General features: G+C 71.1%; 52 protein-coding genes. 25 read left to right on the top strand and 27 right to left on the bottom strand.

Translation table 11 applies throughout. The features are described 5' to 3' along the window. Nucleotides 1–161: 161 nt before the first annotated feature. The 5 genes from tal to AB0K09_RS02390 all read right to left on the bottom strand — a co-directional run bounded on the left by tal (nucleotide 162) and on the right by AB0K09_RS02390 (nucleotide 6,963). Nucleotides 162–1,250, bottom strand: a complete 1,089-nt coding sequence (tal, locus tag AB0K09_RS02370) for a transaldolase (RefSeq protein WP_366063340.1) — start codon at nucleotides 1,248–1,250, stop codon at nucleotides 162–164. Continuing rightward, the gene (locus tag AB0K09_RS02375; RefSeq protein ID WP_366063341.1) at nucleotides 1,250–1,909 is read right to left on the bottom strand and encodes an RNA polymerase sigma factor; all 660 of its coding nucleotides are present in this window, start codon (nucleotides 1,907–1,909) and stop codon (nucleotides 1,250–1,252) included. The genes tal and AB0K09_RS02375 overlap by 1 nt, the downstream gene beginning before the upstream one ends. A gap of 34 nt (nucleotides 1,910–1,943) precedes the next feature. Continuing rightward, the gene (locus AB0K09_RS02380; protein WP_366063342.1) at nucleotides 1,944–2,888 is read right to left on the bottom strand and encodes a DUF4328 domain-containing protein; all 945 of its coding nucleotides are present in this window, start codon (nucleotides 2,886–2,888) and stop codon (nucleotides 1,944–1,946) included. 249 nt (nucleotides 2,889–3,137) lie between these two features. Further along, nucleotides 3,138–5,210: a glycosyltransferase family 4 protein gene (locus AB0K09_RS02385; RefSeq protein ID WP_366063343.1), complete on the bottom strand. Its 2,073-nt coding sequence runs from the start codon at nucleotides 5,208–5,210 to the stop codon at nucleotides 3,138–3,140. A gap of 133 nt (nucleotides 5,211–5,343) precedes the next feature. Further along, nucleotides 5,344–6,963, bottom strand: a complete 1,620-nt coding sequence (locus AB0K09_RS02390) for a glycoside hydrolase family 20 protein (RefSeq protein WP_366063344.1) — start codon at nucleotides 6,961–6,963, stop codon at nucleotides 5,344–5,346. A gap of 269 nt (nucleotides 6,964–7,232) precedes the next feature. On the opposite strand from AB0K09_RS02390, the gene sdhC reads away from it, so the two are divergent. Genes sdhC through AB0K09_RS02410 form a run of 4 tightly spaced genes read left to right on the top strand, consistent with a single transcriptional unit; the run spans nucleotide 7,233 to nucleotide 10,637 of the window. Then, entirely contained in the window at nucleotides 7,233–7,613 is a 381-nt protein-coding gene (sdhC, locus tag AB0K09_RS02395) for a succinate dehydrogenase, cytochrome b556 subunit (protein WP_366063345.1), read from the top strand. Between the two features lie 9 nt (nucleotides 7,614–7,622). After that, nucleotides 7,623–8,105, top strand: a complete 483-nt coding sequence (locus tag AB0K09_RS02400) for a succinate dehydrogenase hydrophobic membrane anchor subunit (RefSeq protein WP_366063346.1) — start codon at nucleotides 7,623–7,625, stop codon at nucleotides 8,103–8,105. 19 nt (nucleotides 8,106–8,124) lie between these two features. Continuing rightward, nucleotides 8,125–9,879 (top strand): succinate dehydrogenase flavoprotein subunit, encoded by a 1,755-nt coding sequence (gene sdhA / locus AB0K09_RS02405; RefSeq protein ID WP_366063347.1) that lies wholly within the window; start codon nucleotides 8,125–8,127, stop codon nucleotides 9,877–9,879. After that, nucleotides 9,879–10,637 (top strand): succinate dehydrogenase iron-sulfur subunit, encoded by a 759-nt coding sequence (locus AB0K09_RS02410; protein ID WP_366063348.1) that lies wholly within the window; start codon nucleotides 9,879–9,881, stop codon nucleotides 10,635–10,637. Before sdhA ends, AB0K09_RS02410 begins: the two co-directional genes overlap by 1 nt. A 287-nt stretch (nucleotides 10,638–10,924) precedes the next feature. Here the strand turns inward: AB0K09_RS02410 and AB0K09_RS02415 are convergent, their stop codons facing one another. After that, nucleotides 10,925–11,320 (bottom strand): MerR family transcriptional regulator, encoded by a 396-nt coding sequence (locus AB0K09_RS02415; RefSeq protein WP_366063349.1) that lies wholly within the window; start codon nucleotides 11,318–11,320, stop codon nucleotides 10,925–10,927. 61 nt (nucleotides 11,321–11,381) lie between these two features. Here AB0K09_RS02415 and AB0K09_RS02420 point away from each other — a divergent pair, with 61 nt between their 5' ends. Further along, nucleotides 11,382–12,176, top strand: coding sequence for an alpha/beta fold hydrolase (locus AB0K09_RS02420; RefSeq protein ID WP_366063350.1), 795 nt, complete (start codon nucleotides 11,382–11,384; stop codon nucleotides 12,174–12,176). Here AB0K09_RS02420 and AB0K09_RS02425 read toward each other — a convergent pair. The 3 genes from AB0K09_RS02425 to AB0K09_RS02435 form a co-directional block, all read right to left on the bottom strand. Continuing rightward, nucleotides 12,142–13,149: a hypothetical protein gene (locus AB0K09_RS02425; RefSeq protein WP_366063351.1), complete on the bottom strand. Its 1,008-nt coding sequence runs from the start codon at nucleotides 13,147–13,149 to the stop codon at nucleotides 12,142–12,144. The genes AB0K09_RS02420 and AB0K09_RS02425 overlap by 35 nt on opposite strands. A gap of 51 nt (nucleotides 13,150–13,200) precedes the next feature. Further along, nucleotides 13,201–14,727 carry an ABC transporter substrate-binding protein gene (locus AB0K09_RS02430; protein ID WP_366063352.1) on the bottom strand — a complete coding sequence of 509 codons (1,527 nt, stop codon included), beginning with the start codon at nucleotides 14,725–14,727 and terminating at the stop codon, nucleotides 13,201–13,203. Nucleotides 14,728–14,893: 166 nt separating this feature from the next. Beyond that, nucleotides 14,894–15,175 carry a hypothetical protein gene (locus AB0K09_RS02435; protein ID WP_366063353.1) on the bottom strand — a complete coding sequence of 94 codons (282 nt, stop codon included), beginning with the start codon at nucleotides 15,173–15,175 and terminating at the stop codon, nucleotides 14,894–14,896. 187 nt (nucleotides 15,176–15,362) lie between these two features. Here AB0K09_RS02435 and AB0K09_RS02440 point away from each other — a divergent pair, with 187 nt between their 5' ends. After that, nucleotides 15,363–16,619 (top strand): D-alanyl-D-alanine carboxypeptidase, encoded by a 1,257-nt coding sequence (locus AB0K09_RS02440; RefSeq protein WP_366063390.1) that lies wholly within the window; start codon nucleotides 15,363–15,365, stop codon nucleotides 16,617–16,619. Here the strand turns inward: AB0K09_RS02440 and AB0K09_RS02445 are convergent. The 3 genes from AB0K09_RS02445 to trpS form a co-directional block, all read right to left on the bottom strand. Next, the gene (locus AB0K09_RS02445; RefSeq protein ID WP_366063354.1) at nucleotides 16,525–17,478 is read right to left on the bottom strand and encodes a YihY/virulence factor BrkB family protein; all 954 of its coding nucleotides are present in this window, start codon (nucleotides 17,476–17,478) and stop codon (nucleotides 16,525–16,527) included. The two genes, AB0K09_RS02440 and AB0K09_RS02445, sit on opposite strands and share 95 nt — an antisense overlap. Before the next feature lie 47 nt (nucleotides 17,479–17,525). Continuing rightward, nucleotides 17,526–18,113 carry a 2'-5' RNA ligase family protein gene (locus tag AB0K09_RS02450; RefSeq protein ID WP_366063355.1) on the bottom strand — a complete coding sequence of 196 codons (588 nt, stop codon included), beginning with the start codon at nucleotides 18,111–18,113 and terminating at the stop codon, nucleotides 17,526–17,528. A 120-nt stretch (nucleotides 18,114–18,233) separates the two neighbouring features. Beyond that, a complete protein-coding gene (trpS, locus tag AB0K09_RS02455; RefSeq protein ID WP_366063356.1) occupies nucleotides 18,234–19,247 on the bottom strand; it encodes a tryptophan--tRNA ligase in 1,014 nt (337 codons plus the stop codon). A gap of 111 nt (nucleotides 19,248–19,358) precedes the next feature. Here trpS and rocD point away from each other — a divergent pair, with 111 nt between their 5' ends. Together rocD and AB0K09_RS02465 are read left to right on the top strand one after the other, a co-directional pair. Continuing rightward, on the top strand, nucleotides 19,359–20,564 hold the full coding sequence (gene rocD, locus AB0K09_RS02460; protein WP_366063357.1) for an ornithine--oxo-acid transaminase: 1,206 nt from the start codon (nucleotides 19,359–19,361) through the stop codon (nucleotides 20,562–20,564). Between the two features lie 125 nt (nucleotides 20,565–20,689). Beyond that, nucleotides 20,690–20,914, top strand: coding sequence for a hypothetical protein (locus tag AB0K09_RS02465; protein WP_366063358.1), 225 nt, complete (start codon nucleotides 20,690–20,692; stop codon nucleotides 20,912–20,914). Here AB0K09_RS02465 and AB0K09_RS02470 read toward each other — a convergent pair. Together AB0K09_RS02470 and AB0K09_RS02475 are read right to left on the bottom strand one after the other, a co-directional pair. Continuing rightward, nucleotides 20,911–22,128 carry a glutathionylspermidine synthase family protein gene (locus AB0K09_RS02470; protein WP_366063359.1) on the bottom strand — a complete coding sequence of 406 codons (1,218 nt, stop codon included), beginning with the start codon at nucleotides 22,126–22,128 and terminating at the stop codon, nucleotides 20,911–20,913. The two genes, AB0K09_RS02465 and AB0K09_RS02470, sit on opposite strands and share 4 nt — an antisense overlap. A 5-nt stretch (nucleotides 22,129–22,133) precedes the next feature. Next, nucleotides 22,134–22,484, bottom strand: a complete 351-nt coding sequence (locus AB0K09_RS02475) for a hypothetical protein (RefSeq protein WP_366063360.1) — start codon at nucleotides 22,482–22,484, stop codon at nucleotides 22,134–22,136. A gap of 96 nt (nucleotides 22,485–22,580) precedes the next feature. Here AB0K09_RS02475 and AB0K09_RS02480 point away from each other — a divergent pair, with 96 nt between their 5' ends. Beyond that, the gene (locus tag AB0K09_RS02480; RefSeq protein ID WP_366063391.1) at nucleotides 22,581–23,414 is read left to right on the top strand and encodes a hypothetical protein; all 834 of its coding nucleotides are present in this window, start codon (nucleotides 22,581–22,583) and stop codon (nucleotides 23,412–23,414) included. A gap of 48 nt (nucleotides 23,415–23,462) precedes the next feature. On the opposite strand, the gene AB0K09_RS02485 is transcribed toward AB0K09_RS02480, so the two are convergent. The 3 genes from AB0K09_RS02485 to AB0K09_RS02495 all read right to left on the bottom strand — a co-directional run bounded on the left by AB0K09_RS02485 (nucleotide 23,463) and on the right by AB0K09_RS02495 (nucleotide 26,997). Beyond that, nucleotides 23,463–24,953: a glycosyltransferase family 4 protein gene (locus AB0K09_RS02485; protein ID WP_366063361.1), complete on the bottom strand. Its 1,491-nt coding sequence runs from the start codon at nucleotides 24,951–24,953 to the stop codon at nucleotides 23,463–23,465. 11 nt (nucleotides 24,954–24,964) lie between these two features. Then, nucleotides 24,965–26,107, bottom strand: coding sequence for a hypothetical protein (locus AB0K09_RS02490; RefSeq protein WP_366063362.1), 1,143 nt, complete (start codon nucleotides 26,105–26,107; stop codon nucleotides 24,965–24,967). An 80-nt stretch (nucleotides 26,108–26,187) separates the two neighbouring features. After that, complete coding sequence (locus AB0K09_RS02495) at nucleotides 26,188–26,997, bottom strand: maleylpyruvate isomerase family mycothiol-dependent enzyme (RefSeq protein ID WP_366063363.1); 810 nt, start codon at nucleotides 26,995–26,997, stop codon at nucleotides 26,188–26,190. Between the two features lie 178 nt (nucleotides 26,998–27,175). Between AB0K09_RS02495 and AB0K09_RS02500 the strand changes: the two genes are divergently transcribed. Beyond that, complete coding sequence (locus AB0K09_RS02500; RefSeq protein WP_366063364.1) at nucleotides 27,176–27,562, top strand: hypothetical protein; 387 nt, start codon at nucleotides 27,176–27,178, stop codon at nucleotides 27,560–27,562. Nucleotides 27,563–27,565: 3 nt separating this feature from the next. Here AB0K09_RS02500 and AB0K09_RS02505 read toward each other — a convergent pair whose 3' ends face one another. Then, a complete protein-coding gene (locus AB0K09_RS02505; protein WP_366063365.1) occupies nucleotides 27,566–27,931 on the bottom strand; it encodes a hypothetical protein in 366 nt (121 codons plus the stop codon). Beyond that, complete coding sequence (locus tag AB0K09_RS02510) at nucleotides 27,928–28,074, bottom strand: hypothetical protein (protein WP_366063366.1); 147 nt, start codon at nucleotides 28,072–28,074, stop codon at nucleotides 27,928–27,930. The genes AB0K09_RS02505 and AB0K09_RS02510 overlap by 4 nt, the downstream gene beginning before the upstream one ends. A 228-nt stretch (nucleotides 28,075–28,302) precedes the next feature. Between AB0K09_RS02510 and AB0K09_RS02515 the strand changes: the two genes are divergently transcribed. Continuing rightward, nucleotides 28,303–28,554, top strand: a complete 252-nt coding sequence (locus AB0K09_RS02515; protein ID WP_366063367.1) for a hypothetical protein — start codon at nucleotides 28,303–28,305, stop codon at nucleotides 28,552–28,554. On the opposite strand, the gene AB0K09_RS02520 is transcribed toward AB0K09_RS02515, so the two are convergent. After that, a complete protein-coding gene (locus tag AB0K09_RS02520; RefSeq protein ID WP_366063368.1) occupies nucleotides 28,547–29,845 on the bottom strand; it encodes an aldehyde dehydrogenase family protein in 1,299 nt (432 codons plus the stop codon). The two genes, AB0K09_RS02515 and AB0K09_RS02520, sit on opposite strands and share 8 nt — an antisense overlap. A gap of 35 nt (nucleotides 29,846–29,880) precedes the next feature. Then, on the bottom strand, nucleotides 29,881–30,930 hold the full coding sequence (locus tag AB0K09_RS02525) for a hypothetical protein (RefSeq protein WP_366063369.1): 1,050 nt from the start codon (nucleotides 30,928–30,930) through the stop codon (nucleotides 29,881–29,883). Between the two features lie 97 nt (nucleotides 30,931–31,027). Between AB0K09_RS02525 and AB0K09_RS02530 the strand changes: the two genes are divergently transcribed. Beyond that, nucleotides 31,028–31,450 carry a MarR family transcriptional regulator gene (locus AB0K09_RS02530; protein ID WP_366063370.1) on the top strand — a complete coding sequence of 141 codons (423 nt, stop codon included), beginning with the start codon at nucleotides 31,028–31,030 and terminating at the stop codon, nucleotides 31,448–31,450. Nucleotides 31,451–31,474: 24 nt separating this feature from the next. Here the strand turns inward: AB0K09_RS02530 and AB0K09_RS02535 are convergent, their stop codons facing one another. Continuing rightward, nucleotides 31,475–32,926: a PLP-dependent aminotransferase family protein gene (locus tag AB0K09_RS02535; RefSeq protein WP_366063371.1), complete on the bottom strand. Its 1,452-nt coding sequence runs from the start codon at nucleotides 32,924–32,926 to the stop codon at nucleotides 31,475–31,477. Between the two features lie 47 nt (nucleotides 32,927–32,973). Between AB0K09_RS02535 and AB0K09_RS02540 the strand changes: the two genes are divergently transcribed. After that, complete coding sequence (locus AB0K09_RS02540) at nucleotides 32,974–33,447, top strand: carboxymuconolactone decarboxylase family protein (protein WP_366063372.1); 474 nt, start codon at nucleotides 32,974–32,976, stop codon at nucleotides 33,445–33,447. A gap of 105 nt (nucleotides 33,448–33,552) precedes the next feature. Here AB0K09_RS02540 and AB0K09_RS02545 read toward each other — a convergent pair whose 3' ends face one another. The 4 genes from AB0K09_RS02545 to AB0K09_RS02560 all read right to left on the bottom strand — a co-directional run bounded on the left by AB0K09_RS02545 (nucleotide 33,553) and on the right by AB0K09_RS02560 (nucleotide 36,583). Then, nucleotides 33,553–34,620 (bottom strand): zeta toxin family protein, encoded by a 1,068-nt coding sequence (locus AB0K09_RS02545; protein ID WP_366063373.1) that lies wholly within the window; start codon nucleotides 34,618–34,620, stop codon nucleotides 33,553–33,555. A gap of 42 nt (nucleotides 34,621–34,662) precedes the next feature. Next, on the bottom strand, nucleotides 34,663–34,902 hold the full coding sequence (locus AB0K09_RS02550; RefSeq protein ID WP_366063374.1) for a hypothetical protein: 240 nt from the start codon (nucleotides 34,900–34,902) through the stop codon (nucleotides 34,663–34,665). 125 nt (nucleotides 34,903–35,027) lie between these two features. Next, nucleotides 35,028–36,089: a lytic murein transglycosylase gene (locus AB0K09_RS02555; RefSeq protein WP_366063375.1), complete on the bottom strand. Its 1,062-nt coding sequence runs from the start codon at nucleotides 36,087–36,089 to the stop codon at nucleotides 35,028–35,030. Further along, nucleotides 36,086–36,583: a helix-turn-helix transcriptional regulator gene (locus AB0K09_RS02560; protein ID WP_366063376.1), complete on the bottom strand. Its 498-nt coding sequence runs from the start codon at nucleotides 36,581–36,583 to the stop codon at nucleotides 36,086–36,088. The genes AB0K09_RS02555 and AB0K09_RS02560 overlap by 4 nt, the downstream gene beginning before the upstream one ends. 71 nt (nucleotides 36,584–36,654) lie before the next feature. Between AB0K09_RS02560 and AB0K09_RS02565 the strand changes: the two genes are divergently transcribed. The 11 genes from AB0K09_RS02565 to AB0K09_RS02615 are packed head-to-tail and all read left to right on the top strand — an operon-like array spanning nucleotide 36,655 to nucleotide 47,743. Next, nucleotides 36,655–37,092, top strand: coding sequence for a hypothetical protein (locus AB0K09_RS02565; protein ID WP_366063377.1), 438 nt, complete (start codon nucleotides 36,655–36,657; stop codon nucleotides 37,090–37,092). A 28-nt stretch (nucleotides 37,093–37,120) separates the two neighbouring features. Then, a complete protein-coding gene (locus AB0K09_RS02570) occupies nucleotides 37,121–37,426 on the top strand; it encodes a hypothetical protein (RefSeq protein ID WP_366063378.1) in 306 nt (101 codons plus the stop codon). 13 nt (nucleotides 37,427–37,439) lie between these two features. Then, the gene (locus AB0K09_RS02575; protein ID WP_366063379.1) at nucleotides 37,440–38,192 is read left to right on the top strand and encodes a hypothetical protein; all 753 of its coding nucleotides are present in this window, start codon (nucleotides 37,440–37,442) and stop codon (nucleotides 38,190–38,192) included. Then, nucleotides 38,189–39,805, top strand: a complete 1,617-nt coding sequence (locus AB0K09_RS02580; protein ID WP_366063381.1) for a hypothetical protein — start codon at nucleotides 38,189–38,191, stop codon at nucleotides 39,803–39,805. The genes AB0K09_RS02575 and AB0K09_RS02580 overlap by 4 nt, the downstream gene beginning before the upstream one ends. After that, a complete protein-coding gene (locus tag AB0K09_RS02585) occupies nucleotides 39,802–41,241 on the top strand; it encodes an SCO6880 family protein (RefSeq protein ID WP_366063382.1) in 1,440 nt (479 codons plus the stop codon). Before AB0K09_RS02580 ends, AB0K09_RS02585 begins: the two co-directional genes overlap by 4 nt. Before the next feature lie 23 nt (nucleotides 41,242–41,264). Further along, nucleotides 41,265–42,806 carry an ATP-binding protein gene (locus AB0K09_RS02590; protein WP_366063383.1) on the top strand — a complete coding sequence of 514 codons (1,542 nt, stop codon included), beginning with the start codon at nucleotides 41,265–41,267 and terminating at the stop codon, nucleotides 42,804–42,806. Nucleotides 42,807–42,859: 53 nt separating this feature from the next. Next, a complete protein-coding gene (locus AB0K09_RS02595; RefSeq protein ID WP_366063392.1) occupies nucleotides 42,860–44,551 on the top strand; it encodes a TraM recognition domain-containing protein in 1,692 nt (563 codons plus the stop codon). After that, nucleotides 44,548–45,006, top strand: coding sequence for a DUF4913 domain-containing protein (locus AB0K09_RS02600; RefSeq protein ID WP_366063384.1), 459 nt, complete (start codon nucleotides 44,548–44,550; stop codon nucleotides 45,004–45,006). The genes AB0K09_RS02595 and AB0K09_RS02600 overlap by 4 nt, the downstream gene beginning before the upstream one ends. 38 nt (nucleotides 45,007–45,044) lie before the next feature. After that, nucleotides 45,045–45,518 (top strand): hypothetical protein, encoded by a 474-nt coding sequence (locus tag AB0K09_RS02605; RefSeq protein WP_366063385.1) that lies wholly within the window; start codon nucleotides 45,045–45,047, stop codon nucleotides 45,516–45,518. Between the two features lie 11 nt (nucleotides 45,519–45,529). Then, nucleotides 45,530–46,540: a bifunctional 5,10-methylenetetrahydrofolate dehydrogenase/5,10-methenyltetrahydrofolate cyclohydrolase gene (locus AB0K09_RS02610; protein ID WP_366063386.1), complete on the top strand. Its 1,011-nt coding sequence runs from the start codon at nucleotides 45,530–45,532 to the stop codon at nucleotides 46,538–46,540. Between the two features lie 18 nt (nucleotides 46,541–46,558). Next, nucleotides 46,559–47,743, top strand: coding sequence for an amidase (locus AB0K09_RS02615; protein ID WP_366063387.1), 1,185 nt, complete (start codon nucleotides 46,559–46,561; stop codon nucleotides 47,741–47,743). Here the strand turns inward: AB0K09_RS02615 and AB0K09_RS02620 are convergent. Further along, complete coding sequence (locus AB0K09_RS02620) at nucleotides 47,704–48,294, bottom strand: hypothetical protein (protein WP_366063388.1); 591 nt, start codon at nucleotides 48,292–48,294, stop codon at nucleotides 47,704–47,706. The genes AB0K09_RS02615 and AB0K09_RS02620 overlap by 40 nt on opposite strands. A 121-nt stretch (nucleotides 48,295–48,415) precedes the next feature. On the opposite strand from AB0K09_RS02620, the gene AB0K09_RS02625 reads away from it, so the two are divergent. Then, on the top strand, nucleotides 48,416–48,734 hold a 319-nt coding region (locus AB0K09_RS02625; RefSeq protein WP_366063389.1), incomplete at its 3' end, for a MerR family transcriptional regulator.

The raw sequence follows: 48,734 nt of genomic DNA on the forward strand, positions 1-48,734 counted from the left end.
TCCGGCGCGGATGTCGTCCGGACGGGAGGAGTGCTGATGGGCGTGGAGGTCTCCGTGGCTCTCGGCGCGTGCGGCCGCCGCCAGCAACAGGGCCCGGTTGGTGATGCTCTTCGAGCCGGGCACACGGGCGGCCGGCACGGCGGCCGCCCCGGTCGCTGCTGTCATGATCTCTCCCGCTCCAGGGCCAGGTCGAGCGTGTCCAGCAGCTGGTGCCAGGAGTCGTTGCAGCGCTTGAGCGCCTCGGTCTCCAGCCGCTGGACCAGTTCGGGGTAGTCGATGTCGAACCAGTCCAGGTGGCCCAGCAGCCGGCGGGCGTCGGCGTAGGTGTCGGTGGTCCAGCGCCTGGGCACCACCGAGCCATGGTCGGCGACCGCGCGCAGCGTCGGCTCGGGCATGGCGCTGACGGTGCCGCGTGCGACGAGCCGGTCGACGTAACGGGTGTCCAGATAGGCGGGGTTGCGCACGCCCGTGGCGGCCCACATCAGCCGCTGCGGGCGGGCTCCGTGCCCGGCCAGGTCGCGCCAGCGGGGGCCGGCGTACTTCTGCTCGTACCGCTCGTGGGCGAGGCGGGCCCCGGAGACCGCGGCGGTGCCGTGCATCGCCTTGGCCTCCAGGGTGCCCTCCCGGTCGAGCAGGGTGTCGACGGCCGTGTCGATGGGGCCGACGTGGAAGGAGACGACGGAGGAGATCGCCGCCGGGTCGCGGCCGGCGGACCGGGCGCGCTCCAGTCCCTCGAAGTAGGCGTCGGCCACGCGGTCGTAGCGGTCCGCGGAGAAGACGAGGGTGGCGTGGACGTTGATGCCCTCGGCCAGGCAGGCGCTGAGGGCGGTCAGGCCGTCGTCGGTCGCCGGGATCTTGACCATGGCGTTGGGGCGGTCGACGGTCCGCCACAGTTCGCGGGCCTCGTCCAGGAGGGCCCGGGCGTCCCCGGCGAGCCGGGGGTCGGTGTCGGCGGACACCAGTCCGTCGACACCGCCGGTCGCCTCGTGGACGGGCCGCAGGACGTCGCAGGCCCAGCGGACGTCATGGATGGTCAGGAAGCGCAGGGCCCGGGCCGTGCCCACGCCGCGCTCGGCCAGTTCGCCGAGCTGCCCGGCGTACAGCGGGCTGTCGAGGGAGGCGGCCAGCCGCGCAGGGTCGGAGACGACGCCGCTGACACCGCGGCGGCGGACCAGGGCGGACAGGGATCCGTCGGCCAGCCGGTCCCGGGTGAGGTCGTCCAGCCAGTCGTACTGGGGGTCGTCCGCCATCACATGTCCTTCTGCGTCCGCGCGCGCCATTGCGTCACACCGTTGGAGGAACCGCTGGAAGCGGTGCCTCCGGGGGTGGACCGGCCCGGGTCCGGGAGCTGGGGGGTGCCGTCCGCCGTGACCAGTTCGGCCAGGCGGCGCAGGCCGCGGTGGGCGGCGGTGCGTACGGCGCCGGGGCGTTTGCCCAGGACGCCGGCGGCGCTCTTGGCGTCGAGGCCGACGACGACGCGCAGCACGACGGCCTCCGCCTGGTCCTGCGGAAGACGGGCGATCAGGGCGAGGGTACGCCCGGTGCCCAGCGCCTCCAGCGCCTCGTCGGCGGTGTCCGCGTCGCCGGGCCGCGTCGCGAGCTCGCTCTCGTCGCCGCCGATGGCCGGGCGGCGGCCGCGCATCCGGATGTGGTCGAGCGCGCGGTTGCGGGCGATGCGGGCCGCCCAGCCCCGGAAGCGGTCGGCGTCGCCGCTGAAGCGCGCGAGGTCGCGCGCTATCTGCAGCCATGTCTCCGAGGCCACGTCCTCCGCGTCGGCGTCGCCGACGAGTGTGCGTATGTACCCCAGCAGCCGGGGCTGGACGGACCGGTAGACCGTGCGGAATGCCGTCTCGTCCCCAGCCTGCGCCGCGCGCACCGCGACGGTCAGTTCGGCGTCGTCCCCCTGCACGCCCTCATCCTGCACCACTGGCCCTGTCCGCGGTTCAGTAGCCCACCGGACCATTGCCGTAAGGATTCTGCGGATACGCGTTCGGAGCGGGAGGCGCTCCGTACGGCATACCCGGCATCCCCGGCATTCCGGGTGCGGCCATCATCGGGGGACCCATCGCGGCGCGCTGCTCCTGCATGCGCGACAGCTGACGCACGACCAGCAGCGCGAAGACGGCGGCGGCGAGGAGAAGCAGGTCGGCGAAGCCGCTGACCGCCAGGGCGCCCCTGAAGGCGTGCGCGTCGTCGTGGAACTTGGCCAGGTCGTAGTGGCCGGACGCGATCGCGCTCTTCATCCGCCGCTCGGCGGTCCGCTCCATGGCGCTGCCGATGACGCCGACCACGTTCGACACGATCCACAGCACCCACCAGGCGTTCAGCAGGCCCTTGGGCGCACCCTGCGGGCCCGCCGGGGCGCTGGCCCGGTAGATGTCGTTGGCGATCTGCTTGGGGAACCAGAGGTTGACGACCGGCGTGAACCAGCTGCCCGCCGCCCAGCCGCTGCCGAAACGGTGCGTACCGGGCGCGAAGACCTCGGCGTTGAGCCGCATCCGCCGGAACCACACGGCCCACAGCACGGCCGTGGCGACGAGGACGAAGAACTGCAGGACGCCGACCCCCGCGAGGAAGTCCTCCGCGTTGTCGAGCCGGTCGATCAGCCCGTCGGAGATGTCGCCGTCGATCGAGTCCGCGATGGCGTTCATGTAGACGCCGTCACCGGCGATGGCCAGCACGAGCACGGCCGCCGTCACCGACAGCAGCACCGTCAGCGCGATCCGCACGCCCCGCCGCAGGTCCACCCCGCCCACCGGCATCCCGCCGGGCACGCCCGGATACCCGTAGGCCGGCGGCATGCCCACCGGCTGCTGGAACGAGCCGCATGCGGCGCAGCGGCCGTCCGGACCGACGGCGGTGGCGCGGCAGTGACCGCACGGATACATCTCTTCGAACCCCCATGAGTGTGGCCTTGACCCCGGCCACCGGGAAAACGGGCTGTGAGCGGGTGATATTACGCGCCGCCCGCGCGGCGGGCGGCACAACCCCCGAACCCAGACCGAACGGACGTCCGGTGTGACGGATTTTCGACACATGGCGCTGTAGGGAGTGCGTACCCCGCCAGGGTTCGCAACGGACGGACGGCCGGGGCCTCTCCTGTGGGGGGTGGCGGCCCCGGCCGTCCCCCGTCCGGCTCAGTCCTCCGCGACCGCGTCCTTCACGCTGATCGTCAGGTCGTTGGTGACCGTGAAGTACGGACGCAGCTTCACCTCGCCGCGCACGGCGGCCGGGAAGGTGTCGACGCCCTTGCGGTCGGCGAAGTCGCCGGCGATGCGGCCGACGCGGATCAGCGCGGCCCCGGCGGCCGGGCGCGCCCACAGGTCCCAGAGGTCCTGCTCCTCGCCGATGCGGCGGCTCATCGGCTCGTACGGCAGCGTGGCCCCGCCGTCCACCAGTGGTGCCCGGACGTCACCGGCCGCGCCGTCGCCGTCGCGCAGCCGGGCGATCAGCTCGGCACCCTCGCCGAAGGCCGTCCCGTAGGGCGCGAGGGCGAACGTGACACCGTCCTCGCCGACCCGCACCTCGGTCACCTCGGCGTGCTGGGGGCGCAGCCAGGTGCGGACGGCGAGGAAGCCGTCACTGGTCTCGTACGGCACCCAGGCGCCGGTGCCCTTGGCGCCCTCGGCGAGCTCCAGGCCCAGCAGCGCCTTCTGCTCGACGAGCACGGCGGACAGCCGGCGGCGGGACTTGTCGCCGGAGCGCTCGACGTAGCTGTCCCAGCGCCCCTCGCTCATCGTGTGCGCCGCGCGGTCGACGCGGGCCTCGACCCAGCCGCCCGCCTCACGGCGCTGCGGCAGCGGCACGCGCACGGTCTCCTTGCCCTTGCTGCCGCGGTGCCGCAGCAGCAGGTGCGTGTCGGCGGCGGTGAGCTGGTCGGCGCGCAGCCGCACGACGAGCGAGCCGTCGGCGTCCACGGCGCAGCGGGCGTCGGGGTGGGCGGTCTCCGCCCCGGCGCCGGCCGGCACGGCCTTGGGCTTGGCGCGCCCACCGCCGAAGAGGCCGCGCAGCAGCCCGCCCTTCCTGGCCCGCTCGGCGGTGCAGCCCGGACGCAGCTCCTCGAACAGCTCCTCGTAGCGCCGCGCGATGGCGTCCGGCTCGTACCGCCGTGCGGAGGTACGGGCGGCCTTGCCGAGGCGGGCGCGGAGATCGGCGTCGCCGGTGAGGCGGAGCAGGGCGTCGGCGTAGGCGTCGACGGCGTCATTGGAGTCCGAGCCGTCCAGCGGGACGAGGATGCCGTCCGTGCCGTCGGTGAGGATCTCGCGCGGGCCGTGCGGGCAGTCGGTGGCGATGACCGGCAGGCCGGCGTGCATGGCCTCGACGATCGTCATGCCGAACGACTCGGCGTCGGAGGCGACGGCGGCCACCGCGCCCTTGGACCACTCGGTCTCGATGGGCGAGCGCGCGCCCATGAGCGTGATCCGCTCGTACAGGCCGAGCTCCTCGATCTGCTTGCGCAGCTTGGGCTTGGCGGGGCCGCGGCCGTAGATGCGCAGGTTCCAGTCGGGGCGCTCGGAGGCGACCTTGGCGAAGGCGGCGATCAGACGGTCGTAGCGCTTGACCGCAACAAGGCGGCCGGCGGAGACGACGGTCTTCGACGTGCCGTCCGAGGGGGCCGCGACCGGGGCCGGGACGGCGTTGGGGATGGAGAGGATGCGGGCCTTCGCGTCCGGCAGGGCCTCGCGGTAGTGCCCCGCGTCCGCCTCGGAGACGGTGGCGAAGGCGTCGAGCGCGGCGATCGCCGGGTCCATCACGGCGTGCAGCTCGGGGACGTGCGCCTCGTGGGTGAGGTGCTCCTGGCCGAGCCGGAGGTAGCGGTCGTCGCCGTACTGCGCGAGGTAACCGATGAGCTTGGGGCGGGTGGCGATCACGACGTCGGCGTCGGTGGCCGCGAGGTGCGCGGCCACGCGCTCGTCGGTGAGGGCGGTGGCGGCCATGCGGCCGTTGTCGATGCGCTCGTCGCGGAAGAGCGCGCTGGGCTGCTGGTTGAGGGGCGTCTCGTACTCGTCGGTGGCGGCGCCCTCGCGCAGGTCGACCAGCGGCGTCAGGCGCACGCGCGGGTCGATGTCGAGCTCGGGCTCGTCGACCGGGCGGTTGACGCTGATGATCCGTACCTCGTGCCGGTCGGCGAGGGCGGCGGCGAGATTGACGGTCGAGCGGATGGTGCCGCCGATGCCGTACGCGTTGTGCAGCAGGAATTCGATCTTCATCGGGCCCTCGTGACGGGTGACGCGGATTTCCTCCGGAGGGTACCGGGGGTGGCCGACGCCCGTCGTTCCGGTTGTGCCCGCCCTCCCCCGTCGTCCTGCGGAACGCTTGCCCGCAACCCGGTGGATCCCGCGATCAGCCCCGGACCCGGCCCGCCAGGGCGGAGAAGTCGCTCCACGCCAGTGCCGGCTTGCGCGGGTCCCACAGCCGCTGGGACACCGCGGCCAGCGGCAGGCGGATGCCCGCCGCGACCTGGTCCGGGGTCTGGGCGGCAGCCCGGTCGCACCAGATGGCCAGGCGGCCACCGAGGACGCGGTCCGGCCCGGTCGGCCCGCCGGCGGCACGCGTGCCGCGCAGGACGGCCGGGGACCACTGGCCGTAGATCCGCTCACCGGTCGGGTAGTGGAAGTCGTTCGGCTCGCCGAGCACGTAATAGAGGTACTCGTCGTTCAGATTGACCACAGGCCGTCCCTCGTTCAGGTAATCCTGCGGATCGCGGGCGCCGATCTCCTTGCCCGTCCAGTACTCGACCTCGATGCCCTTGTCGGCGGTGACGACGCCGTCGCGGAAGAAACCGTCGTTCCACGCCTTGGGCTTCTTGCCGAGGGCGCGGACGACGGCGGCGCGGTCGTTGAGCCAGCCCGTGGCCAGATCCTGGACGCGGGCGCGGGGGCCGTACTTCTGGCGGGCGGCCTGGGCCAGGCCGGGGTAGGAGGCCTGCGGGTCCTTGACGGTCAGGGCCCGGTATTCGTCGGCGCCCAGGTGGAACCAGGCGCCGGGGAAGAGCGGCGCGTACTCGCGCAGCAGGTCGTCGACGATGCTCGCCGACTCCGGATTGGCGATGTCGACGGCGCCCCGGATGGCCGTCCCCGACGCGTCGTGCAGCTGGAGCTCGGGGTGGGCGGCGATGACGGCGCCCAGGTGACCGGGCGAGTCGATCTCGGGGACGAGCGTGATGTGCAGGGCGGAGGCCACGTCGACGAGGTGGCGGACCTCGTCCTTGGTGAGGTGGTCGGCGGAGACGATCTCGGGGTGGCTCTCGCTCTCGATGCGGAAGCCCTGGTCGTCGGAGAAGTGCAGGCCGAGCTGGTTGAGCTTGAGGTCGGCCATCTCGCGCAGCCGGTCCTCGATCCAGCGGGCGGTGAAGTGCTTGCGGGCGGTGTCCAGGTTCAGTCCGCGCTGCGGCCGGTCGGGGGAGTCGCGGACGACCCCCTCGGGCAGGCCGCCGCCGGTGCGCACGGCCTGGAGGACGGTGCGGGTGCCGTAGAAGACGCCGGCCTCGTCCTGGGCCGCGATGGTCACCCGTCCGTCGTGGGTGGTCAGCTCGTACGCCTCGGGGCCACCGTCCCGGCCCGGGCGCAGGGCGAGCTCGATGTCACCCGGACGGGCGGGTCCGGCGGCGAAGGACATCTTCAGCTCGCCGGCGAGGCGGCGGCCCTCGTCGGCCAGCGGCCCGCCCGGGTCGGCGACGACGCGCGCGTCCGGCGCGGGGCGCCAGCCGGCGCCGCCCTGGGCGGTGAAGGAGCGCACGGCCGGGACGGTGCGCGGCGGACCGGGGGGCGCCGGGGCCGGCGCGGCGGAGGAGGAGGGAGAAGAGGAGGAACCCGAGGAGGAGGCGGAGGAGGCCGGGGCCGAGCGGGAGTCGTCCTGGCCGGGACGGGCCCCGGAGTCCTGGCGGGGGCAGCCCATCATGGTCATGGTCGCGAGGAGGGCGATGGCGGCGACCGATCCCCTCACGGCCGACGCGCGGGTCATTCTGGGTGTACGCCACATTGGAGTAGAACCTCCGATTTCCTCCTATTTAAGGAGAACATAGGGTTCTGCGCCTCCGGAAGCGCCCCGCACACGCCCGAAACGCCGCACCCCCTAGGCCGTACGTGCCTGTTTGATCACACCTGACAGACCCCGCGAGACCGGAGCGAGAAGGCGTCGCTACGATGGCCAGGGCCGGTGGACCGTACCCGGCCGGGCCCGACCGACAGTGAAGCCGGCAGGCCCCGATCCCCGCTCCCGGAGGGTTTTCCGTGCCGGCTGGAACGCTGTACCGCGGCCGGGAAGGCATGTGGTCCTGGGTGGCTCACCGAGTCACCGGCGTCCTCATTTTCTTCTTCCTGTTCGTGCACGTCCTCGACACCGCTCTCGTTCGCGTCTCCCCCGAGGCGTACGACAACGTCGTCGCGACGTACAAGACACCCGTTGTCAATGTGATGGAGTACGGCCTGGTGGCCGCCATCCTCTTCCACGCGCTCAACGGCCTGCGGGTCATCGCGGTGGACTTCTGGTCCAAGGGCCCGCGCTACCAGAAGCAGATGCTGTGGACCGTCGTGGGTGTCTGGGTCGTGCTGATGGCCGGCGCCTTCTACCCCGTGCTCAGCCACACGCTGCGCACCCTGTTCGGGAGCTGATGACGCGAGATGTCCGCTGAAACCCATTCTCCCGCTTCCGCCGCTTCCGTGAACGACGTGTCGATGTACGACGTGGACAACCCGGCGCCGGTCATCGAGGCCCCCCGGGCCCGGACCAAGAAGACGCCGAAGGCGACCCGGACCAACTTCGAGATGTACGGCTGGCTGTTCATGCGCCTGTCCGGCATCCTGCTGGTCGTCCTGGTCCTCGGTCACCTGCTGATCCAGCTGGTGCTGGACGACGGCGTCAGCAAGATCGGCTTCGCCTTCGTGGCGGGCCGCTGGGCGTCGCCGTTCTGGCAGGCCTGGGACCTCATCATGCTGTGGCTCGCGATGCTGCACGGCGCGAACGGCCTGCGCACGGTCATCAACGACTACGCGGAGCGGGACACCACCCGCTTCTGGCTGAAGATGCTGCTGTACACGGCCACGGTCTTCACCGTCCTGCTGGGCACGCTGGTGATCTTCACCTTCGACCCGAACATCCGCTAGAGCCCGGGGCTGACGAGACATGCAGATCCACAAGTACGACACCGTCATCGTCGGCGCCGGCGGCGCCGGCATGCGCGCCGCCATCGAGGCGACGAAGCGCAGCCGCACCGCCGTGCTGACGAAGCTGTACCCGACCCGCTCCCACACCGGCGCCGCCCAGGGCGGCATGGCCGCCGCCCTCGCGAACGTCGAGGAGGACAACTGGGAGTGGCACACCTTCGACACGGTCAAGGGTGGCGACTACCTGGTCGACCAGGACGCCGCGGAGATCCTGGCGAAGGAGGCCATCGACGCGGTCCTCGACCTCGAGAAGATGGGCCTGCCGTTCAACCGCACCAAGGACGGCACCATCGACCAGCGCCGCTTCGGCGGTCACAGCCGTAACCACGGCGAGGCCCCGGTCCGCCGGTCCTGCTACGCCGCGGACCGCACCGGCCACATGATCCTCCAGACGCTGTACCAGAACTGCGTCAAGGAGGGCGTGGAGTTCTTCAACGAGTTCTACGTCCTGGACCAGCTGATCACCGAGGTCGACGGCGTCAAGAAGTCGGCCGGTGTGGTGGCGTACGAGCTGGCCACCGGCGAGATCCACATCTTCCAGGCGAAGTCGGTCATCTACGCCTCCGGCGGCACCGGCAAGTTCTTCAAGGTGACGTCCAACGCCCACACCCTGACCGGTGACGGCCAGGCCGCCTGCTACCGCCGCGGTCTGCCCCTGGAGGACATGGAGTTCTTCCAGTTCCACCCGACGGGCATCTGGCGCATGGGCATCCTGCTGACGGAGGGCGCCCGTGGTGAGGGCGGCATCCTCCGCAACAAGGACGGCGAGCGCTTCATGGAGAAGTACGCGCCGGTCATGAAGGACCTCGCGTCCCGTGACGTCGTCTCCCGCTCGATCTACACCGAGATCCGCGAGGGCCGCGGCTGCGGTCCCGAGGGCGACCACGTCTACCTGGACCTCACCCACCTGCCGCCGGAGCAGCTGGACGCCAAGCTCCCGGACATCACCGAGTTCGCGCGCACCTACCTCGGCATCGAGCCCTACACGGACCCGATCCCGATCCAGCCGACCGCGCACTACGCCATGGGCGGCATCCCGACCAACGTCGAGGGCGAGGTGCTGGCCGACAACGACACCGTCGTCCCCGGTCTGTACGCCGCCGGCGAGGTCGCCTGCGTCTCGGTGCACGGCGCCAACCGCCTGGGCACCAACTCGCTGCTCGACATCAACGTCTTCGGCCGCCGCGCCGGCATCGCCGCCGCGGAGTACGCGCAGAAGGCCGACTACGTCGAGCTGCCGGAGAACCCGGCGCAGTTCGTCATCGACCAGGTCGAGAAGCTGCGCGCCTCCACCGGCACCGAGCGGGTCGCCGAGCTCCGCAAGGAGCTGCAGGAGACCATGGACGCCAACGTGATGGTGTTCCGCACCGAGCAGACCATCAAGACGGCCGTCGAGAAGATCGCCGAGCTGCGCGAGCGGTACAAGAACGTGTCCGTCCAGGACAAGGGCAAGCGCTTCAACACCGACCTGCTGGAGGCCATCGAGCTGGGCAACCTGCTCGACCTGGCCGAGGTGATGGCCGTGTCCGCGCTGGCGCGCAAGGAGTCCCGCGGCGGTCACTACCGCGAGGACTACCCCAACCGCGACGACGTCAACTTCATGCGCCACACCATGGCGTACCGCGAGGTGGACGCGAGCGGCAAGGACTCGATCCGGCTCGACTACAAGCCGGTCGTGCAGACCCGCTACCAGCCGATGGAGCGTAAGTACTGATGAGCACCGCGACTCTCGACAAGGTCGAGGCCGACTCCAAGGCCTCCCCCTACATCACGGTCGTCTTCCGCGTCCGCCGGTTCAACCCGGAGGTCTCGGCCGAGGCGACCTGGCAGGACTTCGAGGTCGAGATCGACCCGAAGGAGCGCGTGCTCGACGGCCTGCACAAGATCAAGTGGGACCACGACGGCTCGCTGACGTTCCGTCGCTCCTGCGCCCACGGCATCTGCGGCTCCGACGCCATGCGCATCAACGGCCGCAACCGCCTGGCGTGCAAGACGCTGATCAAGGACATCAACCCCGAGAAGCCGATCACGGTCGAGCCCATCAAGGGCCTCACGGTCCTCAAGGACCTCGTGGTCGACATGGAGCCGTTCTTCCAGGCGTACCGCGACGTCATGCCCTTCCTGATCACCAAGGGCAACGAGCCGACCCGCGAGCGCCGGCAGTCCGCCGAGGACCGCGAGCGCTTCGACGACACCACCAAGTGCATCCTGTGCGCCGCGTGCACCTCCTCGTGCCCGGTGTTCTGGAACGACGGCCAGTACTTCGGCCCGGCGGCGATCGTCAACGCGCACCGCTTCATCTTCGACTCGCGTGACGAGGCGGGCGAGCAGCGCCTGGAGATCCTCAACGACAAGGACGGCGTGTGGCGCTGCCGCACCACGTTCAACTGCACGGACGCCTGCCCGCGTGGCATCGAGGTCACGAAGGCGATCCAGGAGGTCAAGCGCGCGCTGATCACGCGTCGCTTCTGATCCCCGGCCGCATCGGGTTCCGGGCCCGTCCCGCGTCTTCAGACGCGGGGCGGGCCCGTCCGCGTTCAGCGGGACGTCTGGGGCCGAAGGGCAGCCGGGCGCGAAAGGTGGTCGCTCCCGGGGCGTCGAGGACGGTGAGGGTGCCTTTCTTCTCGCGGTCGGCGGGCTCGATCGGCGGCCCGTCGTTGGCCACGTCCAGGACTGCGTGCCCCGAGGCCCGGTCGGTGGTGAGGCGGACCGCGACGTGCCCGCGGGCGCGGGCAGGACGCGCACGGACGAGCCGTGGGTCAGGCGGACTTCAGCGCGGCCCCGGCCAGGGCCTCGTCCTCGTGGCGGCGGGTCTCCATCGCCTCGGTCACCCCTCGCAGCGCCTCCTTCCGGCGCCGGAGCTCGGCCATCTGCTCCTCCACGCGGGCGAGCTGATCGTCCAGCACCTGGACGGAGTGGGAGCAGGTCAGCAACCCGGGGCCGCCCTGGGCGCAGGGCAGCAGCGTGCCGATGACCTCGGTGGTGATGCCGGCGTCGAGCAGTTCGCGGATGCGGGCGACACGCTCGGCGGCGTCGGGATGGTAGCGGCGATAGCCGTTGGTGTCGCGCTCGGAGCGCAGCAGGCCCTGCTGCTCGTAGTAGCGCAGGAGCCGGGGGCTCACCCCGGTCCGACGCGACAGTTCACCGATGCGCATGCGCGACTCCTCCCGGCCGGGCTTGACCTTGACACTGATGTCATACGGCAACCTCCTGCCCATGACGCAGATTCCCGCGGGCATCCCGCATCTGAACACCACCGTCCACGGCTCCGGTCCCGGCATCCTGCTCGCGCACGGCGCGGGCGGCAGCATCGAGGGCAATTACCTGCCCGTCCTGCCGGCGCTCGCCGAGGGGCACACCGTCGTGGCCCCCGACTACCCGGGCTCCGGCGACACCCCGCGTGCCACGGAACCGCTCACTCTCGACGGGCTCGCCGACGCGATCGTGGCGGAGGCGACGAGGGCCGGGCTGGAGACCTTCACCCTGATCGGCTACTCGCTGGGCACGCTCGTCTCCGTGCGGGCCGCGACGCGCCATCCGGAGCGGGTGCGGGGGCTCGTGCTGACGGCGGGTCTGGCCAAGGCCGACAACCGCACCCGGGCCTCGCTCGACCTGTGGGGCAAGCTGCTGGGCGACGGGGACATGTACTCCTTCGCGCGCTTCAACGCGCTGACCGCCTTCGGCGAGGACTTCCTCAACGGAGTGCCGGAGAGCGAGATGCCGGCCTTCTTCGAGCTGATCACCTCCGGTGTGCCGGCCGGCGCCGCCGAGCAGGCGGCGGTCGTGGGGCGGAGCGACACGAGGGCCGAGCTGGCGGGTGTCTCCGTGCCGACACTGGTCGTCGCCACCTTGCAGGACACCCTCGTCTCCCCCGCCCACTCCCGGTATCTGGCGGAGCACATCCCGGGTGCGGAGTACGCGGAGATCGACGCCGGGCACGTGGTCATGGCCGAGCGGCCCGGGGAGTGGGAGAAGCTCATGCTGGACTTCCTCCGGCGGCACGGGCTCTGAGGCACTCGTCGATCAACTGCGCGATCACGTCGTAGAGTTCGCGGCCCAGGTCCTGCCCCGCCTCCCGCAGCAGGTCCGGGTAGATACCCGGGTACGTGTTCTCGTCGACGACGATCGGCGCGCCCTCGTGGAGGATCATGTCGAAGCCGACGATGGGCAGGCCGAGCGCCTTCGCCGCCTGGCGGGCCTGCTCGGCATGGGCCGGTAGGACGTCGCAGAGGTCGGTCTCACCGCCCTCGCCCTCCGGGTCGTAGACCTTGGCGGCGCCGGTGCCCAGGGACGTCCAGCGGCGGGGGCGCTTGCGGTAGCCGTACAGCACGTGGCCGCCGACGACCGTGGTCGAGACCCAGTCGGCCGGGTCGTTGTCGTAGAAGCGCTCCAGCAGGAGCGTCGTGTCGTGGTCCGCGGCCATGCTGTGCAGATAGCCGACGGCGTCGCGGAGGGTCGGGTAGTCCTCGACGAACAGCACGCCCCGGCCGAAGCTGCCCCAGCGCGGCTTGAGGACGGCCCGGCCCCACTCGGCGAGCACCGGCTCGGCGAGGGAGACGTGCTCGTGGTCCAGCAGCAGCGTCTCCGGCACGCGCACGCCGGCACGGCGCAGCAGGAGGTGCGCGCGGTACTTGTCGGCGGCGGCCGCGAACGCCTCGGGATCCACGACGACGCGTGTGTCCCGCGCGAGGGTGCGCAGAACCTCCAGGTGGTAGCCGCCCGGGCGGCGGTCGATCTCGGCGTGCCAGACGTAGAGGTCGAGGTCGCCCAGGTGGAGGTCGCCGAGGAGGACCTGGCCGTCACGGATCCGGCTGTGGCGGATGTCGAGGTCGTGGAGGAAGTCCACGCCGTCGAGGCCGGCCAGGAGCTCCCGGCAGCGGGCCAGGTCGGCGGGCGGGGTCGTCCCGCTCACCGGCCCGTCGGCGCCCGCCGCCATCGGCGCCGACGACAGGAACGTGCCCACTCTCAGCCGGCCGTCTCCCATATCCGCACGATAAGCACGCCGCAGGCGCCCCGCACGCCCGCACGCCGGACGTCAGATGCGCCCCAGCTGCCACAGCCGCCAGATGCCCGTGCCGTCGGAGAGGTACTCCGTGCCCGAGATCGACGCCGTGCTGAGCGTGTAGTCCTTCTTCTGCCACAGCGGCACCAGCGGCACGTCCTGGGCGATGACCTTCTGGATGGCGCGGAAGTCGTCGGCGACCCGGCCGCGCTGGTAGTTGCGCTGTGTGTCGCGGATCAGCTGCTCGACCCGGGCGCTGGTGTAGCCGGAGTGCAGGGCGCCGTCCTCGCCGACCAGGGGCGAGGTGAACGTGTCGGGGTCGGGGAAGTCGGCGAGCCAGCTCAGGCAGTACGCGTCGTAGTCGCCCCGGGCGTAGCCCTCCTGGAACTCCTTCCAGGCCACGCGGCGGGTCGTCACCTCGAACAGGCCCGTATCGTCCAGCTGCCGCCCCAGCAGGGCCGCCTCCTGGTCGGTGGCGGCGCCCTGGGAGTAGGCGAGGGTGAAGCGGACCGGTGTGCGGACACCCGCCTTCTCCAGCAGCGCCTTGGCCCGGTTGGCGTCGGGCCGGGGGTAGGCGTCGTAGAAGGACGTCGAGTGGCCGGTGAGGCCCTGGGGGATGAGGGAGTAGAGGGGCTCGACGGTACGCAGATGGACGTCGCGGGCGAGCGGTTCGCGGTCCACGACGGCGGCGACGGCCTGGCGGACGGCGGTCTCCCGCGTCGGCGAGCCGTCGCGCAGGTTGAAGACCAGGAAGCGGGTGCTCGCGGCGGAGGACTCCATGACCCGCACGCTGGAGTCGGTGGGCGACAGGGCGGCGATGTCGGTCGGCGGCATCTGCCGGGTGACGACGTCGACGGACCGCTTCTTCCAGGCCCGGCTCATCGCCCCGGAGTCGGGGAAGTAGCGCACGGTCACCGCGCCGCCCGTCTGCTTCGCCGCGCCGGTGTAGTGCTCGTTGGGCCGCAGCTCGGCCGTGTCGCCCGGCTTGTAGTCCTTCAGGACGTACGGCCCGGAGCCGTCGGCCGCGCCATCGGTGCGCAGCCGGTCGGCCGGATAACGGCTGCTCTCGACGATGGATCCCGCCCCCGTCGCGATCTTGAACGGGAAGGTGGCGTCCGGCGCCCGGAGCCGGAAGACCACTTCGCCGCCGGACGGGGTGTCCACCGCGCTCAGCGTCTTCAGCAGGGACTCGGGGCCCTGCGGGGACTTGATCCGCAGGATGCGGTCGAAGGAGAACTTCACGTCCTTCGCCGTCAGCGCGCTCCCGTCGGCGAAGGTCAGGCCGGGGCGCAGCTCGCAGACGTACGTGCGTAAGTCGTCGCCCTTGAAGGCGCAGCGGCGCGCGGCGTCCGGCACCGGGGAGGCCGAGCCGGGGGTGAAGGTGAGCAGCGACTGGTAGACATTGCCGAAAAGCGCCCAGGAGCCCGCGTCGTAGGCGCCTGCCGGGTCCAGTGTGGTCACCGTGTCGGTCGTGCCGACCGTGATCGGTCCGTCGTCGCCCCCGCCCGGGGTGAAATCGCAGGCCGTGGCCCCCACCGCCAGCAGCACCACACCCGACACAACAGCCCGAATACGGCCCCCAGTGGACCCACGCATCGCCGCGCCCCCTCCGCCCAGTGATGCGCATCACCTAAACACACGAACGGGCGTACGTCCGGGGAATCGGCCAAGTGATCGCCGACCAGCGGGTATGTCGGAGGCAGTTGCCCGGGCGGAGCCCCGCGGGCTATGAGCTGCGCCGCAGTGCCCGTACGCCGCGCAACCCGATGAGGCCGACGGCCGTCCCCAGAAGAAACGAGGTGATGGCCAGCAGCAGATGGACCCAGAAGTACGCGGTCGGGTCACCCGCGTCGTCGAAGGCGAGCCCGCTGCCGTCCTTCCAGAGGTTCTTGACGAAAGTGATCCAGATGAACCAGCTCCACACCCCGAAGGCGAGCAGGAACCAGGAGACGGGGCGGGTCAGGACAGCGGGGGTTCGGGGAGCGGCTTCCCCGGAAGACTTCACCATGGGTTTCAGTATGCGTTCGGCGCACCGGACTCGTCCTATCGGGTCCTCGGCAGGGGGCCGTCCCGGTGAGGCGCCGTCCCGACCGGCCGCGGGTGGAGGTACGTTCACCACCGTGCCGACGACATCACACTCCGCGACGCGCGCGCGCCGACGCCGTGGTGCGGCTCTGCTGGCCGCCACCGCCTCGATGCTGCTGCCCCTGGCGACCGCTCCCACCGCCCACGCCGCCCCCGGCCCCGGCCCGGCCTCGCCGAGCGCCGCGCCGGGCGGAGCCGCTCCGGGTTCCGGCCCGAAGAACGACGGGAAGGCCGGGAAGGGCAAGCCGCCCAAGGAGCCGCCCGAGCAGATGTCCACGATCGGCGGCGAGCTGCTGGGCAAGCCGGGCACCCAGGTGCAGTACGGCCCGGGCGCGCCGCACCTGCCGGAGAACCTGAGCGGCAACTCCTGGATCGTCGCGGACGCCGAGTCGGGCGACGTGCTGGCCTCGCACAACGCGCACTGGCAGCTGCCACCCGCCTCGACGCTGAAGATGCTCTTCGCCGACACGGTGCTGCCGAAGTTCCCCAAGGAGCAGCGGCACAAGGTCGTCCCCGCCGACCTGGAGGGGATGGGCGAGGGCAGCAGCCAGGTCGGCATCAAGGAGGGCGAGACCTACTCCGTCCACGACATGTGGCTGGGTGTCTTCCTGCGCTCCGGCAACGACGCCGTGCACGTGCTGTCCGCGATGAACGGGGGCGTGAACCGGACCGTCGACGACATGCAGGACCACGCCGACGAGTTGCAGGCACGCGACACCCATGTGATCACCCCCGACGGCTACGACGCCGAGGGCCAGGTCTCCAGCGCCTACGACCTCACGCTGTTCGCCCGTTCCGGGCTGCAGAAGGCCGACTTCCGCGAGTACTGCTCGACGGCCCGGGCCAAGTTCCCCGACGCGGAGAACAAGGGGAAGTTCAAGGAGATCATCAACACCAACCGGCTGCTCACCGGCGCCGACGGCATGACCCCCTACCAGGGCATGGCCGGGGTGAAGAACGGCTCCACGACGAACGCGGGGAACACCTTCACCGGCGTCGCCCAGCACGACGGCCGCAAGCTGCTGGTCACCGTGATGAACCCGGAGACCAAGGAGCCCAACGAGGTCTACAAGGAGACCGCTGCCCTGATGGACTGGGGCTTCGAGGCGTCCGGCCACGTCACCCCGGTCGGCGTGCTCGTCCCGCCGCGGGGCGGCGCCGCGGCCGGCAAGTCCGGCGGCGCGGCGACGGCCGGCAGCGCCCGGGGCGCCCGGAACAACGCGCAGGCGTCGGTCACCGGATCGGGCGACGGTATGTGGACGGCGGTCGGGATCACGGGCGGGGCGCTGGCCCTGCTGGCGGTGGCGGCGTTCGTGGTGCACCGCCGCTGGCCACTTCCGGAGCTGGTGCGGCGCCGCCCGAAGTGACCGGCGCGTCGCCCTTGGGCCGCGTGGCCGTCCACGCGGCGCAGTACAGGGTCAGCTTCGCCGTGAAGTTGATCCACAGCAGCAGCGCGATCGGCGTGCCGAAGGCGCCGTACATGCTCTTGGCCGCCACACCGCGCAGATAGCCGCTGAGGACCAGCTTCAGCAGCTCGAAGCCGACCGCGCCGATCAGCGCGGCGACCACGAGGCGGCGGCGCGGCGGCAGCACGCCGGGCAGCCGCGAGAGCACGTACAGCAGCATCAGGAAGTCGGCGAGGACGGCGGCGGCGAAGCCCGCCGCCGTCAGCAGCAGACCGCCGGGGCCGCTGCCGGAGATCCCGGACTCCCGGGCCACCCAGTCGACGGCCGCCGAGGCGAAGGCCGAGCAGCCGGCCGACAGCAGCGCGACCCCGCCCAGACCGAGCAGCACGGCGGCGTCCTTCAGCCTCAGCAGGACCGGGTTGCCCGGGTCCTCCTCCAGCTCCCACACCGCGCGCAGGCACTCGCGCAGCGTCCCCACCCAGCCGATGCCGGTGAGCAGCAGCAGGGCGCCGGCGACGATGCCGACGGTGCCGGCGTTGTCGACGAGCGAGCTCAGATCGAGGCTGCCGGAGATGCCGGGCACCTGCGCCGCGATCCGGTGCTCCAGCTCCCGGGTCTGCGCGTCGGTGAGCAGGGCGGCGGCCACGGCCGCGGCGAGCGTGAGGAGGGGGAAGAGCGCGACAAAGCTGGTGAAGGTGATCGCGGCGGCCAGCCGGGTCCATTTGACGCGGTCGAGCGTCTCGTAGGAGCGCCAGGCGTGGGTGCGCGTCAGCCGGGCGATCACGGGCCCGATCAGCGGCAGACGGGTGAGCCAGTCCATGCCGCACGCCTACCCAGATTCGGGACGGGTTCCTCTCCCGGCTCCGGTCAGGGGGCGGGCCGGCTCAGGGGCGAGACGGCGCCCTGACGTGGAACGATCGGCTCCGGCTCCGGCTCACCGAAAGGGAAGTCGCGCTCCAGGCGCCACACGCCGTCGGCGCCCTGCTCGTAGAGCGCGAAGCCGCCGGCCGTCCAGGCCGCCTCGTAGCCGGCGAGCTCCTCATAGGCCCGGTCCATGGCCTCCTCGGCGATGCCGTGCGCCACGGTGACGTGCGGGTGGTAGGGGAACTGCAGCTCGCGGGCGAGGGGCCCGGCCGCGTCGCGGATGCGCTTCTGGAGCCAGGAGCAGGCCGAGGAACCCTCGACGACGTTGACGAAGACGACCGGCGAGAGGGGCCGGAAGGTCCCGGTGCCGGACAGCCGCATGCGAAAGGGCCGGCCGAGGGCGGCGACCGAGGCCAGATGGGCCTCGATCGCGGGCAGCGACGCCTCGGCCACCTCGGTCGGCGGCAGCAGGGTGACGTGCGTGGGGATGCCGTGGGCGTGCGGGTCGCCGAAGCCCTCGCGGCGCTTCTGGAGGAAGCTGCCGTACGGCTCCGGGACCGCGATCGAAACGCCGAGCGTTACGGTCCCCACTGCGTTCTCCCTCCTGTGCGCCTGTACGTTCCCGTGGTCAGTGTGGCGGCTGGGCCGGGCCCTCTGCCAGGTCCCCTCGGCCCTGGCGGAGAGGACCATCGGCACCCGCGGGTACGTCCTTCAGTGCTTCGCGGGCAGGAAGCCCACCTTGTCGTAGGCCAGCGCCAGCGTCTCGGCGGCGACCGCACGGGCCTTCTCGGCCCCCTTGGCCAGCACCGCGTCCAGGGTCTCGGGGTCGTCCAGATACTCCTGGGTCCGGGCGCGGAACGGGGTCACCCATTCCACCAGGACCTCGGCGAGGTCCGTCTTCAGCGCACCGTAGCCCTTGCCCTCGTACTTCTGCTCAAGTTCGGCGATTTGGGTGCCGGTGAGGGTGGAGTAGATGGTGAGGAGATTGCTGACGCCCGGCTTCTTCTCCTGGTCGAAGCGGATGACGGTGTCCGTGTCGGTCACCGCGCTCTTGATCTTCTTGGCCGAGACCTTGGGGTCGTCGAGCAGGTTGATCAGGCCCTTCGGCGTGGCCGCCGACTTGCTCATCTTGGCCGTGGGGTCCTGGAGATCGTAGATCTTGGCGGTCTCGCGGACGATGTGCGCCGACGGCAGGGTGAAGGTGGGGCCGTAGGTGCCGTTGAAGCGCTCGGCGATGTCGCGGGTCAGCTCGACGTGCTGGCGCTGGTCCTCGCCGACCGGCACGGAGTTCGCCTGGTAGAGCAGGATGTCGGCGACCTGGAGGATCGGGTAGGTGAAGAGACCGACCGTGGTGCGGTCGGTGCCCTGCTTGGCCGACTTGTCCTTGAACTGGGTCATGCGGGACGCCTCGCCGAAGCCCGTGAGGCAGTTCATCACCCAGGCGAGCTGCGCGTGCTCGGGAACGTGGCTCTGGATGAACAGCGTGCAGCGCTCGGGGTCCAGGCCGGCGGCGAGCAGCTGGGCGGCGGCGATCCGGGTGTTCGCGCGCAGTTCCTTCGGGTCCTGCGGCACCGTGATCGCGTGCAGGTCGACGACCATGTAGAAGGCGTCGTGGGTCTCCTGCAGGGCCACGTACTGACGGACGGCACCGAGGTAGTTCCCGAGGTGGAACGAGCCTGCGGTGGGCTGGATACCGGAGAGGGCGCGCGGACGATCAAGGGCCATGCCCACATTCTCTCAGGTGCGGAACCGGACTCGGCGCGACGGCCCGTACACGGTGTGGATCCGGGTGTAGAAAGGCGGCACAGCATGGCCCCGACACGAACGGAGCACACGTTGACCGCCACCGAACGCAGCATCGCCGCCGCCGACGAACACAGCGCGCACAACTACCATCCGCTGCCGGTCGTGGTGGCGAGCGCCGAAGGCGCGTGGATGACCGACGTCGAGGGCCGGCGCTACCTCGACATGCTGGCCGGCTACTCGGCGCTCAACTTCGGGCACGGCAACCGGCGGCTGATCAACGCGGCCAAGGCCCAGCTCGACCGGGTGACCCTGACCTCGCGCGCCTTCCACCACGACCGCTTCGCCGAGTTCTGCGCCGAGCTGGCGGACCTGTGCGGCATGGAGATGGTGCTGCCCATGAACACCGGCGCCGAGGCGGTCGAGACGGCCGTCAAGACCGCCCGCAAGTGGGGCTACCGGGTCAAGGGCGTGCCGGACGGACGCGCGAAGATCATCGTCGCGGACAACAACTTCCACGGCCGCACCACCACGATCATCAGCTTCTCCACGGACGAGGAGGCACGGGCGGACTACGGTCCGTACACCCCCGGCTTCGAGATCGTCCCGTACGGCGACCTGGCCGCGCTGGAGGCCGCCGTGGACGAGCACACCGTGGCCGTGCTGCTGGAGCCGATCCAGGGCGAGGCGGGCGTGCTCGTGCCGCCGGCGGGCTATCTGGCCGGGGTGCGCCGGCTGACCGCCGAGCGGAACGTGCTCTTCATGGCGGACGAGATCCAGTCCGGGCTGGGCCGCACGGGCAGGACCTTCGCGTGCGAGCACGAGGGGGTCGTCCCGGACGTCTACATCCTGGGCAAGGCGCTGGGCGGCGGCGTGATCCCCGTCTCCGCCGTGGTCTCCTCGCGCGAGGTGCTGGGCGTCCACCGGCCCGGCGAGCACGGGTCCACGTTCGGCGGCAATCCGCTGGCCTGCGCGGTGGCGCTGGAGGTCATCGCCATCCTGCGGTCCGGCGAGTACCAGGAACGGGCTACCGAGCTGGGTGAGCACCTGCACCGGGAGCTGGGCCTGCTGGCCGGCACCGGCGCCGTCGAGGCGGTCCGGGGCCGGGGCCTGTGGGCCGGCGTCGACATCGCCCCGGCGCACGGCACCGGCCGCGACGTCTCCGAACGGCTGATGGAGCGCGGCGTGCTCGTCAAGGACACCCACGGCTCCACCATCCGGATCGCCCCGCCACTGGTCATCAGCAAGGAGGACCTCAACTGGGGGCTGGACCAGCTGCGGGCGGTGCTCGGCGCCTGACGCCCGGCCGGCGCGGGGCCGGGCGGGGGTGACGGTGATGACGGCGGTGACCTGAAGTGTCCCCCTTCGTTCTCTTTGCGAGCACTCTCTTCGCGAGCACTCCGAGAACCCTGAGGGAGATTCCCATGCGTCTGCGCCACGCCGTCACCCCCCTACTGGCCGCCCTGTCGCTCACCGCGATCGCCCCGGCCTGCGCCGTGGCCGAGGAGATGGCCCCGCCGCCGCCGTCCGCGGCCCCCGACACCTTCACGCTCCAGGCCTCGACGGGCCTGCCGCGCACGGGCCAGGAGATCCTGGACGAGGTCCGCTACGGCGACCCGGTGGGCGAGGCGCTCGACCTGATCGGCTAGCAGCCGACGGGCAGGATGACGTGCGGGACGAACCGGGCGTACTCGTCCGTGATCAGCCCCGCGGACTCGCGGATGCCGAGCCCCGCCGGCTCGTCCTCGACGACCCACGCGCCGAGCACGACGCGGTTGCCGTCGAAGTCCGGCAGCGGGGCCAGCTCCTGGTAGCAGCACGCCTCGTCCCGCACCACGGGCTCCCGCGCCCCCGGCGCGTGCACGGTGACGCCCGCCCCCTCCCGGCCCAGCAGCGGCTTGGCCACCCAGCCGCGGCCACGGGCCAGTTCGCGCGGACCGTCGAGATAGGCGGGCAGCAGGTTCGGGTGGCCGGGGAAGAGCTCCCACAGGATCGCCAGCAGCGCCTTGTTGGAGAGCAGCATCTTCCACGCGGGCTCGATCCACAGCGTGGAGCCCGTGCCGCCGCCGTTGTCCAGCGTGTCCAGCACGTGCGGCCCGAACTCGTCCGTGGCCAGCCACTCCCACGGGTACAGCTTGAAGCAGGCGCGCACGAACCCGTACCGCTCGTCGACGAAGCGCCCCGAGAGGGCGTCCCAGCCGATGTTCTCCACCGAAATGGCGCGGGTGTCCAGGCCGGCCTGTTCGGCGGTCTCGCGCAGGTACGCCACCGTCATCAGGTCCTCGCCGAGCTCGTCCCCGGCCGAGTGCGCGAAGTGCACCGGCGCGCCGGGCGGCAGCAGCGCCGCCTGCCGCTTCCAGGCATCGACGAGCCGCTCGTGCAGGGAGTTCCACTGGTCGGCGCCGGGGACCTCGGCGGCGAAACGATCCTCCATCCAGAACCACTGCGCGCTCGCGGCCTCCACGAGGGAGGTCGGGGTGTCGGCGTTGTACTCCAGCATCTTGGCCGGACCGCCGTCGCGGCCGTCGTACCGCAGGTCGAAACGGCCGTAGAGGGACGGCAGCTCCTCGCGCCGCCGCCACGCCTCGGCTATCAGCCCGGCGAGCCGGGCGTCCGTGATCCCGAGGTCGGCCCAGCGTTCCCGCTCGACGATGTGCGCGGCCGCCGTCAGACACATCTCGTGCAGCTCGGCGACGACCTCCTCCAGCGCCTCGACCTCACCGAGGGAGAAGGAGTAGTACGCGCTCTCGTCCCAGTAGGGCCGCAGGGAGCCGTCCGGGTGCCGGCAGAGCGGATAGATCAGCCCCTGCGCCTCGACGGTCTCCTGCCAGCCGGGGCGGGGGGTGGTGCGATGGCGTCGCACGCCGGTCAGCCGCCGCTCGACCCGGAGCAGCCGAAGCCGCCCCGCTTGACGGCCTGGCTCTTGTTGAACGTCCCCTTGTCGGCGTAACCGCCGGAGTTGCCGGACCCGTAGTACCAGCGGCCGGTGCTCGTGCCGCTGCCACTGCCGCTGGTGCCGGTGCCGCTGCCGCTGCCGCTCTTGCTGGAGCAGGCCTTGGAGTCCAGGACCCGGTAGCCCTTGGCGGCGTCGTAGCTGTTGGGATCGACGCAGCGCTTGTCCGGTTCCGAGCCGCAGGACGTCAGGGCGGCCGCCAGGGCCCCCATTCCGCCCAGGATGACCGTGCTCGACCGCAAGCGCCGCCGTACCGCTTGTGCCATGTTGCTGACGCCCCCGTTGCGTCTGTCCCGATGAAATGTTCGTACACCCTAAACCCGGCCCCCGAGGGCCCTAGAGTCGGGACCGTGATCCTGGGCATGGTGTGCGCGCTCGGCTCGGCGGCCTGCTTCGGCACCGCCTCCGTCCTCCAGGCCGTCGCCGCGCGGGCGACCGAGGCCGGCAGCGGTTCCGGGGTGGATGCCGTCCTGCTGGCCCGCGCCGTCCGCCAGTGGCGCTACGTCGCGGGCCTCGCCCTCGACGGCCTCGGCTTCCTCCTGGAACTCGTCGCCCTGCGCTCGCTGCCCATCTACGCGGTCGGCGCCGCCCTCGCCGCGAGCCTCGCCGTCACGGCGGTGACCGCCTCGCGCGTCCTGCGGGTCCGCCTGCGCGGCATCGAATGGACGGCCGTCGCCGTCGTCTGCGGCGGCCTCGCCCTGCTCGCCCTCGCCTCCGGAGGCGAGGGTTCCGGTACGGGCTCGACGGCCCTGCGCGTCGGCGTCCTGTGCGTCGCCGCGGGCGTCCTCGCGGTCGGCGCCGCGGCGGGCCGCCTCCCCGGCCGCGCCCGCGCGGCCGCCCTCGGCCTGGGCGCCGGCCTCGGCTTCGGCGTGGTCGAGGTCGCCGTCCGCCTCATCGACGACCTCGCGCTCCCCGCCCTCCTGACCAACCCCGCCGCCTACGCCCTCCTCCTCGGCGGCGGCGCGGCCTTCCTCCTCCTGACCTCGGCCCTGCAACGCGGCTCGGTCACCGCCGCCACGGCGGGCATGGTCATCGGCGAAACCCTCGGCCCGGCCTGGGTGGGCGTCGCCTGGCTGGGCGACACGACCCGCCCGGGCATGCTCCCCGTCGCGGTGGCGGGCTTCACCCTGGCGGTCCTGGGAGCCCTGGCGCTGGCCCGCTTCGGGGAGGCGGGGGTGGAGGGGGAGGCGGCCTAGGCCGGACGGGGGATACCACGCAGGGCTCGGCTCATCCGCGACGGCGGTTCACCGGCCGGGGCTCCTGCCCTCGCCCGGGCGGTGCTGCGGCAGGTGGAAGGGACGGGCCGCGGGTGCGGGGCCGTTCCGAGCGGGCCGCGGCCCCTGCCCCGGCGGGCGGACTCCCGGAGAGGTCAGGCCGGCGGCTCTGGCAAGCATGCTCCGCGGCCCGGCATCCGTCCGCACTGGTCCCTGGTTCTTCTCGCCGGCGGAAAGCAGCGTTCCGTTCGGCCCCTGGACCGTCGCGACCCTCTGCTGCACCGCCGGACCGGCCTGCCCGTGCCGGGTCTTCGGCGTCGTCTTCATCGCCGCCTCGACGAGGCACTGCCCGGCATGGTCCCAGGAATAGGCCTTGAGCGCCTCACGCAGCGCTTTTGCGTTCTCCCTGCGCTGAGGCAGATCCGCCTTCAATTCCTTGATCGCCTTGAACCACGTGGCAGGCCGTTGTCGCGGGTTGTCCGGCTCGGGAACGATGCACAGCTGCCCGATGGCCGGATCGATGCGTGCCTTGTCTCCGAGGAACTGCGCCGCACCGCTCTCCTGATTCACCAGAACGGGGATGCCGTGTCCCGCCGCCTCCGTGGCCACGAGGCCGAAGCCTTCGTGCTTGGACGGCATGATGACGGCATCGGCGGCGACGATGTCCCTCTTCAGCTCCTCGTTGTCATTGGTGAAGGGCTTGACCGTGACGTTGGCGGCACCTCCCAGGTTCTGCGCCAGCTCCGTCGCCCGTTGAAGTTGCTCGGGTTTGGCACCCCGGATGGTGAGGTGAACCTCGATGTTCCTCTCGTTCAACGCCTTGACGGCGAGGAGCGCATCGTCGACGCCCTTCAAGGGGTCGTCCGTTCGCCCCATGACCAGCAGGTTGAGCTTGCCGTCCACCGGTCGGTGCTGAGCCAGGGCCTCGACCTTCACCCCGGGGACCAGTTGGTGCGAGCTGGGCACGTGCCGTCCGGACGAGGCCAGCCGCTCGGCTTCCGCCGCCAGCAACGGTCCGACGCCGACGGCCACATCGGCACGTTCCATCACCATGCGCTCGGCCTTGGCATCCCGCTGCGCCTTGGCCTGTGCCAGATCGGGATCGTTCGGCAAGGTGAACAGCGGGAGCCGCTCGGGGCTCGTGTGCAGGAAGTGCGCGACCCTGGCATCCGGATACCAGCGGTCCCGCAGTTCCACGGCAGCCGGCCCGGAGAACCGCGAATGACCGATGATCAGGTCGAACGGACGGGACTGCGGGTCCGGCAGTCCAAGGCTCCGCGGGTCCTGGCCGGCGTGATGCTTGAGCCAGTCCCGGAACTCCACCTCCTTTCCGGGACGCTCCGGCGTGGTGCGCAGCTGCACTCCCTCGTGGGGGGCGGTGTCCGGCTTCGCAGTGAACAGGGTCACATCGTGATGCCTCGCGAGGGCCTCGGTCAGATGCTGATTGAAGACAGGGATTCCTCCCTCGCCCATACCGCTCAGGTCGGAGACCACGAGTATGCGATGGCGCTTGTTCTCCATGGAGCGCCCCCTCAGAAGCCCACGTGCGCGCGAAGCTCGCGACCGAATTCCCAGAGCACGAACTGGCCGAATTCATAAGCGCCGTAGTGGATGAGCCCCGACCGGCGCCCCGGGACGTGCCTCGCCGCGTACTCGTCCAGCAGTTCGGCGAAGACGAGCGCCCGGGTCGCGGACAGCACCACGTCGTCCTCGCCCCGGTCCGGGTGGAACTGCCGCTGATAGTCCTGCGGTGACCAGGGGGCGGAACCCTCGGCGAACAGACTTCGCCAACTGTTCGCCTCCTCCCCGAAGGATGTGGGGCGTGGGCCGGCCTCTCCGGAAACCAGGCCCACCACACGGTGCCGGGAAGGATCGATCTCCTCGTACTCCTCGCGCCATGCGGGTGCCGGCCGACCGGCCAGCATCTGCAAGACATCGGAAGCCGCCCTGGCAGCCGAGAGCTCGATCGAGAAGTCCGCGGTCTCGATCACTTCCTCCGGCGAGGGAACCGTCTCGGCCGCCGGCCAAGCCGCACGGCGCAACTCCTCGAACTTCTGCACGAGGTCCGGTACATCGGCCACGCGGTGAGGCGTGGGCTCGACCCACGGTGCGGTGGCGGGATGAGGCGTCGGGACAGCCGACCCCAGCGCGGCACGCAAGGCGTCGGCGGCCTCGTGCGACACCGCGCTCAGATCAGCCGCATCCTGGCCCAGGACGATTCCCGGGCGCCCGGGTGCGACGCGATGGAACAGCTCGTGGAAGATCGCGATCAATGCGAGGTGTCGTGAGTGGGGCACTACGACACAGGCTCCCGGCTTCATGTAGTAGTCGGGATAGGGCTCCTCGCGCTCGACGAGGTAACCGGGGTCGGCAGCCAGTCGCCGCCTCCAGTCCTCAACCGCTTCGGCGAAGGACAGCGGCCTGTCGCTATCGCCCGGTGCTCGTCGTGAGATCAGGTGTCGTGACGGATCGGACAGCTCGCCGGGCCGGGGCTCCCCCAAGGACGCGTCCGAGGCCAGCAGGACCCGCTCCAGAGCCTGCCAGGCCAGCCGTCGGTCCTCCGGCCACTCCGAACCCTCCTCGCGCCAGGACGGGTGCCTCTGGGCCCAGAGCATCCGAGCCGCGGCGGAGTAGAGCCGCTCGTAGTCATCCGGCAAGGTCGTGTGCTCGCTCACGCGCGGCCTTCCACGTTGATCATCGTTGCTTGATCGTCAGGCTACGCCTTCCCTTCGGTGCGGCCCCTCCGCCGTCGGGGCTAGACGGGCGGGACAAGCGCAAAGTAGCGCTCCGCCATGGCCCTTTCACCGCGAACCGCGTCGAGGCGGTCCGCCGGGAGGCGTTGCCAGAGGAAGAGCATCAAGTCCGATGCCGTGCCGGCCAGCTCGACGTCCGCGTCTCCGTCGTCAACGCCTTCTTCGCCCAGACGGACGTCGTCGCCCTCGAAGCGGACCACCCAGGTTTCCCGGCCGTCCGTGCGACGGAAGCGGAATCGCTCGCCCTTCCCCGGCGGGGCCTGTCGCCAGGCGCGGCGGGCCGGGGCCATGACCTCGAAGGTGTGACTGACGGCGTCAGCGGCGAACTCCGCGTCGACGGGCTGCGCGGTGCCGAGCGCGTCTTCCGCGTCCCAGCGGTGGACCGCCGCTTCCACGGCCTGGATGCGGCGCCAGAACGCGACGTCCCGCTGCGGCGCCCAGGTCCACACGGGCTCGCCCGGTTCGGCGCCCGCGAGCAGCGACTCCAGTGCGGCGGCTCCGTCCGCGAACCAGCCGACGAGCCCGCCCGGCACGGGCCCCCGGTGCGGCGAGTTGTCGAACGACACGGGCCGGCCGGGCCGCTCGGCGGGGAGGTGGAGAAAGGACCGGTCGGCGGGGTCGGGCGGCTCCTGGAGCCGCCCCCTGACGATGTGGCCGACGTACCGGTGCACACCGCCGAGGTGCGCGACCAGGTCGGTGACGGACCAGCCGGGGCAGGACGGCACGAGCGGCGCGCCGTCAGCCCCGACGGCGCCGCGGACGGCGGCCTCGAAGGCGCGGACCTCGCGGTGGAAGTGCGAGAGGTAGTCCATGGGCTCACTGTTCCCGCGGGCCCGACGGCCCAGCCGGCAGACGCCGTACCGGCTGAGCCGGTGTGGGCCCGAGGAGCGTCGACCGGCGGCGCAGTCGCGGCCACGCAGCGCGGCAGGGCGGCGGTCAGAGAGGCGCTGGGCAGCGCCGTCGCGCTGCCGGGTGCGCGATGATCAGCTGATGGAGATGTCCAGACAGCGGCGCGGCCCCCTGTCCGCCGACCCGCAGTTCCGCACGGTGTACGCACCGGACGACTACGCGCGCCACACCGGCACGGCGGTGGCGTACGTTCCCGTCATCCAAGAGGGCGTCGTCCTGGGGCACTTGTGGGCCTCGCCCACCGACGACGCCGCCGGATTCGTCCCCGCGCCCGCCGCCGGGGCCGCCGGACTGAACGCGGGCGTGCGCTGGATCGGCCGGTTGCGGCAGGCGAAGGCCGAGGGGCTCACCGCCCTCGAAGCGCTGCGGTACTGGACCGGCAGGGCCGGGGACGACCCGCGTGCCGGTTCCGTACCGGCCGGCTCCGAGTGTGAGGCCCCCGGTCTTGGCGCGCTCGCAGGCCGGTGACCGTCAGCGGCGTCTGCGTCTGCGGGGTGGGCGGGACGAGTAGCGGAGCACCAGGAGCAGGCCCACCCCCGCCACCGCCACGAACGTGGCGAGGCCCACGACCGTCAGCCAGAGGCCGGCGATCGAGGCCATCCGGCAGATGACGGCGGTCGCCAGGGACGAGCCGGCGGCCATGGCGACGGTCGTGGCGTAGCCGGAGATGACGTTGACGGCCGAGCCGGGCTGGGTCTGGGCCTTGAGGACGATGCCGCCGGGCAGTCGTGTCTCGACGGTCTCCCGGATGATCCTGGGCTCGGCCTTCGCCGTCGGCGCCTCCGGCTCCGCCTCGGCGGGGGCGGGGACGGAGACCTTCGGCCTGCGGGGCGTCATGCGCCGCCCTCCCCGGACGAGTCGTCATGACTGCAGTAGTGCGGCTCCAGATAGACCTCGGGTTCGGCCGCCGGGCTCGGCGTCTCGCCGGTCAGATCGACGACGTCGGGCAACGGGTCGTAGACGCTCTCATGACCGGTCATGCTCGGCTCCCGTCCCTCAGTCCCCCTGCCCCTACACGTTTCTAGCACTTTTGGCAACGAAACGGTCATATTTGGCGACATAGAGTTACGGCGCTGCACGACGGTGCACGGAGCTGCACGACGCGCGCCTTTTGTATGCGCGGCATACGCTCGAAGATCGGTTCCGGTATGTACCGTATGTCCGGGGCTCCCGTCCGACGTCGGAGCAGGTGCTGAGGAGGAGAGGGCATGGCCGCCACAGAGGCCCGGCGCGAGGAGTCACCCGAGCAGGGCAGGCTCGTGCGCGTGACCGTCAATCTCACCGAGCGGACCTATCGCGCGCTGCTGCGCTCGGTGGAGATCACCGGTCACAACAAGACGGACACCATCAACCGGGCCCTGCACGTCAACGCCTGGATGGAGGACGTCCTCCGCGCGGGGGGCAACATCTACGTGGAGGAGACCCCCGGCGCGGAGCTCCAGAAGATCAAGATTATTTAGCCGCCAGCACGGCCTTGCGGTGGCTGAAGGTCTCGATCGACCAGCGGCCGTGGTAGCTGCCCATGCCGCTCTCGCCGACGCCGCCGAACGGCAGGTCGGAGACGGTGAGGTGGGCGAGGGGCAGCCCGAGGCCGAGGCCGCCGGAGGAGGTCTCGGCGGCCAGGCGCCGCCGCGTGTCCTCGGACTCGGTGAAGGCGTAGAGCGCGAGCGGCTTGTCGCGGTCGTTGATGAAGTCGATCGCCTCGTCCAGACCGGCGACGGTGACGATCGGCAGCACGGGGCCGAAGATCTCCTCCGCCATCACCGGGGAATCGGGCGCGACGTCGGCCAGGACGGTCGGCGCGATGTACTTGGCGGCGCGGTCGCCGTCGCCGCCGGTGACCACGCGTCCGGAGCCGAGCAGGGCGGTCAGGCGGTCGAAGTACCGTTCGTTGACGATCCGCCCGTACTCCGGGGAGGCCGCGGGGTCCGGGCCGTACAGCGCCTCGACGGCACGGACGAGCTCGGGTTCGAGCGCGCGGGCGGTCTCGGGGTCGGTGAGGACGTAGTCGGGGGCGACGCACGTCTGGCCCGCGTTGAGGAACTTCCCGGCCGCGAGGCGCTGGGCGACGGTCGCCGGGTCGGCGTCACGGTCCACGAAGACCGGTGACTTGCCGCCCAGTTCGAGGGTGACCGGGGTGAGGTGCCGGGCCGCCGCGGCCATGACGATGCGGCCGACCGTGCCGTTGCCGGTGTAGAAGATGTGATCGAAGCGCTCGGCCAGCAGGGCCGTGGTCTCGGGCACGCCGCCCTCCACGACGGCCACGGCCTCGGTGTCGAGGTACGCGGGCAGCAGCCGGGCGAGGACCGCCGAGGTGGCCGGGGCCAGCTCGCTGGGCTTGACCACCACCGCGTTGCCGGCCGCCAGGGCGCCCAGCAGCGGGGTGAGCAGCAGCTGCGCCGGGTAGTTCCAGGGCGCGATGACCAGGACGACGCCGAGGGGGTCGTACTGCGTCCAGGCCGAGGCCTCCCCCAGGCGGGCCGGGACGGGGACGGGCTCGGGGCGCAGCCAGGCGTCGAGGTGGTCGAGGGTGTGGTCGATCTCGCGGATCGTGAAGTCGATCTCGGTGCGGTGGGCCTCGGCCGGGCTCTTGCCGAGATCCTCGCGGAGGGCGGCGGCGAGGTCGGTGCCGTGCTCGGTGAGCATCTCGCGCAGCCGGCGCAGCTGGCCGGTCCGCCAGTCGACGGGCTTGGTGCGGCCGGTGCGGAAGGCCACGCGGAGCCGGGCGACCGTGTCGGCGGGGTGGGACATGGTTCCTCGATTCAGGTGAACGGATGCGGGTGGAGTCAGGCCGTCGCGGCGAGGGCTCGCGCCGCCCGGCGCTTCTCGGCCGTGCCCGCCAGCGCGAGCGTCGCCGCGCCGGCGGCCAGCCAGAGCACCAGGGACAGCAGCCGGCCGTCGAAGCCGGCGCCGCCGTCGAAGTAGAGGAGGCTGCGCGCGCCCTCGACGAAGCCCGCGCCGTTCCAGAAGGCGTGCAGGGAGCCGAAGAAGCCGTTCTGCAGTTCGGGGCGGACGACCCCGCCCGAGGAGGTGAAGTTGAGCATCACGAAGAGCACCATCAGCGTCAGTGTCGTCCAGCGCTTCAGGAAGGTGTGCAGGCCGATGCCGATGGTGATCACTCCTGCGGAGTAGAGCCAGGACATGGCCCAGACGGCCGCGTAGTCGTGGTCGACGACGTGGAAGACGGGTCCGGCGAGCGCGAGGCCGATGACGCTGACCGCGAAGGAGGTCGCGAGGCCGACGGCCGCGCGGGCCCACAGCTTCAGCCCGGCCCCGGCGGCGCCGATGGCGGCCACGCTGCCGTACGAGCCGATGCTCAGCGCGACGAGCAGGAAGAAGATGCCCTGGCCGGTCGGGTCGCCCGAGGTGGTCGGGGTGAGGTCGGTAACCGTGAGGGGCACGCCCTGGCGGTCGGCGACGGTGCGGAAGACGGCCGTGGCGGCGGTCGCGGTGGTCTCCGAGTTGGCCTTCGACACCAGCGCCTCCGGGTGCGTGGCGCTCGGGACGTAGGCGCCGGCCAGGTCGCGGTCCTGGAGCCGGTCGACGGCGGCGGCGCGGGTGGGGACGGTGGTGACGTCCAGGCCGTCGCCGGCCTTGTCCTTGAGCGTCTGGGCGAGCACCTGGGCCTTCGCCGAGCTGCCGACCACGGCGACCTTCATGCCGTGCGGCTCGGGCGCGTGGAAGGCGCCGAGGTAGGCCAGCCCCATGCCGAGGCACATGAGCAGCGGGGTCAGCAGGTGGACGGCGACGTGCCGGAGGTGGTGGCGCGCGCCGGGCGCCGCGTGTCCGGCGTGGCCGGCCTGTCCGGCGTGTTCGGCGTGGGGTGCGGGGGCCATGCGGGGGCGGTTCCTCTCTCTCCGTATCCGGTCGCATCTGGTTGGTAAATGCAACCAATACTGTATGTACTATGCAACCAAGAGGAAGGTTCGAGAAATGCCCGACCGCGATGTGACCATCACCACCGTCCAGCGCGAGCTCACCGCGTTCGCCCGCCGGGCCCGGCACAAGGCGGCCCAGATCCACCCGGAGCTCTCGCTGGTCACCTACACCCTGCTCGACCACATGCGGGAGAGCGGTGGCTGCCGGGGCACCGACCTGGCCGAGCACTTCCTGCTGGACAAGTCCACCGTCAGCCGCCAGACCGGCGTCCTGGAACGGCTGGGTCTGATCGTGCGCGAGCCCGACCCGGACGACCGCCGCGGCCAGATCCTGCGCCCCTCCCCCGACGGCCTGCGGCTGCTGGAGGAGGCGGACCGGCAGCGGCGGACGAGCTTCGAGGAGCGCTTCACCGACTGGGACGACGCCGATCTGGCGCGCTTCGCGGACTACCTGCGGCGCTACAACGCCGCCGGCTGACCGCCGGCCCCTTCACTCCGCGGTTCACTCCGCCGGCGGCAGGGCCCTCAGCAGGGCGTCGAGGACTCCCGAGAACGCGTGGTCCGGCGGCGTCCCGTACGCCACGATCAGCCCCTCGCGGTCCGTCTCCGGCGCGGACGGGTGCCGGAAGCGGCTCAGCCCCTCCACCGCCAGCCCCTGCCAGGCCGCCGCCCGCACCGTCTCCCGCTCGGTGCCCGGCGGCAGCTCCAGGACGGCGTGCAGACCGGCCGCGATGCCCGAGACCCGCAGGTGGGGCGCGTGCTCGGCGAGCGCGGCGACGAGCTGGTCGCGGCGGCGGCGATAACGCAGGCGCATCGAGCGCACATGACGGTCGTACGCGCCCGAGGTGAGGAACTCGGCCAGGGTGAGCTGGTCGAGCGCCCCGCAGCCCCACTCGCCCGTGGCGCGCAGCTCAAGGACGTCCCCGACCAGGTGGTCCGGCAGGACGAGCCACGCCAGCCGCAGGCCCGGGGCGAGGGACTTGCTGGTCGTGCCGCAGTAGACGACGTGCTCGGGGGCCAGGCCCTGGAGCGCGCCGACGGGCTGGCGGTCGTAGCGGAACTCGCCGTCGTAGTCGTCCTCCACGATCACCCCGCCCACCCGCGAGGCCCAGTCGACGACCGCCGTCCGGCGGTCCGGGTGCAGCGAGACGCCGGTGGGGAACTGATGGGCGGGTGTCAGCAGCACGGCCCGCAGGCCCTTGCGGCCGTCCAGCTCCTGGACACGGGCCCCCTGCCGGTCGACGGTGAGGGGGACGCCGCGCAGCCCCGCCCGGGTCACGGTCTCCTGGTGGTGCCACAGCCCGTACGACTCCACGCCCGTCTCGCGGATGCCGCGCTTCCGCAGCACCCGGCCCAGCAGGGCCAGGCCCTGCATGAACCCGGCGCACAGCACGATCCGGTCCGGGTCCGTGCGCACGCCCCGGGCGCGGGCGAGGTAGTCGGCGAGCGCGGTCCGCAGCTCGGGGCGCCCCTGCCCGTCGCCGTAGCCGAACGCCTCGCTCGGGGCGGCGGACAGGGCTCGGCGGGCGGCGGTCAGCCAGGCCGTGCGCGGGAAGGCGGAGACGTCGGCGGTGCCGGTGCGCAGGTCGTACAGGGGGCGCGTGGCGGCGCGCAGGGGAAGGGTGCGGCGGCTCGGGGGGCGCGGCGCGGCCCGTTGCGCGACGCGGGTTCCCGACCCCTGCCGGGCCGTCAGCCAGCCCTCCGCGACGAGCTCGCCGTAGGCGTCGGCCACGGTGTTCCGGGCCAGCCCCAGGTCGGCGGCGAGGGAACGGGACGAGGGCAGCCGCGTCCCGGGCGCCAGCCGCCCCGACCGCACGGCCTCCCGCAGCGCCCGGATGAGCGCGGCCCGCACCCCGCCGGGCCCCGAGAGGTCCAGGTGCAGATCGGCGCCCCCGACGCGGCAGCCCGGTGCCGCCACCACGCCACCCGCCGGAGTGGCCCACGATTTCTCCATGGGAATGGACCATACTGCTGGGCTATCGCCGCCGTAACGTCGGTGCCATGACAGCCGAAACGACCCACCAGCACGGCCCGCGCATGCGCTTCCACCAGCTCGTCCCCGAGGTCTACAAGGCGATGTACGCCCTGGAGATGGCCTCCCGCCAGGGCCTCGACCCGTCCCTCATCGAGCTGGTCAAGATCCGCGCCTCGCAGCTCAACCACTGTGCCTTCTGCCTCGACATGCACACCAAGGACGCCCGCAAGGCGGGCGAGAGCGAGGAGCGCATCTACCTGCTCAGCGCCTGGGAGGAGGCGGTGGGCTACTACACCGAAAAGGAGCGCGCGGCCCTCGCCCTGACCGAGGCGGTGACGGTCCTGACGGACGGCTTCGTGCCGGACGAGGTGTACGAGCGGGCGGCAGCGTGCTTCGAGGAGCGCGAACTGGCCCAGCTGATCGCCCTGATCACGACGATCAACGCGTGGAACCGCATCGGGGTGACCACCCGTCTGACGCCGGGTGCCTACCAGGCGTGAACCACCCCGCCGGCCGCGTACGGGGGTCCCGGCCGGCACCTCCCGACGGCGCCGGGTCCTTGCCGAACCGGCAGGGGCCCGGCGCCTCTTGCCGTGCGGCGAAGCTCAACGGGTGTGGGCGCGGTTGGGCCCCGGGCCGTGGGGCTGCTGCACGGGCCGTACGGCCGGCTGCGCCCGGCTCGCGGCGACCGGCCGCGCACCGTTGGAAGACGTGGCGTTGGCGGCGGCCGCGACGCGAATGCGCATGCCCTGCTCCCGGGTTTCGAGGCGTGCAGCGGGGGTGTTGGGTCCGGGCGCGGGAGCCTTGAGCCAGGTACCGCGATCCAGCTGAATGAGGCCCGTGATGTGCCCTGTGGCGTGCAGCGCCTCCGCGTTGGTCCGGCTGACAGAGTAAGCGGCCGCAGCACCCTGGGGATACAGGTCACGGATCAAGGACTCGGGCGCCATACGCCCACCGTAGTCATCACGACCCGCGTCGAACTCGACGCGGCCTGCCTGCCAGCGCAGGGCGTTCTGCTGCAAGGAGGTTTCCATGGGGACCTCCACGGACAGGACGACACGCTGTCCGTAGCCCTCCCGCTTGAGATTGCCCAGCAAAGCCTCGGTTTTGGGCAGGTTCTTCATGGTGCCGTCGTAGATGAGGTTGAAGCCCTGCTTCCTGGCCCACTTCTCGAAGCGATCCTGCAGGTAAGAGCTTTCCCGGTGGACGAGCGCGGCCAGCTCCGAGGGCGCCAGTTCCCGTCCGCCGGGCAGATGACGAGCCTCGGCGGGGACATCCGGAGCACCACCATGCCGGAAGATCGCCTCTTTGAACTGGTCGGGATCCAAGACCACATACTTGTCGGGATCGACGCCATGCGCTTCGGCAAGAGCTTGCCCGAGCTCCGTCCGGTCACCCTGTCGCGCTTTCAGCAGGCCCAGTGATGTGCCCTTACCGGCGCCCGGGGGCCCCGAGGTCAGCAACACCGCACGACCGTCGCGAGGCAGGCCGGCGGTGGACGCCTTGGCCTCTCCGAGAATGTCGCGATGCAACCGTGTGCGCTCCAACGACCAGTCTCCCGCCTGGTGATGCTGGGCGAACGTGTCACGCGGGCCGGCGGACAGGTCTCCGCTGGACATGCGAGCTTGCAGGTGCCGGTAGACCTCGCGGTAGTCCTCGCGCAGAACGTCCATTACTGGCCCCCACCCCTCCGATCGAAAGATCGTTTTTGAAGATCAGACTGTCTTTCCCCGGCGGCGCCAGATCTCGCGGTAATCCTCTTCCGTCAGGATGCCTTCCAGAAGGGCACCGGAGATCTCGTCCGCGGTGTTGTCCTGGTGAGTGGGCAGGGTGTGCGCCATGTCCCACTCGCGCTCCTCCAGCGGCCAGGCGGCAACCGTGGCCAGCATCTCCTCACGGTCGATGCGACCTGCGCCGTACTCCTCCAGGTACTCGCTGAGCGACTGCTTCGTCACAGGTTCCCCCTCGGTCGGTGAACGCGGCCCGGGTGCCGTGGCCTGCGTGGATACGGTGAGCATACGTTTGCGGCACAAGGACATCCCCGCGGCCGCGCTCCGACCACCGGAAGAGGCGAAACGTTTCATCCCGCGCGCGGGAAGTACGGCGGCGTCCAGCCGACATACCTCGCACCCCACTTCTTCTCGATCATGTCGGCGTCCACCACGTCTATGTAGCCGTGACGGAGGATGTCGTTCGAGACGATCTTCCCGTCTCCGAGGTAGACGGCGATGTGCCCGGCACGGCTCCCGGTGTCCCAGTACATCAGCGCCCCGGGCGGTGGGTTGCGGTCGGTGTGCTGCATGTCCTTGGGGACCACGCTGTAGTGGTCGATGGCGAAAGGGACGCCGGAAACGTTCCAGCCGTAGACGATGGCGGTGAAGGCGAGGCAGCGGTTGTACCACTCGCCCGAGGAACCGTCGCCGGCGTGCGATCTGGCCCAGGCTATGGCCTGTTCGACGCTGCGGGGATTGTTCAGCCGCCAGCTCTGTCGGCCGTCGGTGAAGGAACCGCTGCCACCCCCGGCGACCGTCCACTCCTTAGCACGCTCCATGATGTCGGCTACGTAGCCGGTGGTTTCCCTGAAGGGCGGTATGCCGTGGTAGTACTGCACCCAGTACCAGCCGGCGTTGTAACCGGCCAGTGCGAGCTGAATCGTTCCGCCTGAGTAGTGGCTCTTCTTCGCGTCGCCGGCGAGCTCGCACATGAAGCGGCCTTGCGCCATGATCGCGTCGGCGCCGTCCCACAGACTGACGCGGCCGTTGCCGTCGTCGTCCCTGCCGTACTGGGCAAAGGTCGACGGAAGGAACTGGGCTATGCCGAGTGCCTGATCGCCTCCGTTCACAACGGGCCCTTTGGCCTCGTCGTCGAAGTTGCTCTCCTCCTCCAGCTGGGCCGCGAGGATGGGCGCCGTGATGTCCGGGCATAGCCCACCGGCCTTGAGGATCCACGACCGCCACTTTCCGCCGACGCCCTCCTTCAGACCCCCACCGACGCCCCCGGCGACGCTTCCGGTACCGCTGCCCTGGCCGCCACCGCCGTCGGCGGCGAGCACGACCCCCGCAATGGCGAACAAGAGCACCAGCGGCAACGCGGCTGCCCCTATGACAAGCCCGACGACAGGCCGTATCGGCCCTTCCTTCACCCTCTGCTCCCCCCGCGGGCCCCTTCGATCCGCTGCCGGCGCTCGTCGCGCCCCGCTTGCCACGCGCTGAGCCACTGCTCGGGCGTGACGTCGTAGGCAGGCGCCCAGCGACCCGGATCGCTCGCCCGGTACACCCCGGCTTCCACGCGGCTGACCATCTGCGACGACATGCCGATGAACTCGGCGACCTCACGCTGCGTCCGGCCGGTGCGCTGCCGCAGCTGCTTTAAGGTCGGGCGGCCCACCGCTCCCGGAGGGGCAAGAACCTCGACGCTCACTCGTAGGGCGTCAGCAAGCGCGACGACCACTCGGCCGGTCGGTTTTCGCGCGCCCGATTCGGCCTTGCGGACCGTCTCCGGGCTGACGCCAGCGAGCAGCGCCAGCTCCTCCACGCTCAGTCCGGCCCGTTGTCGGTGCTCCCGCATACGGTCGGACCGAAAGGTGGCCACACCACCGCTCCGCGTCGTCATCCGCCAACCTATCGCAGTCGCCATATTAAGTCCGACCGCGCAGTCTGCTTTGTTAGTCTACAGCTCGCAAGATCGCTTGACGGGGGGAGTTGACGATGGATCATGTCTACGCGCCTCGCTATGCCGTCCTGAGTGCACACGGCGGAGCCGGCATCACCACCACCGTCGCGATGCTCGATCCGCACCGGCAGGGAGTGGCCGTCGAGCTGTCCCCCGGAGCCGCGTTGCCGCCCGATCACGTTCCCGCGATCGTGACCCGCTCCACGCCGTACGGTCTGTCGCGGACCTCGGCCCTGCTGGGCCACTGGCATCCCGGGCTCGGGAAGCCCTGGCTGATCGTCATCCGGGACGCCCCCCTTCCCCAGCTTCCGGCCGTTTCCTACCGGCTGCGCGCACTCGGCTCGCGCGTGCTGGGCACCCTTCACGTTCCTTATCTGGCAGCGCTGCGAAGTGCCGAGGAGCCGACCGCCACGCTGCACGATCGCAAAGTCGCTAAGGCCGCTGCCGCGCTGCGCGCCGGCCTCGGCGTCTGACACCACATCACCTCACGGAGTACCTCGCATGACGCACCTGATAACGCACGTGTCTGACATGGTCACGCTCGCAGATGGCGACTTCCCCAATCCGTCGCCCAAGGCGCCCAAGGGGCTCGACAAAACATTCGGTGACTGGGTCGCGTGGGCGAAGTGGATCGCCGTCATGGCGGGCGTCCTGGGTCTTATCTCCTGCGGCATCATGATGATGGTCGGCCGGCGCAACCGCTCCCACTTGGCCGCCGAAGGCGCCTCGGGCATCGTCTGGGTCATCGCCGGTATCTCCGTGGCGAGTCTCGCCGGCGGCACCGTGCCGATGCTCTTCGGCGCCTAAGCGGAGGCTCCTCATGTCCCTCGACCTCCAGACGGCCGCCAACAAGCGCATGCGCCGCGGGCTGATCATTCTTGCCGCCATCGCCGCCGTCCTCGCAGTCATCGTGGTGCTGTTGCTCGCCTTCGGCGGCGGCAAGAAGGACGACGGGAAGGCCCCTGCGCCCGCCCCGACGCACGTCGGCCCTTCGAACCCGACGGAAGGCTCGGAAGACTCCTATGCCTCGCCGAAGTCGTGGGTGAAGCTCCCGGAGGGCAAGGAGCGGTCCAACGGACTACCGGTGAGGTTCCCGCAGACCGATGAAGGGGCTGCGGCCATGGCGGTGGCTCTGGTACGAGCGGGCTGGAGCATCTCACCCGAGGAAGTCGAGAAGGCGGCCGGCACGTATTCGGTACCCGAGGAGGCAGAGGCCGCGAAGTCCATGGCCAAGGACTCGGCGGCCGAAAACCGCAAGGCGGCCGGCATTCCCACCAGCGGCCCGATGCCCCAGGATGCCGCGTTCAACGTCATTCCTATCGGTGTGCAGTGGGAGCACCAGGACAACACTCACGTCAAGGTGTCGGTCGACGTCCGCATCGTGATGAGTTCCGGGACCGGTTCTTCCCCGGACACGCGGCTTGTTTCCACGAGCACCCTGGCCGTGTGGACGGACGGGGACTGGAAGGACCACTCCATTCCGCCCGGCCAGCAACCGAAGCCGGCCGACATCGGGAACCCGGAATTCAACAGCGCCGGTTGGAAGGCCATACAAGAAGGTGACCGGCGATGATTCACGCACGGCGGCTTCTTGCCGCCCTGGTGTCACTCCTGTTCTGCTTCTCGCTCGCAGCAACGGCCGCACCCGCGTCGGCCGCACCGGCGAAACCCTCCGCGGCACTGCCGCAGTGGCCCAACCCCTTCAACTTCACCTGCAAACTCGTGGCGGCTCCATTGGGTGGAGCGGCGGCTGCAGCAGGCTGTGATGTGGCGGAGAAGGCCATCGACAAAGCCTTCGACGAAGCCGTGGTCAAGCCACTGACCAACAGTATCGTCAAGCCGATCGCCGACGGCATGGCCAACTTCACGGCGGATATCTTCAAGACCACTCTCGCGTGGTGGCTCTACATGCCGTCCGTCCAGGTCAAGGACACGGGGATCATCGAACGCCCCAAGTGTGACAAAAAATCTGCGGAGGAAAAGAAGAAAGATCCGCGGTGCAGCGGCAAGAGTTCGAACGGGGGGATGAACTCCATATCGCTGCAAGCGCTGCTGCTCGGAATCGGCGTGATGATCGCAACATTGTTGACGATCTTCCAGGGGATCCGGACGGTGATACGCCGCAAGGGCGCACCCTTGATGGAGGCGTTGCAGGGCCTGGTGATGATGGCGATCGTGTGTGCCATCGGCATCACCGTCGTCGACTCGCTGCTCCTGGCATCGGACAAGCTCACGGACGAGATCCTCGACGTCGGCTTCAACGGCAAGGGCAACACGACTGCCGTCATCACCAAGGTGATGCTTCCGGCGAACACCAATCCGGTGGCGACAATCCTCCTGGCGCTGATGGCTCTGATCGTCGGTCTGGTTCAGGTGATCATGCTCTTCCTGAGACAGGCCGCCATTCCGATCCAGGCGCTGTTGCTGCCGATCGCCGCGTCCGGGCAGGCCGGTGGCCAGACATCGCGTCAGTGGCTGCCCAGGATCATCACCGCGATCATGTCGATCATCGTTTACAAGCCCATGGCCGCGCTGATCCTGGCTGTTGGTTTCACCGAAATGGTCAAGGCACCGACCATGGTGGACTGGACTCGCGGAGCTGTCACGCTCGTTCTGAGCATCCTGGCCATGAAGTCCCTGCTGAACATCTTCGCTCCGTTCGGTGCCGCGGTCGCCGGTGGCGTCAACGGCGCGGCCGTGATCGGTGGTCTCATCGGTGCGGCGGGCTCGATGCTGGGAGCCCGCGGAGGTGGCGGAGGCAAGGGCGACGGCGCGAGTGGGCCGACGTCGCCCGTGCAGCACGCCAAGGACATGGAGAAGCAGGGTCCTGGTCCGAACAACCCACCGCCGTCCGGTGGCGGCGGTGGCACCGCCGTCCAGCACGCGAACAGCGGCGGTCCCGGCGGCCCCGGTTCCCCGGGCGGAGCGGGCGGCAAGGGTCCGAGCGGTGGTGCCGGTCAGCCGGGCGGATCCGGAAAGCCGGGATCACCCGGCGAGTCGCCCACGGCCGAGGGCGCCCAGCAGGTGGGACAGCAGGCCAAGCAGGCCGTGAACACGGCTGCCGGCGCCGCTGGCGCTGCCGGCGGTGGTCCGGCCGCCGGGGTTCAGATCGCGATGGTCGCGGCCGAGGCGGTACAGAAAGGCATCCAGGCGTCCGGTGACGCCATGGGCGGAGGGAAGCAGTGAGTCAGGATCCGATGCTCTACGGCGGATGGCGCAGGTCTCGGACGCTGGGCATCGGCCACCTCAACGGTGCCCAGACCGCCGTGGTGGTGGTGTCGCTGATCGTGCCGATCATCGTGCTCAACACGGCCGGCCTGGGTACGCTTCCGGTCACGGTGCCCCTGGCCCTGGTCATCATGGCGCTGACGGTCTGGCAGCGCCACGGCACGCCCCTGCTGTCCTTCCTGGCGGCGCGTCTGCGATGGCAGTGGGCCACCATGCGAGGAGAAACCTCCTTCCGGGGCCAGTTCCTCGCCTCTCCGCAGGCGCTGGACCTGCCGGGCGTCGTCGCCCCCACGAAGCTGCTGCGGGTGCAGGACACGACAGGACGCGAGCCCGTGGGACTCGTGTGGAATCAGCGCACCGGGCATATGACCGCTTCGTTGCTGCTCTCACCGGCCGGGTCGTTGCTCGCGCCGTCCGACGCGCAGAACGGTTCGGCGGCCGCGTGGGGCGAGACGCTGGCCCGGCTCGCCGACGAGGAGACGCTGATGGGAGCGGCCGTCACCATTCAGGTGCGGCCCTCCTCCGGTCAGGCCCTGAGCGACCACATCGTTGAGCGCGTCGACCCGAACGCGCCGGCTGCTGCCCGCCGGGCCGTGCGCGAGCTGGTCGCCCGGGCTCCCCGGGCGTCCGCGCAGCTGGCGGCCTGGCTCACGCTGACCGTCGACCCGTCCCGTTCCACGGCCCAGAAGCCGAAGAATCCGGCGGAAGCGGCAGCCGAGACGTTGCGGGTGCTCGACGGGGTGGACCTGTCGGGCGCCGGTGCGGACATCGTGCGCCGGGCAACCGACCTGGACGTGATGCGGTTGGTGCGCGGCGCCTACGCGCCTGCCGACATGGATGCACCGCAGGAGCACGTCGCCGAGCTGACCTGGCACGAGGCCGGTCCGGTGGCGGCGGAGGACGGCTGGACGGTCTACCGGCACGACGGCTCGCACTCGGTCTCATGGGTGCTGCGAGAGGCCCCGCGCAAGCCCGTCCCGTACGACGTGCTGCTCAAGCTCCTGGCACCCGGCACCTTCGCTCGCCGGATCACGCTGGCGTACCGGGTGCTGCCGACCGAGGAAGCGGCCGCGGTCGTCGAGCGCGAGGTGAACGCCTCCGACGCGCGCGCGGAGTACCGGCGCCGCACGCAACGCAGTACGACGCGGCGCGAGCGTGTCGACGCCGCGCACGCCGAGCGTTCGGCGACCGAGGAGGCGCTGGGTGCCGGTCTGGTGCAGTGGTCGGTCTACGTCACCACCACCGTGGAGAACCCCGATGACCTCCCCGCCGCGATCCGCGAGGTCGAGAAGGCGGCCAAACTCAGCGGTGGCCTGCGCTTCCGCTATGCCTATGGCGCCCAAGCGGCCGCGTTCGCCGTCGGGCTGCCGGTCGGCATCAACCCGCTGGCCTGACCAACTGCACCGAGGGAACAGACATGCGACGCAAGAAGGCCGTCAAGGCTTCGGCGGCGGCTGAGAGGCAGTCGGTACGCGAACAGAGCGCCGGCGCCGTCGAGACGGACACAGCTGACGGTTTCCAGCTCAACCCGAAGGTGATCGCCAGCCGCTGGGGCTGGCCCGGCGCCGGGCGCGGCCGTGCGGCGAACCTCGATCGGGGTGCCGTCTACATCGGAACCACCGCCCAGGTCGGCGGCCTGTATCCGTTCGTGCTCGGCGCGGGGCTTCCTCCTGAGGGTGTCCCGATCGGCCCGGACATGCTCACCCACGAGCTGGTGTGCTTCGATCCCGGCGGCTGGGTCGGCAAACTCACCCAGAACCCCGGCGTGTGGGTCATGGCCCAGCCCGGGGCGGGCAAGAGTGCCTTCACCAAGCGGGTGGCCACCGTCTACAGCGCCTACGGGTACAAGACGGTCGTCCCCGGCGATGTGAAGGGCGAGTACGCGCCGATCGTCCAGTCACTGGGCGGGCAGGTCGTCCGGATCGGCCGGGGGCTCGACCGCCTCAATCCCCTGGACTCCGGTCCGCTGCGGCCGCTGCTCCCGACGCTCCCGGAGTCGCGTCGCGAGCCGCTGCTGGCGGAGATCAACGGCCGCCGTGGCGAGCTTCTGCAGGCCCTCCTCGCCACCGAGGTCGGGCTGGGTCGGCGGCCGAACGCGACCGAGTCGAACGTGGTGACGCACGCCATCCGGGTCGTCTCCGAGAAGCTGCTGGGCGCGGACCCGGTGGTGCCCGACATCGTGCGGCTGCTACGGGACGGCTCGGACATGCTGTGGTCGCGCCTCATGGTCGACAGCGAGGACGAGTACCGGCGGCACGTCCGCGAAGTGACACTGGCTCTGGAGAACCTGTGCGACGGCCCGCTGTCGGGGCTTTTCGACGGGCCGACCACGACGCCGGTGGACCTGGACGCCCCGGCCCTGAGCGTCGACCTGTCCGCGCTGCTGACTGCTGGGCCCAACGTGATCGCCGCCGGGCTGCTGGCCACGTGGGCGTACTCGTACTCCAGCATCGACTCCGCCCGCGCCCTCGGGATGATGAACCGCCCTCTCGTGCTGCCGCTGGACGAGATGTGGCGGGCCCTCCGCGCCGGGGCCGGGATGGTCGACGCCATGGACGCCATGACACGTCTGAACCGGTCCAAGGGGGAGGTGACGATCTTCGTCACGCACTCCCTGCGGGACCCCGAGAGCCTGCCCACCGCCGAGGACCGGGCCAAGGCCCTGGGCCTGATGGACCGGTGCGACTCCCTCGTTCTGGGGGCGTTGTCCCGGGGCGAGCTCGAGCGCGTCAGCGCACAGCGCCCGCTCACGGACGCGGAGATGGCGATGGTCGCCTCTTGGTCGAGCCCCACCATCACGGGCGTGGATGGCACGACGCAGCAGCACCGCGGCCGCGGCAAGTACCTGATCAAAATCGGCACCCGGGCCGGTACACCGGTACGGCTGGAGCTGACGGACACCGAACGGGAGCAGTTCGACACCGACAAGGCCATGCACCGAGGGAGAACGCAGCTGTGAGCACCGGAAGGCCGGCAGGAGGCGGGGGCGGCATCGCCGCTCCCCTCACGATCGTGGGCGTGATCTTCGGCGGCGGGGTGCTGTTCTCCGGCGCATGGCTCGGCGGCACCCTCGGTGCCGCCCTCGCCGGAGGGGGCTGGGCTCCTCCGCCCTTCTCACTCCCCTCGGCACTCCATCTGTTCACCGGAGGCCCGGGAGCCCTGTGGCCGGCCGCCCCGACCGGCGCCGTCGTCGGGATCGTCGGACTGCTGCTCCTCTTCGTCGCCGGTTCGGCGGCCGGGAGCACATGGGCCTGGCAGCGATTCTCCAAGCCGTCCGGCCTGGCGGGGCAGCGCGCGGTGGCGGCACTTGCGCCCAAGAGTGCCGAAGCGCGCGCCCGCGACCTGCGGCCGTCGCTCAAGCTCGTCAAGGAACTCCGGCCGCAGGACCGCGGAGTCCTGCTCGGCGACCTCGAGCCGCGCGGGCCCGAACTGCGCGGCTCCGACGAGGACGTCTACCTGGCGTTGATGGCTCCTCGCGCCGGCAAGTCGACCGCGCTCGCCACACCCACCGTGCTGCAGGCACCCGGCGCCGCCCTGCTCACGTCCAACAAGAGCGATGTCTACGCGATCACCCGGCAGGCCCGGGCCCGGGTCGGCACCACCTGGTGCCTGGACGCACAGAGCGTCGCGCACGCCGAGCGCGAGCTGTGGTGGGACATGCTCGCCTCCGCCCGCACCATCGAGGGGGCCCGCCGGCTGGCCATGCACTTCGTGGCGTCCAGCACGGACAGCACGGCCCGCCGCGACTTCTGGATGAACGCCGCGCTGAACACGCTCACCGCGCTCTTCCACGCGGCCGCGCTCAACGGTGGCACCGTCGGTGACGTCCTCGCCTGGCTCTCGACGCCGGCGGACCGGGCGCCGATCAACGCCCTCCGGGCCAACGGCATGTCGGCGCTCGCCGACCAGTTGGCCTCCACCGTGGCCGGCGCACCCGAGACGCGCGACGGTGTGTATGAGACCGCCCGTCAGTGCGTCGCCTGCCTCCTCGACCCTCAGATCGCCGCGTGGGTGACGCCGGACAAGCACCGTCCCCAGTTCGAGCCGGAGAAGTTCGTACAGTCACGCGACACCCTGTACCTGCTGAGCAAGGACGGCGGCGGCTCCGCGGCCGGTGTCATCGCGGCGGCCGCGGACTCGGTATTCCGTGCCGGTGTCCAGGCCGCCGAGCGAGCCGGTGGCCGCCTCGACGCCCCATTGCGAGCCGTGCTCGACGAGGCCGCCAACGTCTGCCGCATCGAGGACCTGCCCGACTTGTACTCCCACCTGGGGTCACGCGGCATCACCCCGCTGACCATCCTCCAGTCGTACCGGCAGGGCGTACGGGTGTGGGGAGAGATCGGCATGGACGCCCTGTGGTCCGCCTCCACGGTCAAGGTCCTGGGTGCCGGTCTGGACGACGCCGACTTCGTCGAGAAGGTCTCGCGGCTCGTCGGCGAGCACAAGGTCAGGGAGACCTCCGTCTCGCACTCCTCCAGCGGCCGCAGCACCAGCACGTCACGACAGCGCGAACGCATCATGGAAGCGGCCCAGATCCGGGCCATGCCCAAGGGCCGGGCGCTGCTGCTGGCCACCGGTGTGCCAGTGGCCATGCTCAAGCTGCGCCCCTGGTACCTGGAGCCAGGGGCCGCAGAGCTCGCGGCCGCCGCCGATGCGGAGGCGAAGGCCATCACCGAACGCGCGCGGAAGGCGGCCCTGACATGAGCGACTACCTCATCGACAGCCCCTCGGCGGCCGAGAGCGCCGACGAGGGACGGGCGGAGGAACCACGCGTCCCGCCCCTGATCCTCAAGCTGGAGGACCAAGCGGCCTACGACGCCGAGCTCGCGGCTCTCGCCATGTGGGTCGAGTATGTGCTGGCGGCCTGCTACCTCACGGAGGTGTCGTCCTCCGCGCCCTGGTGCCCACGCTGGTTCGAACATCCGCAGGCAGTGGCGCGGCTGCACGCCCTGTGGTTGGCGTGGCAGGAGCTCACCACTCCGGAGGCCGGCGGATACACGGGCCCCAGCGTATGGGCGCGTGACCACCTCGACCCGTGCATGGCCCAGCTGCGCCACCCTTCCGGTCCGTTCGCCGCGTGCATGACCCACCCGGAGCGGCCGCAGCACGCGCTCCTGCAGCAACCGCCCGTCGCACCCCTTCCCTTTGGCGACCATTGATCCATCACGACAACGGCAACAGCACCGAGGAGAGACCCATGGCGAAAGAAGTCCTGGTCGACGAAAGGTCACAGGCCAAACTCTTCACTACTCTCGTCACCTGGCACCATGCGCCCGGCGTGGACGGGCACTGCTTGTCCCAGCTGATCGTGCCGGCAGAGCCCGGCCCCGCCGTCATGGTTCTGTCGGAGCTGGCCAGCGACCCCGACCCGCATGGCATCACCGGCCATTTCGACGTGGCAGCCACGGCCGCCTTCAACGTCGTGCAGCCCTACACGACGATCAACCCGTACAACACCCACTGGTTCGCCCATCACGGACCGTTCTCCTCCTACGATCCGACCGGTGCGGCGACCCTGACCAGGGTGACGCTCTCCTATGACGGCGAGCGGTACCACGGCGACCTGGCCGGACATCATCTGTTGAGTGGACGTGAGACCGAACAGCTCATCACCTCCTGGGGTCTCGAGTCGGTCCCGAGGGCCCTGGCCCGGCTCGGGCACCGCGACTGAAGGCCGCCACCATGACGTCACGGCAGCTTTCCGGGACCGATCTGCTGCGTTCCGTACGCGAGGACCTGAGTCCCTATCGCGAGCCCATCGAAGCCATGGGAAAACGGGTCGCGATCATTCGCTTCCTGCCTACGGAGTCCGACCCGCCACATTGGGAACGCCGCATGGAGGCATCCCGCGTCTCTGCCGAGCAGAAGGTACGTGCGTTCTCCCACCTCGGCTTCGGTGTCGACCACGTGGTGTTGCCCGGTACGACTTCCGCAGCAGAATTCGCGCAGCGAATAGAGGCTTTCAACGCGGACACCAGCACCAGTTCCGTCATCGTGCAGTTTCCGCCGCCCGCTCACCTCGTACGACTGGTACAACACTTGGACCCCGCCAAGGACATCGACGCCCTGCTCGGTGACCGTTCCCTGCAACGCGCCTGCGCCACCGCCGACGGCATCAGCCGCATCGTCGCTCCGTTCGCAGAGGACGCCCGCATCGCCGTGGTGGGAGCCCGCGGCTTCGTCGGCAGCGGTGTCGTGCGGTTGCTCAACGACCAAGGTCTGGACGTCGTTCCTTTCGACCTCGGTGACGATCTCCGCGAGGTCACCCGGGCCGACATCGTCGTCTCCACTGCCGGAAATCCCCATCTGCTCACGGCCGAGCACATCCGTCCGCACCATCGTCTGGTTGTCGACTCGGGCTTCACGCCCCAGGCCGACGGCAGTGTCGCCGGCGACATCCGTCCAGAAGCTGCCCGCGTCCCGCAGAACATCACGCCCGTCCCCGGCGGAGTGGGCCCGGTGGAGATGGCGGTCCTGATGGAACGCATCGTGCGCAAGGAGGCCAACCCCGATCTGAAACCATGGACGTTTCCACCGGCGCCGTACATGACGCGCCAGATGTTCGCCGCGACCATGCGGAGTCCTGGTACGGCACCAGGCCACCTCCCCCGTGCCATGCCGGCTCCCCGGCCGGAGGCCGCCCGGCGGGATTTCGGGCATGCCCAGGGGCGGGGCGGCAGCCCCTCACGCTGAGAACGTACGGAGGTCGATGTGCTCACCACGTCCGCGTACGCCGCCCTGTCCGCGACCGATGCCGCCGCCGCCGTGCGGTCCGGCGATCTCTCGACGCGGGAGGTCGTGGACGCGGCACTCGCCCGGATCGCCGAGCGGGACGGCTCCGTACGCGCGTTCACCGCGATATGGCCGGACCGGGCCCGTGAACGGGCCGCGGAAGTCGACGCGCTGATCGCACGGGGTGCGCGGCCGGCACTGGCCGGCGTGCCCATCGGCGTCAAGGCGAGTGAGGGGCTCGGCTCGTTCCAGAGCGAGCGTCTGCTGGCCGCCGGGTGCGTGCCCGTCGGGGCCACGTCCGTCCCCGGCCGGAAGGGCGGCTGGCAGACCTACGGCTCCACCGACCGGGGCCCGACCGCCAACCCGCTCGGGCCCCGGTGGTCGCCCGGCGGATCGTCCGCCGGGTCGGCCGCCGCCGTCGCCGCCGGCATGGTGCCCCTCGCCACCGGCTCCGACGGCGCGGGGTCCGTCCGGATCCCCGCCGCCTGGTGCGGCGTCCTCGGCTTCAAGCCGACCAACGGTCTGCTGCCGGCCAGGGACCGGGCCGGGCTCAACACTCCGGGCCCGCTGGTGCGCTGCGTCGCGGACGCCGCCGCGTACCTCGCGGCGGTCACCGGCGTCCCGCGTCCCCTCGTGCCGCCGGCCGCCCGGACCGTGGCGTGGTCGGCGACCCTGGGTTTCGCCGACACCGCGCCCGCCGTGGCCGACACGGCACGGGCCGCCTTGGAGCGCGTCGTCGACGCCGGGCTGCTGCGCTTCGAGGACACCGCCGTCGAGTTGCTCGACCCCGCTCCCGCGTGGGAGGCCCTGCGAGCCGGCCGGGACGGCCCGGCCCCGTCCCTGATCGCCGAGAACGACGCACGGCTGCGGCGGGTCTTCCGGCACGCCGACATCATCGCCACCCCGACGACCCCGCACCCCCCGCACGGGCACGCCGGCCCCGGCCGGCACATGAGCGTCGCCCTGACCTGGGGCTTCAACATCAGCGGGCATCCGGCGATCAGTCTGCCCGCCGGCACCACGCCGCGAGGCGAACCCGTCGGCCTCCAGCTCGTGGCCCGGCACCACGAGGACGGTCCGCTGCTGGCGCTGGCCGCTACCGCTGCCGGCGAGAGCCCGGGCGACTACCGGCCCCGGCGAGGAGCAGCCGTGACGCCGCACTGACCGACGACCTGCGCTCGGCGAAGCGTGCCGGCAGGACCGGCTGCCACGCCATTGGCCTGCACGCGCGCCGGGCCGTCGGGGGCCGTGGCGGAGTAGAGGCCGGCCGCCTCGGCCCGCAGCTCTCCCGCGCTCCTATCCATCATGGCTGCGGAGCCGTCCAGCGCTGCGGCATCCGCCGCAGCGGCGTCCGCTGCCGGCCTGTCGCCGCGGTCGGCGAATTCTTCGGCCCGGCCACGGGCGTCGTCAGCAAGGGAGTACGCGGCGGAGGCTTCCGCCTCTCTGCGGCCGATCCCCGCACGGTCCCCGGTCAGGCCGGGTTCACCGACGGCTCCTTCGGCCGCCCGGGAGGCATCGGCCAGAAACGCCGCGGCTTCACCCGGACCCATCAGCCTCCGTATGCGCTCCACTTGGATGGCCGGACCGCGCTCGGCCGCCGCGGCCTCTTGGCTTCGCTGGACCGTCCGCGCAATGTCGATCGCGCGCTTGGCGCTTTCGACAGCGACGTGCAGGACCTCGGTGGCGGCGGCTTCGAAGGGGTCGGGTTGGCTCACGTGCCTCTCCTCGTGACGTGCGGTGATGCACCTGTTGTACCTCGCCCGCTGCGGCCGAGGCCGCGGTTGACCCTCCCCCTACGTCAGGCCGCACGCTGTACGCCGACGAAAGGGCAGGTGGATGAGCTACTCCGTGGGACAGGTCGCCGCATTCGCCGGGGTGACGGTGCGGACGCTGCATCACTACGACAAGGCCGGGCTGCTCTCGCCCGGCGAGCGCAGCCACGCCGGTTACCGGCTCTACGGCGACGCCGACCTGGCCCGCCTCCAGCAGATCCTCTTCTACCGCGAACTCGGCTTCTCCCTGGACGAGATCGCCTCGATCCTCGCCGACCCGCAGGCGAACGCGCAGGGCGACCTTGGTCTCGACGTCGAGCGCGTTCATCGCGTCCGGACGGTTCAGCGTGATCGTCGCGAGCCCGTCGCTCACCTCGTACAGC

Source organism: Streptomyces sp. NPDC049577 (assembly GCF_040675635.1).
Lineage (GTDB): Bacteria > Actinomycetota > Actinomycetes > Streptomycetales > Streptomycetaceae > Streptomyces.

Bases quoted from the DNA above. Each gene is read 5' to 3' on its own strand.
- AB0K09_RS02420 (WP_366063350.1), top strand. From the start codon at position 11,382: ATGACGCAGATTCCCGCGGGCATCCCGCATCTGAACACCACCGTCCAC.
- AB0K09_RS02445 (WP_366063354.1), bottom strand. From the start codon at position 17,478: ATGGACTGGCTCACCCGTCTGCCGCTGATCGGGCCCGTGATCGCCCGG.
- AB0K09_RS02545 (WP_366063373.1), bottom strand. From the start codon at position 34,620: ATGGACGTTCTGCGCGAGGACTACCGCGAGGTCTACCGGCACCTGCAA.
- AB0K09_RS02515 (WP_366063367.1), top strand. From the start codon at position 28,303: ATGGCCGCCACAGAGGCCCGGCGCGAGGAGTCACCCGAGCAGGGCAGG.
- sdhA (WP_366063347.1), top strand. From the start codon at position 8,125: ATGCAGATCCACAAGTACGACACCGTCATCGTCGGCGCCGGCGGCGCC.
- AB0K09_RS02560 (WP_366063376.1), bottom strand. From the start codon at position 36,583: ATGGCGACTGCGATAGGTTGGCGGATGACGACGCGGAGCGGTGGTGTG.
- tal (WP_366063340.1), bottom strand. From the start codon at position 1,250: ATGGCGGACGACCCCCAGTACGACTGGCTGGACGACCTCACCCGGGAC.
- trpS (WP_366063356.1), bottom strand. From the start codon at position 19,247: ATGGCCCTTGATCGTCCGCGCGCCCTCTCCGGTATCCAGCCCACCGCA.
- AB0K09_RS02610 (WP_366063386.1), top strand. From the start codon at position 45,530: ATGACGTCACGGCAGCTTTCCGGGACCGATCTGCTGCGTTCCGTACGC.
- AB0K09_RS02480 (WP_366063391.1), top strand. From the start codon at position 22,581: ATGGTGTGCGCGCTCGGCTCGGCGGCCTGCTTCGGCACCGCCTCCGTC.
- AB0K09_RS02525 (WP_366063369.1), bottom strand. From the start codon at position 30,930: ATGGCCCCCGCACCCCACGCCGAACACGCCGGACAGGCCGGCCACGCC.
- AB0K09_RS02500 (WP_366063364.1), top strand. From the start codon at position 27,176: ATGGAGATGTCCAGACAGCGGCGCGGCCCCCTGTCCGCCGACCCGCAG.
- AB0K09_RS02570 (WP_366063378.1), top strand. From the start codon at position 37,121: ATGACGCACCTGATAACGCACGTGTCTGACATGGTCACGCTCGCAGAT.
- AB0K09_RS02435 (WP_366063353.1), bottom strand. From the start codon at position 15,175: ATGGTGAAGTCTTCCGGGGAAGCCGCTCCCCGAACCCCCGCTGTCCTG.
- AB0K09_RS02600 (WP_366063384.1), top strand. From the start codon at position 44,548: ATGAGCGACTACCTCATCGACAGCCCCTCGGCGGCCGAGAGCGCCGAC.
- AB0K09_RS02440 (WP_366063390.1), top strand. From the start codon at position 15,363: ATGCTGCTGCCCCTGGCGACCGCTCCCACCGCCCACGCCGCCCCCGGC.
- AB0K09_RS02485 (WP_366063361.1), bottom strand. From the start codon at position 24,953: ATGGAGAACAAGCGCCATCGCATACTCGTGGTCTCCGACCTGAGCGGT.
- AB0K09_RS02520 (WP_366063368.1), bottom strand. From the start codon at position 29,845: ATGTCCCACCCCGCCGACACGGTCGCCCGGCTCCGCGTGGCCTTCCGC.
- AB0K09_RS02540 (WP_366063372.1), top strand. From the start codon at position 32,974: ATGACAGCCGAAACGACCCACCAGCACGGCCCGCGCATGCGCTTCCAC.
- AB0K09_RS02505 (WP_366063365.1), bottom strand. From the start codon at position 27,931: ATGACGCCCCGCAGGCCGAAGGTCTCCGTCCCCGCCCCCGCCGAGGCG.
- AB0K09_RS02535 (WP_366063371.1), bottom strand. From the start codon at position 32,926: ATGGAGAAATCGTGGGCCACTCCGGCGGGTGGCGTGGTGGCGGCACCG.
- AB0K09_RS02400 (WP_366063346.1), top strand. From the start codon at position 7,623: ATGTCCGCTGAAACCCATTCTCCCGCTTCCGCCGCTTCCGTGAACGAC.
- AB0K09_RS02410 (WP_366063348.1), top strand. From the start codon at position 9,879: ATGAGCACCGCGACTCTCGACAAGGTCGAGGCCGACTCCAAGGCCTCC.
- AB0K09_RS02380 (WP_366063342.1), bottom strand. From the start codon at position 2,888: ATGTATCCGTGCGGTCACTGCCGCGCCACCGCCGTCGGTCCGGACGGC.
- AB0K09_RS02415 (WP_366063349.1), bottom strand. From the start codon at position 11,320: ATGCGCATCGGTGAACTGTCGCGTCGGACCGGGGTGAGCCCCCGGCTC.
- AB0K09_RS02425 (WP_366063351.1), bottom strand. From the start codon at position 13,149: ATGGGAGACGGCCGGCTGAGAGTGGGCACGTTCCTGTCGTCGGCGCCG.
- AB0K09_RS02510 (WP_366063366.1), bottom strand. From the start codon at position 28,074: ATGACCGGTCATGAGAGCGTCTACGACCCGTTGCCCGACGTCGTCGAT.
- AB0K09_RS02590 (WP_366063383.1), top strand. From the start codon at position 41,265: ATGCGACGCAAGAAGGCCGTCAAGGCTTCGGCGGCGGCTGAGAGGCAG.
- AB0K09_RS02605 (WP_366063385.1), top strand. From the start codon at position 45,045: ATGGCGAAAGAAGTCCTGGTCGACGAAAGGTCACAGGCCAAACTCTTC.
- AB0K09_RS02465 (WP_366063358.1), top strand. From the start codon at position 20,690: ATGCGTCTGCGCCACGCCGTCACCCCCCTACTGGCCGCCCTGTCGCTC.
- AB0K09_RS02565 (WP_366063377.1), top strand. From the start codon at position 36,655: ATGGATCATGTCTACGCGCCTCGCTATGCCGTCCTGAGTGCACACGGC.
- AB0K09_RS02475 (WP_366063360.1), bottom strand. From the start codon at position 22,484: ATGGCACAAGCGGTACGGCGGCGCTTGCGGTCGAGCACGGTCATCCTG.
- AB0K09_RS02495 (WP_366063363.1), bottom strand. From the start codon at position 26,997: ATGGACTACCTCTCGCACTTCCACCGCGAGGTCCGCGCCTTCGAGGCC.
- AB0K09_RS02385 (WP_366063343.1), bottom strand. From the start codon at position 5,210: ATGAAGATCGAATTCCTGCTGCACAACGCGTACGGCATCGGCGGCACC.
- AB0K09_RS02580 (WP_366063381.1), top strand. From the start codon at position 38,189: ATGATTCACGCACGGCGGCTTCTTGCCGCCCTGGTGTCACTCCTGTTC.
- AB0K09_RS02530 (WP_366063370.1), top strand. From the start codon at position 31,028: ATGCCCGACCGCGATGTGACCATCACCACCGTCCAGCGCGAGCTCACC.
- AB0K09_RS02390 (WP_366063344.1), bottom strand. From the start codon at position 6,963: ATGACCCGCGCGTCGGCCGTGAGGGGATCGGTCGCCGCCATCGCCCTC.
- AB0K09_RS02575 (WP_366063379.1), top strand. From the start codon at position 37,440: ATGTCCCTCGACCTCCAGACGGCCGCCAACAAGCGCATGCGCCGCGGG.